The sequence below is a fragment of the Algoriphagus jejuensis genome, assembly GCF_039523455.1.
Taxonomy (GTDB): Bacteria; Bacteroidota; Bacteroidia; order Cytophagales; family Cyclobacteriaceae; genus Algoriphagus; species Algoriphagus jejuensis.
In genome coordinates this window covers 57,672-115,342 of the sequence record NZ_BAAAFI010000008.1, presented here as the reverse complement: position 1 = coordinate 115,342, position 57,671 = coordinate 57,672, and the positions used below count along the sequence as shown (strand labels likewise).

Annotated in this window: 54 protein-coding genes (2 of these 54 cut by a window edge); 37 read left to right on the top strand and 17 right to left on the bottom strand. The window is 44.1% G+C overall.

Annotation, left to right across the window (positions count from 1 at the left end; translation table 11 throughout):
• The 8 genes from ABD031_RS10040 to ABD031_RS10005 form a co-directional block, all read left to right on the top strand.
• On the top strand, nucleotides 1-327 hold the final stretch of the coding sequence (locus ABD031_RS10040) for a TIM-barrel domain-containing protein (protein WP_343850952.1). Its footprint begins 1,464 nt before the window's first position; the window shows 327 of its 1,791 coding nt (coding positions 1,465-1,791); its start codon lies beyond the left edge, outside the window; the stop codon is at nucleotides 325-327.
• 476 nt (nucleotides 328-803) lie between these two features.
• Nucleotides 804-1,256, top strand: coding sequence for an SLATT domain-containing protein (locus ABD031_RS10035; protein ID WP_343850950.1), 453 nt, complete (start codon nucleotides 804-806; stop codon nucleotides 1,254-1,256).
• Between the two features lie 516 nt (nucleotides 1,257-1,772).
• Nucleotides 1,773-1,916 carry a hypothetical protein gene (locus ABD031_RS10030; RefSeq protein WP_343850948.1) on the top strand — a complete coding sequence of 48 codons (144 nt, stop codon included), beginning with the start codon at nucleotides 1,773-1,775 and terminating at the stop codon, nucleotides 1,914-1,916.
• A 183-nt stretch (nucleotides 1,917-2,099) separates the two neighbouring features.
• Entirely contained in the window at nucleotides 2,100-3,089 is a 990-nt protein-coding gene (locus ABD031_RS10025; protein ID WP_343850946.1) for an HNH endonuclease signature motif containing protein, read from the top strand.
• A gap of 139 nt (nucleotides 3,090-3,228) precedes the next feature.
• Nucleotides 3,229-3,600 (top strand): endonuclease domain-containing protein, encoded by a 372-nt coding sequence (locus tag ABD031_RS10020; RefSeq protein WP_343850944.1) that lies wholly within the window; start codon nucleotides 3,229-3,231, stop codon nucleotides 3,598-3,600.
• Between the two features lie 442 nt (nucleotides 3,601-4,042).
• The gene (locus tag ABD031_RS10015; protein ID WP_343850942.1) at nucleotides 4,043-5,353 is read left to right on the top strand and encodes a hypothetical protein; all 1,311 of its coding nucleotides are present in this window, start codon (nucleotides 4,043-4,045) and stop codon (nucleotides 5,351-5,353) included.
• A 312-nt stretch (nucleotides 5,354-5,665) separates the two neighbouring features.
• On the top strand, nucleotides 5,666-6,112 hold the full coding sequence (locus tag ABD031_RS10010) for a LexA family protein (RefSeq protein WP_343850940.1): 447 nt from the start codon (nucleotides 5,666-5,668) through the stop codon (nucleotides 6,110-6,112).
• 12 nt (nucleotides 6,113-6,124) lie between these two features.
• Nucleotides 6,125-7,381: a Y-family DNA polymerase gene (locus ABD031_RS10005; protein WP_343850936.1), complete on the top strand. Its 1,257-nt coding sequence runs from the start codon at nucleotides 6,125-6,127 to the stop codon at nucleotides 7,379-7,381.
• Between the two features lie 6 nt (nucleotides 7,382-7,387).
• Here the strand turns inward: ABD031_RS10005 and ABD031_RS10000 are convergent, their stop codons facing one another.
• A complete protein-coding gene (locus ABD031_RS10000; RefSeq protein WP_343850934.1) occupies nucleotides 7,388-8,005 on the bottom strand; it encodes an SOS response-associated peptidase in 618 nt (205 codons plus the stop codon).
• Nucleotides 8,005-8,316, bottom strand: coding sequence for a hypothetical protein (locus tag ABD031_RS09995; protein ID WP_343850932.1), 312 nt, complete (start codon nucleotides 8,314-8,316; stop codon nucleotides 8,005-8,007). Before ABD031_RS09995 ends, ABD031_RS10000 begins: the two co-directional genes overlap by 1 nt.
• A 201-nt stretch (nucleotides 8,317-8,517) precedes the next feature.
• On the opposite strand from ABD031_RS09995, the gene ABD031_RS09990 reads away from it, so the two are divergent.
• Both ABD031_RS09990 and ABD031_RS09985 read left to right on the top strand, forming a co-directional pair.
• Complete coding sequence (locus ABD031_RS09990; protein WP_343850930.1) at nucleotides 8,518-8,775, top strand: hypothetical protein; 258 nt, start codon at nucleotides 8,518-8,520, stop codon at nucleotides 8,773-8,775.
• A 453-nt stretch (nucleotides 8,776-9,228) separates the two neighbouring features.
• A complete protein-coding gene (locus ABD031_RS09985) occupies nucleotides 9,229-9,516 on the top strand; it encodes a hypothetical protein (protein WP_343850928.1) in 288 nt (95 codons plus the stop codon).
• A 338-nt stretch (nucleotides 9,517-9,854) separates the two neighbouring features.
• On the opposite strand, the gene ABD031_RS09980 is transcribed toward ABD031_RS09985, so the two are convergent.
• Nucleotides 9,855-10,334, bottom strand: a complete 480-nt coding sequence (locus tag ABD031_RS09980) for a hypothetical protein (RefSeq protein ID WP_343850926.1) — start codon at nucleotides 10,332-10,334, stop codon at nucleotides 9,855-9,857.
• 253 nt (nucleotides 10,335-10,587) lie between these two features.
• Here ABD031_RS09980 and ABD031_RS09975 point away from each other — a divergent pair, with 253 nt between their 5' ends.
• From ABD031_RS09975 to ABD031_RS09965, 3 genes are all read left to right on the top strand, one after another.
• Nucleotides 10,588-10,725: a hypothetical protein gene (locus ABD031_RS09975; RefSeq protein ID WP_343850924.1), complete on the top strand. Its 138-nt coding sequence runs from the start codon at nucleotides 10,588-10,590 to the stop codon at nucleotides 10,723-10,725.
• 237 nt (nucleotides 10,726-10,962) lie between these two features.
• A complete protein-coding gene (locus ABD031_RS09970; RefSeq protein WP_343850922.1) occupies nucleotides 10,963-11,850 on the top strand; it encodes an IS1595 family transposase in 888 nt (295 codons plus the stop codon).
• 60 nt (nucleotides 11,851-11,910) lie between these two features.
• On the top strand, nucleotides 11,911-12,732 hold the full coding sequence (locus ABD031_RS09965; RefSeq protein ID WP_343850920.1) for a hypothetical protein: 822 nt from the start codon (nucleotides 11,911-11,913) through the stop codon (nucleotides 12,730-12,732).
• A gap of 54 nt (nucleotides 12,733-12,786) precedes the next feature.
• On the opposite strand, the gene ABD031_RS09960 is transcribed toward ABD031_RS09965, so the two are convergent.
• Nucleotides 12,787-13,809 carry a hypothetical protein gene (locus ABD031_RS09960; protein ID WP_343850918.1) on the bottom strand — a complete coding sequence of 341 codons (1,023 nt, stop codon included), beginning with the start codon at nucleotides 13,807-13,809 and terminating at the stop codon, nucleotides 12,787-12,789.
• A gap of 574 nt (nucleotides 13,810-14,383) precedes the next feature.
• Here ABD031_RS09960 and ABD031_RS09955 point away from each other — a divergent pair.
• The 10 genes from ABD031_RS09955 to ABD031_RS09910 all read left to right on the top strand — a co-directional run bounded on the left by ABD031_RS09955 (nucleotide 14,384) and on the right by ABD031_RS09910 (nucleotide 26,470).
• Entirely contained in the window at nucleotides 14,384-14,893 is a 510-nt protein-coding gene (locus ABD031_RS09955; protein ID WP_343850916.1) for an SHOCT domain-containing protein, read from the top strand.
• Between the two features lie 129 nt (nucleotides 14,894-15,022).
• The gene (locus ABD031_RS09950; RefSeq protein ID WP_343850914.1) at nucleotides 15,023-16,819 is read left to right on the top strand and encodes a restriction endonuclease; all 1,797 of its coding nucleotides are present in this window, start codon (nucleotides 15,023-15,025) and stop codon (nucleotides 16,817-16,819) included.
• Nucleotides 16,820-16,879: 60 nt separating this feature from the next.
• The gene (locus tag ABD031_RS09945; RefSeq protein WP_343850912.1) at nucleotides 16,880-18,415 is read left to right on the top strand and encodes an ATP-binding protein; all 1,536 of its coding nucleotides are present in this window, start codon (nucleotides 16,880-16,882) and stop codon (nucleotides 18,413-18,415) included.
• Between the two features lie 196 nt (nucleotides 18,416-18,611).
• On the top strand, nucleotides 18,612-20,252 hold the full coding sequence (locus ABD031_RS09940; protein WP_343850910.1) for an RNA-directed DNA polymerase: 1,641 nt from the start codon (nucleotides 18,612-18,614) through the stop codon (nucleotides 20,250-20,252).
• Between the two features lie 113 nt (nucleotides 20,253-20,365).
• Complete coding sequence (locus ABD031_RS09935; RefSeq protein WP_343850908.1) at nucleotides 20,366-20,887, top strand: ATP-binding protein; 522 nt, start codon at nucleotides 20,366-20,368, stop codon at nucleotides 20,885-20,887.
• Nucleotides 20,888-22,381 carry a PIN domain-containing protein gene (locus ABD031_RS09930; protein WP_343850906.1) on the top strand — a complete coding sequence of 498 codons (1,494 nt, stop codon included), beginning with the start codon at nucleotides 20,888-20,890 and terminating at the stop codon, nucleotides 22,379-22,381.
• On the top strand, nucleotides 22,378-22,755 hold the full coding sequence (locus tag ABD031_RS09925) for an ASCH domain-containing protein (RefSeq protein ID WP_343850904.1): 378 nt from the start codon (nucleotides 22,378-22,380) through the stop codon (nucleotides 22,753-22,755). The genes ABD031_RS09930 and ABD031_RS09925 overlap by 4 nt, the downstream gene beginning before the upstream one ends.
• Nucleotides 22,756-22,876: 121 nt before the next feature.
• Nucleotides 22,877-23,686, top strand: coding sequence for an HNH endonuclease (locus tag ABD031_RS09920; RefSeq protein ID WP_343850902.1), 810 nt, complete (start codon nucleotides 22,877-22,879; stop codon nucleotides 23,684-23,686).
• Nucleotides 23,687-24,310: 624 nt separating this feature from the next.
• Nucleotides 24,311-24,628 (top strand): tyrosine-type recombinase/integrase, encoded by a 318-nt coding sequence (locus ABD031_RS09915; protein ID WP_343850900.1) that lies wholly within the window; start codon nucleotides 24,311-24,313, stop codon nucleotides 24,626-24,628.
• Between the two features lie 99 nt (nucleotides 24,629-24,727).
• The gene (locus tag ABD031_RS09910; RefSeq protein WP_343850898.1) at nucleotides 24,728-26,470 is read left to right on the top strand and encodes a DUF262 domain-containing protein; all 1,743 of its coding nucleotides are present in this window, start codon (nucleotides 24,728-24,730) and stop codon (nucleotides 26,468-26,470) included.
• 128 nt (nucleotides 26,471-26,598) lie between these two features.
• Here ABD031_RS09910 and ABD031_RS09905 read toward each other — a convergent pair whose 3' ends face one another.
• Complete coding sequence (locus tag ABD031_RS09905; protein ID WP_343850896.1) at nucleotides 26,599-27,204, bottom strand: helix-turn-helix transcriptional regulator; 606 nt, start codon at nucleotides 27,202-27,204, stop codon at nucleotides 26,599-26,601.
• Between the two features lie 408 nt (nucleotides 27,205-27,612).
• Here ABD031_RS09905 and ABD031_RS09900 point away from each other — a divergent pair, with 408 nt between their 5' ends.
• The 4 genes from ABD031_RS09900 to ABD031_RS09885 all read left to right on the top strand — a co-directional run bounded on the left by ABD031_RS09900 (nucleotide 27,613) and on the right by ABD031_RS09885 (nucleotide 34,426).
• Nucleotides 27,613-27,798, top strand: a complete 186-nt coding sequence (locus ABD031_RS09900) for a hypothetical protein (protein ID WP_343850894.1) — start codon at nucleotides 27,613-27,615, stop codon at nucleotides 27,796-27,798.
• Nucleotides 27,799-28,141: 343 nt separating this feature from the next.
• The gene (locus ABD031_RS09895; protein WP_343850892.1) at nucleotides 28,142-29,785 is read left to right on the top strand and encodes a TlpA family protein disulfide reductase; all 1,644 of its coding nucleotides are present in this window, start codon (nucleotides 28,142-28,144) and stop codon (nucleotides 29,783-29,785) included.
• On the top strand, nucleotides 29,782-32,976 hold the full coding sequence (locus ABD031_RS09890; protein WP_343850890.1) for a SusC/RagA family TonB-linked outer membrane protein: 3,195 nt from the start codon (nucleotides 29,782-29,784) through the stop codon (nucleotides 32,974-32,976). Before ABD031_RS09895 ends, ABD031_RS09890 begins: the two co-directional genes overlap by 4 nt.
• A 121-nt stretch (nucleotides 32,977-33,097) precedes the next feature.
• Nucleotides 33,098-34,426: a RagB/SusD family nutrient uptake outer membrane protein gene (locus tag ABD031_RS09885; protein ID WP_343850888.1), complete on the top strand. Its 1,329-nt coding sequence runs from the start codon at nucleotides 33,098-33,100 to the stop codon at nucleotides 34,424-34,426.
• A gap of 54 nt (nucleotides 34,427-34,480) precedes the next feature.
• On the opposite strand, the gene ABD031_RS09880 is transcribed toward ABD031_RS09885, so the two are convergent.
• From ABD031_RS09880 to ABD031_RS09865, 4 genes are all read right to left on the bottom strand, one after another.
• The gene (locus tag ABD031_RS09880; protein WP_343850886.1) at nucleotides 34,481-34,744 is read right to left on the bottom strand and encodes a hypothetical protein; all 264 of its coding nucleotides are present in this window, start codon (nucleotides 34,742-34,744) and stop codon (nucleotides 34,481-34,483) included.
• A gap of 654 nt (nucleotides 34,745-35,398) precedes the next feature.
• Nucleotides 35,399-35,521: a hypothetical protein gene (locus ABD031_RS09875; RefSeq protein ID WP_343850884.1), complete on the bottom strand. Its 123-nt coding sequence runs from the start codon at nucleotides 35,519-35,521 to the stop codon at nucleotides 35,399-35,401.
• A 142-nt stretch (nucleotides 35,522-35,663) separates the two neighbouring features.
• Entirely contained in the window at nucleotides 35,664-35,807 is a 144-nt protein-coding gene (locus ABD031_RS09870; RefSeq protein WP_343850882.1) for a hypothetical protein, read from the bottom strand.
• A gap of 556 nt (nucleotides 35,808-36,363) precedes the next feature.
• Nucleotides 36,364-36,807 carry a MauE/DoxX family redox-associated membrane protein gene (locus tag ABD031_RS09865; RefSeq protein ID WP_343850880.1) on the bottom strand — a complete coding sequence of 148 codons (444 nt, stop codon included), beginning with the start codon at nucleotides 36,805-36,807 and terminating at the stop codon, nucleotides 36,364-36,366.
• A 12-nt stretch (nucleotides 36,808-36,819) separates the two neighbouring features.
• Here ABD031_RS09865 and ABD031_RS09860 point away from each other — a divergent pair, with 12 nt between their 5' ends.
• The gene (locus ABD031_RS09860; RefSeq protein ID WP_343850878.1) at nucleotides 36,820-37,332 is read left to right on the top strand and encodes a hypothetical protein; all 513 of its coding nucleotides are present in this window, start codon (nucleotides 36,820-36,822) and stop codon (nucleotides 37,330-37,332) included.
• A 482-nt stretch (nucleotides 37,333-37,814) separates the two neighbouring features.
• On the opposite strand, the gene ABD031_RS09855 is transcribed toward ABD031_RS09860, so the two are convergent.
• On the bottom strand, nucleotides 37,815-37,961 hold the full coding sequence (locus ABD031_RS09855; RefSeq protein ID WP_343850876.1) for a hypothetical protein: 147 nt from the start codon (nucleotides 37,959-37,961) through the stop codon (nucleotides 37,815-37,817).
• A gap of 143 nt (nucleotides 37,962-38,104) precedes the next feature.
• On the opposite strand from ABD031_RS09855, the gene ABD031_RS09850 reads away from it, so the two are divergent.
• Together ABD031_RS09850 and ABD031_RS09845 are read left to right on the top strand one after the other, a co-directional pair.
• Nucleotides 38,105-39,220, top strand: a complete 1,116-nt coding sequence (locus ABD031_RS09850; protein WP_343850874.1) for a histidine kinase — start codon at nucleotides 38,105-38,107, stop codon at nucleotides 39,218-39,220.
• A complete protein-coding gene (locus tag ABD031_RS09845) occupies nucleotides 39,186-39,914 on the top strand; it encodes a LytR/AlgR family response regulator transcription factor (RefSeq protein ID WP_343850872.1) in 729 nt (242 codons plus the stop codon). The genes ABD031_RS09850 and ABD031_RS09845 overlap by 35 nt, the downstream gene beginning before the upstream one ends.
• 175 nt (nucleotides 39,915-40,089) lie before the next feature.
• Here the strand turns inward: ABD031_RS09845 and ABD031_RS09840 are convergent, their stop codons facing one another.
• Nucleotides 40,090-42,675 carry a lantibiotic dehydratase gene (locus ABD031_RS09840; RefSeq protein ID WP_343850870.1) on the bottom strand — a complete coding sequence of 862 codons (2,586 nt, stop codon included), beginning with the start codon at nucleotides 42,673-42,675 and terminating at the stop codon, nucleotides 40,090-40,092.
• 502 nt (nucleotides 42,676-43,177) lie between these two features.
• On the opposite strand from ABD031_RS09840, the gene ABD031_RS09835 reads away from it, so the two are divergent.
• The 4 genes from ABD031_RS09835 to ABD031_RS09820 all read left to right on the top strand — a co-directional run bounded on the left by ABD031_RS09835 (nucleotide 43,178) and on the right by ABD031_RS09820 (nucleotide 44,895).
• Nucleotides 43,178-43,924 carry a hypothetical protein gene (locus ABD031_RS09835; RefSeq protein ID WP_343850868.1) on the top strand — a complete coding sequence of 249 codons (747 nt, stop codon included), beginning with the start codon at nucleotides 43,178-43,180 and terminating at the stop codon, nucleotides 43,922-43,924.
• Between the two features lies 1 nt (nucleotide 43,925).
• On the top strand, nucleotides 43,926-44,372 hold the full coding sequence (locus ABD031_RS09830; RefSeq protein WP_343850866.1) for a DUF5675 family protein: 447 nt from the start codon (nucleotides 43,926-43,928) through the stop codon (nucleotides 44,370-44,372).
• The gene (locus ABD031_RS09825) at nucleotides 44,360-44,581 is read left to right on the top strand and encodes a hypothetical protein (protein WP_343850864.1); all 222 of its coding nucleotides are present in this window, start codon (nucleotides 44,360-44,362) and stop codon (nucleotides 44,579-44,581) included. The genes ABD031_RS09830 and ABD031_RS09825 overlap by 13 nt, the downstream gene beginning before the upstream one ends.
• 62 nt (nucleotides 44,582-44,643) lie before the next feature.
• A complete protein-coding gene (locus ABD031_RS09820) occupies nucleotides 44,644-44,895 on the top strand; it encodes a hypothetical protein (protein ID WP_343850862.1) in 252 nt (83 codons plus the stop codon).
• Nucleotides 44,896-45,051: 156 nt separating this feature from the next.
• On the opposite strand, the gene ABD031_RS09815 is transcribed toward ABD031_RS09820, so the two are convergent.
• The 6 genes from ABD031_RS09815 to ABD031_RS09790 all read right to left on the bottom strand — a co-directional run bounded on the left by ABD031_RS09815 (nucleotide 45,052) and on the right by ABD031_RS09790 (nucleotide 54,922).
• Nucleotides 45,052-45,222 carry a hypothetical protein gene (locus tag ABD031_RS09815; RefSeq protein WP_343850860.1) on the bottom strand — a complete coding sequence of 57 codons (171 nt, stop codon included), beginning with the start codon at nucleotides 45,220-45,222 and terminating at the stop codon, nucleotides 45,052-45,054.
• A gap of 195 nt (nucleotides 45,223-45,417) precedes the next feature.
• Complete coding sequence (locus tag ABD031_RS09810; RefSeq protein ID WP_343850858.1) at nucleotides 45,418-46,812, bottom strand: neutral/alkaline non-lysosomal ceramidase N-terminal domain-containing protein; 1,395 nt, start codon at nucleotides 46,810-46,812, stop codon at nucleotides 45,418-45,420.
• Between the two features lie 61 nt (nucleotides 46,813-46,873).
• A complete protein-coding gene (locus ABD031_RS09805) occupies nucleotides 46,874-48,526 on the bottom strand; it encodes a SusD/RagB family nutrient-binding outer membrane lipoprotein (RefSeq protein WP_343850856.1) in 1,653 nt (550 codons plus the stop codon).
• A gap of 17 nt (nucleotides 48,527-48,543) precedes the next feature.
• Nucleotides 48,544-51,972, bottom strand: a complete 3,429-nt coding sequence (locus ABD031_RS09800) for a SusC/RagA family TonB-linked outer membrane protein (protein ID WP_343850854.1) — start codon at nucleotides 51,970-51,972, stop codon at nucleotides 48,544-48,546.
• 44 nt (nucleotides 51,973-52,016) lie between these two features.
• Nucleotides 52,017-52,949, bottom strand: a complete 933-nt coding sequence (locus tag ABD031_RS09795) for a PKD domain-containing protein (protein WP_343850852.1) — start codon at nucleotides 52,947-52,949, stop codon at nucleotides 52,017-52,019.
• 725 nt (nucleotides 52,950-53,674) lie between these two features.
• The gene (locus ABD031_RS09790; RefSeq protein ID WP_343850850.1) at nucleotides 53,675-54,922 is read right to left on the bottom strand and encodes an ABC transporter permease; all 1,248 of its coding nucleotides are present in this window, start codon (nucleotides 54,920-54,922) and stop codon (nucleotides 53,675-53,677) included.
• Between the two features lie 124 nt (nucleotides 54,923-55,046).
• Here ABD031_RS09790 and queA point away from each other — a divergent pair, with 124 nt between their 5' ends.
• The 3 genes from queA to ABD031_RS09775 all read left to right on the top strand — a co-directional run.
• Entirely contained in the window at nucleotides 55,047-56,096 is a 1,050-nt protein-coding gene (gene queA / locus ABD031_RS09785) for a tRNA preQ1(34) S-adenosylmethionine ribosyltransferase-isomerase QueA (protein WP_343850848.1), read from the top strand.
• Nucleotides 56,097-56,187: 91 nt separating this feature from the next.
• Nucleotides 56,188-56,859: a 2-C-methyl-D-erythritol 4-phosphate cytidylyltransferase gene (locus ABD031_RS09780; RefSeq protein ID WP_343850846.1), complete on the top strand. Its 672-nt coding sequence runs from the start codon at nucleotides 56,188-56,190 to the stop codon at nucleotides 56,857-56,859.
• 143 nt (nucleotides 56,860-57,002) lie between these two features.
• Nucleotides 57,003-57,671, top strand: partial view of a LiaF transmembrane domain-containing protein gene (locus tag ABD031_RS09775; protein WP_343850844.1) — the 5' portion only. 177 nt of this gene lie beyond the right edge of the window; only the first 669 of its 846 coding nucleotides appear in the window; its start codon is at nucleotides 57,003-57,005; the stop codon falls past the right edge of the window.

The following is a 57,671-nucleotide window of genomic DNA, read 5'->3' as shown; positions in this document are numbered from 1 at the left end:
TATACGGGCGTCGGAAGCGAAGAGGATAAGGGCTTTTTGACCCTGTTGATCTACCCGGATTTGGAGAGCCATTCATTTGAAGTGAATCGCGAAAAAGCAGAAAGTACCGTTTTTTCATATGAAAAAAGCGATGCTGAACTGCGGGTGAAATTGACCGGTAAAAAGGTGCCTCATGTGCTGAGAATTGCGATGGATTCAGCACCGTCGGTGGTTTCTCTTGACGGCCAAACATTAGTGGAGGGCGAAGGCTACCACTACGATTCGGAGAAGGGTAAATTGGTAGTTAAGACGCAGGTTTATCAAGGTGGAGTTTATGAGATTAGGTGAGTTTGTTTAGGGTTTGATACTCCTTGCGTTAAAATTGACAGGAAGAGCTCGGTAAGGCACCGGGCTCTTTCCCTGAAAGGCAATTAATTATTTTCAGGCAGGTCAAAAAATACCCAGTACAGGGTATTTTTTAGTTTCAGGCTTTTCCCTTTCTTGAGGAACCAACTCGCTATTACCCAAATAGCTACCCTTTAATTGATCGAATTATTCCAGCATTTCGGCTATCTCTTTATTTCCATTTCTTCAAAATGCTCCTTTTCAAGACTATAGAAGTCCTATGTGGATCAAAATTTTCAATTTTGCTACCGCTTCATCGCCTTCTCTTTCAGGAGTGGCAGGGGTGAGGTAAAGAATTGCAAATTGATTTGAATTCAAGGGTGGAATTGCAAATCCCACCTAGTCTAAACGATAATTTGACTAAGCCGATCGAGGGTTAGTTAAGTGACCAACAAGTTTTATATATCATCTCAACTGTCATGAAAATAAATGAATTAAAGGAAATCGATCTTTTCTATCAAGAGCTTGAATCAAGGATCGATAGCATTAAGTCAAAGAAATCCAGATATCTATTCTTTCACAAAGCGGCTAGGGTAATCGTCTTTATTGCAGGGGCTTCAATTACTGTTTTAACAGGATGGGACATCGGAAGTTCGGATAAAAGTTTCAATCCGAACAACTTGGTATTATTGCTGAGTACATTTGTGACTTTTGCCGCTGCAATCGAAGGCCTATTCTCATTTAAAGACAAATCAAAAAGCTATGACATTTTTTTGTTTGATCTTAGGAGGCTAAGAGATCGGATATGTTTCGATTATACTGTTAGTCCTGAGACCTACAAGCAGAACAGAGAAATACACTTCAAAGAATTCCAAAAAATACTGGATTATCAAAAAGCCATAATCGAAGCCTCTGATTCAGGCGAAGAATGAATTTCCAAAGACTATCGGCTTTAGCTCACCTTCCTGTCTCACACTATGTTTTTTCGCCATGGTGCGCACTTTTTACACTTTTATGGAAATTATCAAGTTGAACGACCACAACTGGGAAAAGGCGCATTTATGTTGGTGTACTTTATGGAACTTGGCATCTTAAAGAAAGGAAACCGTGGACCGGAGAATATCATCTTCCACGTTTGTGGCCAGCTCCATGATTACCAACTGCTCTATGACAGAATGTTCCAAGTCCCGGATCGGAACTTCGCGCCGATGAGAATAAAAAGGAAGAGGATAGAGAATCCCACCTGACAGCTTTAACTCGTTTGGTTTATGTGGGCCTTAATCTTTCTTTCAAACGCTTGGGAGGCCGTTTGGTGACATTGCAGTATGGAGGGTAGAATGTCAGACAGTTATTGTCTGATATTAAGGGACTTGCTTTGCGAATCAGTTTTTCAATTGGCTTAAGGTCTTCTATATTGGATAAGTAATTTTTACCAAAACCAAACAATTATGAAAACTAGAAACGGAATCAAACCAGGGCCAAAAAGAATTGCTAAGACTACCGGCCAACCCGACAGAAGACAAAGGGACAACAAAGAAACTCCCGGCAATACGCCGTCATTGAAACCTCACCAGCATAAGCCGGGGAAATAGAAGTGTGACTGTCATTCTCTTCAATATTAAGTTGTTAAAGGAGTACATTCCCCTGTCTAAATCCCATTGGGCAGGGAGTTTGGAATTGCAAGTCCCACCTCATGGCCGGAGGTATTTTGAAGAAATGGAGTATGGTTGTTATTAGAGCTGTTTTTGGGTGATTCACTTAAATCGCAAAGTAAAATGCCTGTCGATGTAAATGATTTTGAGCGACAAATGGACTGTATTTATCAGGGGGAGCGTTACTCTGTTCGTGACAATGGGGCGGTATACAGGCATACCCGTGAAAACAGACTGCTCCGTAGATTGGATAACGAGTGGACTTTCGGAAAGGCAAACAACAATGGGTATTTGCTGATGGCATCCGAAGTGGTTCACCGGATTGTGGCTGATGCCTTTTTGGGTGAGCCTCCATCGCCGGAGCAAAACGTGGTAGACCATTTGGATACCAATCGCCGAAACAATCGGCCAGAGAATCTCCGATGGGTAAGCAAGCTTGACAACAAATTGAGCAACCCCATTACCCGTAAGAAGATTGTTTTCTATTGTGGTAGTATGGAAGCATTTATTGCGAATCCTGCCATTCTGAAGGAATACTTGGATAAAGACCCAAAATTTGGCTGGATGAGAACGGTAACACCCGAAGAGGCCAAGACTTCGTGGCAACGGCTAAGCAATTGGGCAAGAAAGAGCGAGCCCAAAGCTTCTTCCAAAAGCAATACCCTGGGTGAATGGGTATTTGGAAAAAGCCAAGAATCCATTCCAAATCATAGCGAAGCAGTTGTAGCCTCGCTGACTCCAAATGTAATTCAAGCAAATTGGAAGACACCCTCGGTATTTCCACTTTGTCCCCAAGCCGAGGGGCACATTCCGATAGAGAAATACGCCGTCAACCTAAAGATCGGCGAGGTGTTTTCACGCAACCGATATACGGATTCGATTGTAGAGGCTTATGCCGTTTCACGAGATAAAGACATCTTGTGGGTGCTGGGTAAAAGCAGTAACAGCCGAGCCGTAAAACCCTGGTCCTTGGCTGAGGTTATTTTTGAAAATGGGAAATATGTTCATCGGAATATGGGTAGCTTTTTTAAGAAGGATGGAGCGGAGAAAGAGTTTACCCTCGCCCAGGGTTTAGAATGGGCTGGCGGGGACACTTTTGATGACAATACTTGAGTTCCAAGTCGCTCATTCTCCATCTTCCTAAGGACTTCTTAAGTCGCAGGAAAAAACTTATACCGAGTCCAGGGTATCATTTAGCAATAGATTCATTGTCAAATTATTTGACAACAGATTTTTTGCCACTTCCTAGACCATGACTTATTCCGGTAACCTTTTCTACGGAGCATCATCCATCACTCACCAAAGGGCAAGGGAGTTGAGACAGGTTCTTACACCCGCAGAACGGCTACTCTGGGAAGTTCTCAAAAACAGACAATTGGGTGGATACAAGTTTCGCCGCCAACACCCAATCTCTTGCTATATCGCCGATTTTTACTGCCATGAGCTATTGTTAGTGATCGAACTCGATGGGGAAGTGCATGATGGGATCGGCCAACAAGAACACGACAGGAGTAGAGACCAAGTGATTCAAGAATTCAGTATCCAGATTCTGAGATTCAAAAATGAGGAAGTTCTGAATGAGCTAGAGAAAGTGTTGGAGAGAATAAAGGCATTGCTCCCGTAAGCACCTCACCCTGACCCTCTCATTGAGAGCCCGTCCCGATGAGCGCAGCGATATCGGGAAGAGGGCACTAAATTCTGGTCCTCACCTAAATTTCCGTTAGTCGGAAATTCCTCCATTCTAAATGGGATATAGATTTTCATTCCGACACTGCTCAGGCTCCCTCTCCACTAGGAGAGGGTTGGGGTGAGGTTTTTTCAAAAATACCCAATACAGGGTATTTTTTTTGTCTTTTGCTTTCTCGTCCTTGCTTAGGCCAACTTTACTACCACCGCCTTGCAACCCGTTTTTCCACCTGATGATCCCTGCATTCCGATTATTAGTGATATTTCTCGCTTTTTTTTCCGCTTCTGCACAGTCGGAGGTCTGTGTTATTAAAACAGAGAAACGCTACGACCGATATCTTTAAATATTTTGGCAAGAGAAAACTTCAGGGGCAAATCAAATGAGCAAGAAAATGATGGTTTTGAAAGTTTTTAACGACAAGGTTTTCCTAAATCCGGAGCATTTTGTTGCTATCCAAAATACAAATATCCCCTACGAACATATGGCCTTTCGGTCAGATGGAGACATTTACTGGAAAGTAGAGCAACTTGATTATCTCCTTAGCGATAGAAGTCTACGTGTGATTGTCAAAGAGTATCGAACGAACGCCTTAGCGGACTTCGAAAGTCAAAGGCAGCAGTTCCTTATTGACAAGTTGGTGTTTGAGAAATTTAATTGGCAAGAACTTGAGCCATTGTTGATGTACTATCAAAAAAGCCGTCTGAAAGAGAGTTTGTTGGGTGTAGATGCTCATCATTCCTCAAAAAGAGAGGCGAACGGGGCTACTAGCCGTAGTTCGGTTAAGGACATTCAGTCTTTCACAAGCAACCGCGAGGTGGAGCAAAAGCCAACAGCTATCGTAATTACAGAAGAGTTTTGGATTGATTTCGATGATACTCGTTTTGTAAGGGGGTATGTTACTTTCACGAAGCATATAGAAAAAATTGATAGAGATCTTGACTTGAAAATTCCTAATGAACACATTTTGGCAGAGTTTGACAATGTTAAATCTTGGTTTGCTAAAAAATTGGGATCAAAAAGGATTTATGTCTTGGCTTCAATCACCTTTGCTAATAATGAGGTTACTGAAATATTTGCTAAATCAAGCCAAATCGAGCAAATTACTCCTGACCTTATTGAAAGTGTAAAGGATCAGCGAACGGCTTCGCTTGCTAGAGTGTCGGGTGAAAGTACCTCAGAGAAATCTCTGTTTACATTGCAAGAGATCTTTGATCAACTTGGAGATAGTGACGTTAACGGCAATATTTTTAATCAGTCAGAAAATGATGTATTCGATTCTTTATTAAAGAAAGAGGGTATTCGAAATAAAGAACAACTGACCTACTTAGCAGATAAAAAGCATAGCGAGAATTATAGACTTCGCTATACACTAAAACCCAACTTTGGCTTTCTATTTTTGATTGAAGGTGAAGAGAATAATCATTTTGTTTGGGAGTTGCTCAATTCCCACGCGACTTATGTTTGGAGCATCGGGAATGGAAAGCAAGATGTGGAGCAGCAGTTCAAAAGAATTGAGGGCATTTTGAACAATGTGCGGACGGACGGCAGAAATAGCTACGTAGAGACCTACAAGCGCAACCTTCAAGATAATGACTTAGTTTTTAGAAGAATTTTTCACAAGAAAAATGATGCTACTGCGAGGGATAGTTTTGCTGAATGGAGGAGGGAACTAAATGGGCAGCTGACATGATGAGGTGCCGCGACCTTGAATTATCGCAGACTGGCGACACTACGGTGGTAAGTGTAGCACAGTAGGGAGGAGCGCTTGCTAGGTAGCATATCCAAACTAATTCCCCTTTCTTGGCCCTACCAACTCACTACCACCGCATTGCAATCCGTTTATGGATTGAGTTATCAAGCTCAGATAACCTACTCCTTTAATCAGTATTAAAATGTTTATTAAACAAACATTCCGTCGTTTATTATATTGACATTTTCCGTCCGCACCCATTTACTTCCGTACATTTTCAGATAGCTTTGTGGGGTACCAATCTCCAATCTCATGGAACTCCACCCAAATCCGGAACAGACGCTTGAACTTTTCTGCGCTACCGTTGGCCCTGCTCTAGAAATCCCCTACTTCTCCAACGGTATCAGCGCGGGATTTCCTTCTCCGGCCCTGGATTTTGAGGATTTGAAGATTGACCTCAACAAACATCTGATCAGAAATCCCTCTGCGACCTTCTTTGGAAGGGTTAAGGGACATTCTCTGAAAAATGCCGGTATCGAGAACGGAGATCTGATGGTCATTGATCGAAGCGCGCCGCCAGTCAACAACAAGATTGCTGTGGTGTTTTTGGATGGGGAGTTTACAGCCAAACGGATCAAGAAGAGCGGGGCGGAGCTATGGCTGATGCCGGAGAACGAAGCTTACCCACCCATACAAGTCAAGCCCGACAACCAGTTTTTGGTCTGGGGTATCGTTACCTACGTGATTAAATCATTCTAACACCCGCATCCCATGTATGCCTTGGTAGACTGCAACAACTTCTATGCTTCCTGCGAGCGGGTTTTCCGCCCGGAGCTGAATGGCAAGCCGGTGGTCGTCCTTAGCAATAACGACGGCTGCGTTATCGCCCGCTCCAATGAAGCAAAGGAGGTAGGTATCCCCATGGGAGCACCTGCATTTCAGTATCAGAAACTTTTTAACCAAAACTCGGTGCAGGTCTTTTCGGCAAATTTCACGCTATATGGGGACATGAGCAGGCGGGTCATGTCTATCCTGGAATACTACGCCAGCGAAATGGAGATTTACTCAATCGACGAGGCCTTCCTGAAGATGGACGGGCTGAAATCGGAAGACTTGCTCCGCTTGGGTGCCGAAATCCGCGGGAAGGTCTTCCGCTGGACCGGGATACCCATCACAGTGGGTTTTGCTCCGACGAAAGCCCTGGCAAAAGTCGCCAACCGCATAGCCAAGAAATACCCCGAACATACAGCCAACGTCTACGCCATGGACAGCGAGGAAAAACGCATCAAGGCATTGAGGTGGCTGGACATCGGGGACGTGTGGGGTATTGGTCGCCAGCATGCCAAGCGCCTGGAAAAGCTCGGGGTGAAGACCGCCTTGGACTTCACCCGCCTGAAGGACGACTGGGTAAAACAGCATCTATCGATAGTTGGACTTCGCCTGAAGCGGGACTTGCAGGGTGTCTCCGTGTTGGGTCTGGAAAGTGTGGCCTCCAAAAAGGCTATTGCAGTGACCCGATCCTTTGACGCTAACTACACCGAGCTGGAGCAGATCCGTGAGCGGGTGTCCACCTTTGCCTTTACCTGCGGAGAAAAGCTGAGAAGCCAAGGCAGCAATTGCAGCTCGCTGTCGGTCTTTGTCTATACCAATGGCCATCGGCCTGATCTCCCCCAATATGGCAAGAAGATCAGCGTGGACTTGCCTTTCCCTACCAACTCGGGGATGGAGCTTTCCAAGTTTGCGGTGGAAGCCCTGAAGCGGATATTCCGTGCGGGTTATCACTACAAAAAGGCGGGGGTGATCGTCGAGAAGTTCACCTCCGAGCTGGAACCGCAACTCAATCTTTTTAAAAACCGGGATCCGCGGCAGGTGCCGCTCATGAAGACTTTGGATAGGTTGAATCTGCTCTATGGGAAAAAAGTCCGTTTGGCCTCTCAAGATCCCGGAAAAGTATGGAAGATGAAACAGGAACGTCTGTCGCCCCGGTATTCCACCAATCTGGATGAGGTGATCAGGATTATGCTGTGAGGAAGGTTATTCAGCCTTTTCGGCTTCCAGTTCTGGTGGAGTCGCCACATCTATTTCTCCGGCAAGCCAGAGATCGCGTTCCTGTTTCGATACGATCATCGGCATACGCAGTTTGGTGTTGTGAATTTCCCGCATGATCCCTTCTGCTTCACGGGTGATAATGGTGAAGGTTGGGATGATCTCTCCCGTAGCTTTATCAGTCCAACTGCTGTATAATCCTGCAAAGGAAAGCCAGCTTTCTCCTTTTTCCCTAATTCTATATTTCTGCTTAGTCTTCCCTTTGGGGTCAAGCCACTGCCATTCCACGAAGCTTTCTGCCGGGATTAGGCAGCGCTTATTTACGTAAGAGCGGAAGCTGGGCTTTTCCTCCAGCGTTTCGAGCCTGGCATTGAGTGTATTTTTCTGGAACGATTTGTCCTTGGCCCAGTGGGGCAAAAGCCCCCATTCCATCTGGGCAATGGGATTTTCAAAGTCGTTCGTCAGGATGTTCAGTTTGGGATGTGCAAATCCAACATTGTAATGCTGCCCTTCAAAGGCATCCAGTTGCTTGACCCAGGGGCCGTACAGCTCATCGGTTGAAAGCTCGGCCAGCCATTGACCATCGGAGAAAAAGTAGAAACACATCAGAAATCCGGAGGTTTTGTCGCAGGATTTTTCTTCCAATACTCCAGATAGGTAAGATAGTATTCTTCTGGTGCTGTGTCAACCAACTCCGGCCTTCGTCCTTCGCGTAAGTAAACCGCATCAACTTCTATTCTATCCACCGTCAGGACATCGTTTTCGATCATGGATCTTACCGCTTCCCATTCCCCTGGGTCTTTGATTGCAGATTCAAAATGAAAATAAAAGTCACCCCCAATGGGTGGAACGGGATAATCTTCCGGAACTGGGAAAGTAACTTCACCGAAGTAAGTGGGAATTATAATCAACGACATAGGAATGGCACAGAAATTTTTATTAACATAATTGATTTTCCAACAAAAGACAAAGATTGTATTTCACGGAAGTTTACGTTGACGGTATGGTCAATGGAGATCAACGTTCAGGATTTATTTTTCAGATTAAAGGAGAATTGATATTTAGTTGAGAATTCTTACCTTAGTTCACCTTCCTTTCTCACACTATATTTTTCTGCCATGGTGCGCACTTTTTACACATTTATGGAGATCATCAAGTTGAACGACCACAACTGGGAAAAGGCGCATTTTATGCTGGCGCACTTTATGGAGCGTGGTATCCTTAAGAAAGAAAACCGTGGGCCGGAAGACATCATCTACCACGTTTGCGGCCAGCTCCACGATTACCAACTGCTCTATGACAGAATGTTCAACGTCCCCGACCGGGACTCCGAGCCGATGAGAATAAAAAGGAAGAGGATCGAGAATCCCAACTGACCTTACCTATTCATCTTGGTTGGTTGCGTAAGATATCTTTACTCAGACAGAAAGGGGGCGATAAAGCCAATTGTGAATAACTTTTTGTAGATCAGACATAAAAATACCCAGTACTGGGTATTTTTTAGTTCCGAATTTTTGCTTTCTTGAGAAACCAACTCACTATCACCTAATTGCCAACCGTTAATTAATCGAATTATTCCAGCATTTCGGCGATTTCATGATTTCCCTTTTATTCAGTGCTCCTTCTCATTAATGGTACAGTCAGGAATAGACCAGGATCTTCAAGTCTAACACTGCTCAAGCTCCCTCTCCATGTGGAGAGGGGTTGGGGTGAGGTAGACTACTCCCGGACGGGGAATAAGTGACTATTTTGGATTCAAAGTAATGATAAACAGCTCTTTATAATTTCAGACTAAGCGAAATGATAACATATAAAATAACCCTAGCAATATGAAAATGATTTCTTTTTGGAGTGATATAAATGAAATTCATGTCGATGATGGTTTAGTATTGATAACAGGTAGATATAATCATAAAAACCAATCAACTCAAGGTGAAAAAACACTTGGTGTCCATTGGGAAAATTACCCTCAGTCACGAGGAATTCTAAGTCCATGTGTGATTCCTGAATCAACGAGAAATGCTGTTTTATCAGGGTTATTACATCAAGCGGCTGCAAAGGGTGAACAAACTCAAATTGATCAGTTGGTTAAAGCAATCAAATATTTTGATGAATGAAAAAATAACTCACTACGGCCGCTCTACGCAGAAAAGGGATCAGTATCTCCAAATCCACCACTGCTCAAGCTCCCTCTCTTTTAGGAGAGGGCTGGGGTGAGGTAAACAGGCCAATTAAAAATTGGTTTGGATATTCGAGTGAAGTTAAAAACTTCTCTCAGTCCAAACGATAATTTGACTACTCCAAGAAGGGAGGCTTGAAGCCTAGCTTAATGGATATAAAAACAACCGAAAATTTAAAAGCGGCGGGCGATATTCTGGATATCCCCATTAACGGATCATATTATTAAAAACCGATACGGTTGCCTGTCACTTGCGGAACAGGGGATAAGTCCGTTTCAATCGCCTTCATAATCCCTACCTGTTAACTCTTTATATCTCATTCGGTACTTTTCCATCCTCACTGGGTCTGCATAGCGGGGAGGCTTCTTAGGCTTGTTTTTACGAATAAAATATACATAGACGTTTCCCATAGCGAAAAATAAAATAAAACTCAAAAACCAAATTTTATCAGCGCCGAAATAGCCATAGGAATATAAATTTTCTAGAATTATTGTTAATAACATTGAAAACCCTAAAGACTTGACGAGTACCTTAACCCATTTTGGAGTTGGCCGGTATGGCTTAAAATGAAAACTCGGATAATAGCCCTTATCGTCATAATCACGTACGTATAGTTTATTGGCATGAAACTCGAAAAAAGCAATAACCCTCTGCTGTCCTGACATTTTTTTCAGGCAATAGTAATCCTCTCCCCGCATTGCGGTATACTTAACATTTCTTATCTCATTAATGAAATCTTGTTTTGGTAGCGCCATATCAATATGCTAAGATGAAAAATACAGCAAAAATCTTTTACATCACACCATTACATCTGATTAATTTTCAAAGAATTAGCAGTATTTCTATGTCACTATACTTGCATTTGGTCAAGTGCCGTATTACACTCCCCTCGCTTTTTTCACTTTCACCCCAAAAATACCCAGTACTGGGTATTTTTTATCCCTTAGTTTTTCCCTTTCTTAGCCCTACCAACTCACTACCACCGCTTTGCAACCCGTTTATCTCCCGATGATCCCTGCATTCCGGGTTTTTCTGATTTCGGTTCTTCTCTTTGCATTTGTCTCCGCTTCGGCGCAGTCGGAGAGTAAGGTATTTGTCACCAAGACCGGTGCCAAATGCCACCGGACTACCTTCCGCTATGCGTAGACAGGATGGGAAGCAACGCTTGCTGAAGCCAGGGATCGCGGCCTTACCGTCTGCTTGGTGTGCAAACCGGGAGGAGGGAGAAAAATTTTGGGTAAAATTCTGTTTTTATAGACAGCTTGATAGTTTATATGGCAAGGGGATTTGCACTCAATGACTAAGTTGGATTACTAAAATTTATATAAATATTCTGAGGTGACCATTTAAATTCATATCTTTAACCTGCATCAGCTTAAGGAAATGGACATTTTTAAAGGACAAAGCATCATAGAGTTTACTCAACGCTTCAAAACTGAAGAAGATTGTAAAAAGTACCTCAGTGAATTGAAGTGGAACCAGGGATTTATTTGCAGGAAGTGTGGTCACAAGGGAAGCCAGATCCGCAAAGACTACTCGAGAACCTGCAACAAGTGTAGTGATACGGAAAGCTCCGGCGCAGACACCTTGTTCCACAAAGTGAAATTTGGTCTGTTGAAGGCTTTTCACATCTGCTTTGAAATGGCCACTACCACCAAAAGCCTCTCTGCCCTCCAGGTGTCCAGACGCTACGCTGTCCGGCCGCAAACAGCCAGAATGTTCATGCACAAAGTGCGTGAGGCCATGAAATCCAGTGAATCTCAACCCCTCACCGGCACCGTGCATGTGGATGAGTTTGTTCTGGGAGGCAAGGAAACAGGCCACGTAGGAAGAGGGTATGGAGGCAAAAAGAAAAAAGTCGTTTGCGCAGCCGAATTGACTGATTCGGGTAAAGTGAAGCGGTTTTACGCCCTACAGATCCAGGATTTTTCGGCCAAATCATTACGGCCTCTCTTCGAAAGGCATGTTTCCAAAGATGCCCAGGTCACTACCGATGAAAGAAAAGGCTATGGCCCAATTGGGAAAGAATATTCGATCCGTCAAATACCCAGCAAATTTGGGCTTAATTTCATCGCTTTACACAACCTGATCCATCAAGTAAAATCCTGGATCAGAACTACCTACTCCTGGGTAAGCAAAAAGCACATAGAACGCTACTTAAACGAATATTCGTATCGAATCAACAGATCGCAGTCCAAGCAAACTGTTTTTCATAATCTGATCACAAGAATGGTGTCAGCCAACAAACTATCGATCTACTCAATAGTATGATCCTAAATAGTTACCTCAGTAAATATTTAATTAGTTATATATATCTAAATTAAGAAAAAAATGACAAATCTCGAAAGATACTTTGGGATTAAAGTTCAATTTAAACAAGTTCTTGATCCTTTGAAATTTAACTACCTTAGAGCTAAAGCAATAAATCTAACTGCCTTGACAAATTTCAATATTGAGAATTTTTTTGTTTATGTACATACCATGAATATCCATATAAATCAAAATCATTTTGCTAGTAAAATGCCATTAACTGACAGGATTGATGAATTAGAAGTGCGTTTTTGCGTTAATCCTAAACAGGTCGCAAAAGGCCAAATTCGTTTTTATAATGATCTCGCTGATATTGATTTACCCGAAGGTGTAGAAACATCATATGGAGATACTCAATTAACCAAATATTATCCAGGTACTCTTTTAAATAAAAGAAAAGTTCTTAAGACTGAATTGATAACTTATATTGATAAATCTTTGGTTCGGGAATCTCATAAAAAAATCAAAGTTCATATCAAAGCATTTCCAAGTGATTCTTATAAAGATTTACTCAAAGAATCTCATAAAGAGGAATTCCGTACTTCAATTGACCTGAAATTAACTAGGAATGTTCAATTGGTAATTGATTTTCCGATTTACTCCAATGTTTTAACAGAAGAAGAATTACATGAGATAAAAAAGGAACTTGAATTATTGCATCAACGAATGGAAGCGCAGGATGTCTCCTCAAAAGTAGAAGATCTTCAATTATTAAAAAATGCAATAAAAGCATCAGAAACAGGTGAAGAAAGAAAGTTAAAAATTTACTTAAAAAATATGGGGGAATTAACCTGCAATGTTGCAGAGGAAATGGGGTTGCATATTGTCATGAAATTAATTTAGTTTATATTTCACTTTTTCAATTATTGGGATAGGATAGATATATTTTGTTTAAACTTATTTTGGAGTAGTTAAAAGTCTCCTGAAATTTTCGTCTCGATTCTTCTGGATAAATAGTGATTTATGATCAGGATGTAAAAGATCTTTTGGAGATATTGTATTTAAAAAATAATTTGATCTCAGAAAATCAATGAGTTCTTCAGATAATTGAGTGTTAATCCAGTAAAATAGATATACTCTTTCTGATTTTCCCATTTGGGATTCAATAACCTTAAGAAATTCGCTCAGGTTATTATTCTTAATATAATTGAGTAAATGAACAAGTCCTCTTAAATAGGAACCTAACGACTCTTCATTCGTTATCGCTTTTATTATGAATCCAGCTTGATTAATCGTAAGGCTATCAATTTTAAAATTATCGGGTTTGACGATGAACTTGAAACCGTTTACTTTTTCAAAGTTAGGAAAGTCTGCAATTCTCCAGCCATTCAATCCAATAGTCCATTCTTTAAGATGCACTATAATATTTTGAAATGCATCATTTCCATAGACGACATCTCTTTCTGGAAGATATTTTTGGATCTCTTGAATTGAAGAGCCTTGCCCATGTTTGGAAGCTTCTCTTAATCTTTTCTCATAATTTATATGATCTAGGTAAGTTACGTTTTTTCGATTTTCAATAAATGAATCGATCAAGCGAAATAGAATGCTTACGACCTGTTCATTTTTAATATAATTATTCTGAAGTTCCAATTGTTCTCTTTGTCCCTGGATTTCCATTCGAGTGTACTCCATTTCTTGGCGATTCGATTCTAGCTCCTCTTGTTGCATTAAGATTTGAAGCCGTTGGCCGAGGAAGGCGACGTAAACGAAAGCAAGACCAGCAAAGGAGGCGAAGGTTCCAGATGTACCACCGATAAAATCTCCAAGTTCGTTTTCTTTGAAAAAGGCGTGATTTCCTAGAACTTGGTATCCTGCCCAAATTAATGGGAGTAAAGCAAAAACTGCTGATATTCCACCAATCCATGAGAATATTTCAATTTGCTTATTTAACGTACTTTTTTGTTGTGATATGTCCATTCTGAAAATCTAGTAAATTCCCTCCAAACTAAAAATAGGTCATTCATCTCTCGTTTCGCCTGTCTAAAATTATACCATGACTTTGCGAAATAAGTTAACGGATAGGGAGCAGCTAGTCCACGGGGATCTCGGGAGTTGGAACCGCCGACCGGGTGATTGATGTGGTTGTGGGTAACTTTCTTGCTTTCACCCCAAAAATACCCAGTACTGGGTATTTTTTAGTTTCAGATTTTTCCCTTTCTTGAGAAACCAACTCACTATCACCCAATTGCTAACCTTTAATTAATCGAATTATTCCAGCATTTCGGCGATTTCTTGATTTTCCATTTCTTCCAAATGCTCCGTCTCATGAAGGGGATAGTCACGATTGAAACAGTATCTCTAAGTCTACTACTGCTCGATCGCCCTCTCCTCGAGAAGAGGGAGGGGTGAGGTAGAGGAAGCAGCGCCACCACCAAGGCAGGTTCGCGATGTTCCAGAAAAGCTTCTACAGGAAGCAGCTACTGTTGGCAGCATGCTGGAAAAAGAGGAAAGAAGTCTAGGTACAAATTACTTATAATCAAATATTAAAAATATGAGAAAAATTGCATTAGTTTTAATTAGCTGCTTCATAGTTAGCATGTCATATAGTCAAAATGCTGAGAAACTAGAAGAGTACACAGCTTCAAACGGCGTTACTTATAAGATCGGTGACGAGATTAAATTAGGTAGAGGGTCTGACACTAATGGGAAATTTGTATATGCTAACGTTGGTGGATGGGCAGTGTCTACCAATCCAGAAGATAATAGGCTTGGAGCAGCCAACGCGGGACTAATCGTTACAGTGAAGAAAATAAACAAATATAATCATAAAAGGTACAAGGGTGTCTACTTTATTGTGGGTGGCGGTAATATAACAAATTATACACTGGACATCGAAAATGCAATTCAATCTTGTGAAGTTGAAAATTGTGCTCAGGAGAGTCAGACTGTAACTACAGACAAATATGACCAATTGGCCAAACTTAAGAAGCTATTGGATGATGGAGTTTTGAGTGTTGAGGAGTATGAATTAGAGAAAAAGAAAATCTTAAATGATAATTAATCAATAAAGCCAATTGAAAATTGGTAAGGATATGAGGGTGGAATTGCAAATCCCATTCAGTCCTAATGATAATTTGACTACGCCGAGCGGGGAAACTACCAAGTTGAAGATTAAGAAACACCTTAATATATGAGCTACAATTATTCTTCTTCATTACACGAAATCGATGAGTATACCGAGTACACTAGGAGCTATGATACTCGATATATCGCAGAAATCAGGCATTTAGGTCTAGGAACCTATAGGATATTGAAAGATTTGGATAGTTATATACTAGATAAAAAAGTTGAAGCGCAATTTGTCAAATGGGATGATCAATGGCATAGAACCGATCAGCGCAAAAAGGCAACCGTAGAAAAGGAAATTAATTTAAACCTGGCAGAGGAAAGAACCTTGGAAGCCAAATCTATTCAGGATTCTGTAAATAATATCTTGCTTCACACCTTAGAGATTGATGATGCCGTAAACTGGGAGAGCTTAAAAGATCACCGAGAATTTAAAGTTCCCAATCCCAGTAACTCTTTAAATTCCGAATTAAAGAAAATCAAGGATCCGAATCCACCCATTTCTAGAAGTAATGGTAATCCGCCTCAAAAAGAATCATTCAAAGCAAGTCTTTCCATACTGGATAGAATTATCCCGTCTTTTCGGGTAAAGAAGGAAGGTAAAGCGGAAGTCGAGTTTCAAAATGCTTTTTTTACATGGGAAAAGGCAGCCCAAGAAACGAAGTCACATAATCAGGCATTGCAAAAAGAGTTTGAAAAAAAAGTATCGGAAGTTGAAGAGGAACGAAATAAATTAAAAGAGAAGTTTGATGCTTTGGAGAGAGAGTGGGAATCCGAAAAAGGCAGATACTATCAGCTTCAGCTGGAGCATAATAACAAAATTGATCACTTAAAGGAAAAGTACCTCAAATGTGATCAACAAGCGGTAATAGAGAATTGTGAGCTTGTTTTGAACAATTCTGAATATCCAGATAGTTTTCCTAAAGACTTTGAAATTGACTACAACCCAGAATCCAAGATTCTGTTGGTGGAGTACGTACTGCCTTCCCCAGCTCAGATCCCTACACTTCTCGAAGTAAAATACATAGCCACTAAAAAGGAATTGAAAGAATCTCATCTTTCAGAAGCTCAAGTGGCCAAAATATACGATGAGACCATCTATAAAATTACCCTCAGGACTATCCACGAACTTTTTGAGGCAGATAAGGCCGAAGCAATTGATGCAATCATTTTCAATGGATGGGTAGAGGCCGTTAATAAAGCTACTGGCAAATTGGTTAATAATTGCATTGTATCTATCCAAACAAGGAAAGACGAGTTTTTGGAAATCGAATTGGCAAATGTGGATCCCAAAACTTGCTTTAAAAATCTAAAGGGAATAGGAAGCAGCAAATTGAGTGGAATTGTTGCTGTGCAACCCATTGCCCAGATCAATAAGGAGGATAAAAGGTTCGTATCTTCCTATGATGTGGCCGATAAAATTAATGAAGGAGATAACCTGGCCTCAATGGATTGGGAGGATTTCGAGCACCTTCTTCGGGAAATTTTTGGCAAAGAATTTAATTCTAATGGGGGCGAAGTAAAAGTGACGCAAGCAAGCAGGGACGGGGGAGTGGATGCGGTCGCTTTTGATCCTGACCCAATCAGAGGAGGTAAGATTGTCATTCAGGCCAAACGCTATACAAACACAGTAGGAGTGGCAGCAGTCAGGGACCTTTATGGAACCGTCCTAAATGAAGGGGCAACCAAAGGGATTTTGGTGACTACTGCGGATTATGGCCCAGACGCGTATGAATTTGCCAGGAATAAGCCCATTACCTTAATGAACGGATCTAATCTACTTTACCTCCTTGAGAAGCATGGTCATAAAGCTAGAATTGATTTGGCTGAAGCGAAGAGAATTCAAAAGGGGATTTCTTGATTTCCCAATTCTCCTTATAAGCTAAGACCAGAATGATTTCAAACCCTTTTAATATAAAATATGAGAATTAAGACCATCAAAATCAAAAACTTTAGAAGCTACAAGGACGAAGTTGAAATTGAGTTTGGCGATTTAACTGCATTTGTTGGAAAAAATGACATCGGCAAATCGACAGTTTTGGAAGCATTGGACATTTTTTTCAATGATGGTAAAGGGGTAATCAAACTTGACAAAGATGATGTCAATAAGCAATCTCTTACAAATGGGGACACTGAAACAGTTTTTTCCGTTTGCTTTGAAGAATTACCAACAGCTATTGTCATAGATAGTACAAATCAGACAACATTACAAGCTGAATATCTTTTAAACTCAAGCCATCAACTCGAAATAATTAAAAAATACACTAATGGCGGAAAGGAAAGGATTTTTGTAAAAGCTAATCATCCAACACACAGTGCTTGTAAGGATTTATTGCAAAAGAAAAACACAGAACTTCAAAAAATTATAAAAGACGGGGCAATTACTTGTAGTAATCAAACCATAAACGCAGTAATGAGAGGGTCGATTTGGCAGCACTTTAGTAACGACCTCCAATTATCAGAGATAGAAATTGATGTTACAAAAGGCGATACCAAATCAATATGGGACAAATTACAGACCTACTTACCTCTTTACAGTTTGTTTCAATCCGATAGAAAAAATAGTGATGGTGATGATGAAGTCCAAGACCCACTAAAAGAAGCGGTAAAACAGATTTTAAGTGATGCTACATTAAAATCAAAGTTTGATGAAATAGCAACAGAAGTTAAAAGTAAGCTACAGGACGTTGCTACAAGAACATTGGCAAAAATTCAGGAAATGAACCCTGAAGTTGCTAGTAGTTTAAATCCAGTTATTCCGGCAACAGAGAGTTTAAAATGGACTGATGTTTTTAAAAATGTTTCAATTGCTGGAGATGAGAATATTCCAATCAATAAAAGAGGAAGCGGAGTAAAACGATTAATTCTTTTAAATTTTTTCAGAGCCGAGGCAGAGAGACGAAAAACACAAGAAAATATTCCAAGTATTATTTACTCAATAGAAGAACCTGAAACATCACAGCATACGGAACATCAGAGAAAACTAATTAAGGCATTTTTGGACCTTTCAAATACAGCGAATACACAGGTAATTATTACGACACATAGTGCAGCATTAGTAAAGGAGTTGGAGTTCCAGCATCTTCGGCTTGTAAAATCTAACAGTGGAGCCAAAATAATTGAAAATGTATTGCCAAATAGTCTACCATATCCATCTTTGAATGAAGTAAATTTTTTAGCATTTTCGGAAATAACGGAAGAGTATCACAATGAACTGTATGGATACATTGAGTTGGAAAGCGAAATGGGAAACTATAGAGGTGGAAAGGCAACAATGGCATATAATAGATTGAAAAAGGACGGGGTAACAATAGTGACGGAAAATGTAATTTTAACTGATTACATAAGACACCAAATTCATCATCCAGAAAACACCAACAATACAAGATATACTTTTTCACAACTGAATGACTCTATAAACTTGATGCGGGCTTTTTTACAAACATTGACCCAATAATTGCATGCCTTATGTTAAGCGGTTTGCACTGTGCCTCCCTATTGAAAAGTGCATTGGAAAATCCGAGAGAGTTTCAAGTAGAGTTGAAGGTTGCGAACCTCACTCAGTCCAAACATTAATTTGAATACCCAAAGAAAGCCTAAATTGAACAGGCTTTTAAGATGATTCAATGAACGATTAAATGTTTCCCAAATAAATGACACCTTCAAAAATCAGAGACCTACTACTAAGAAAAGGATTTTTTCCTGAAGTACTTCCGCCATGTTTTGACAGCTCAAGTCTATCAAGAAGTTTTTCCGGATTAGTTAAGACTATAAATGATATAAGATATAATCAGAGAGTTTCTGATTTCATTAGATATAATGGTACAAAACATGATTATAATAGAAGGTACTATGGAACTGTAAATCCAATCCCATATTTCTCAGTATGTAATTTTATAGGAAAGAACTGGTCAGTATTTGAGAAAAAATTTGGAGAGTCTCATTTTGGAATAAGCAATCTCCATTTTGGTGATGAGAAAAGCGATAGAGCAATAATAGTTCCCTCTTTAAGTGAAATTTCTCCCGAATTTATGAGGAAATTAAGCTATTCTCCTTTTATGGTTAAAACGGATATTGCCCAATTTTTTCCAAGCATTTATACTCATTCTTTGCCCTGGGTTGCACATGGAAAATTAACTTCAAAGAGTGATACAAATCGAAAATCTGATTTGGTTTATTTTAATTCTCTCGATTGGTTTATTCAACAATGTCAAAATGGCCAAACAAGAGGTGTTTTAGTAGGTCCTGATGGGTTTAGGATAGTTGCTGAATATTTGGCTACTGAAATAGATTTGGAACTTAAAAATAAGTCTTCAGAATTTATTGTCGGTTGCATAAGGCATGTTGACGATTTTTATATCGGAATTAGAAATGAAATTGAATATTCAATAGTTTTGTCTTCCTTGAGAGAAATATTACAAAGCTTTGAATTGCAGATAAATGATTCAAAGACCAAGCTTTTAAATGGCCTTCAGCCTATTGATGATGTTTGGGCTCAAGAGTTAAGAAGGATATATGTTTCAGAATTTTCCGATGATAATGTCGATGATTTTATTTTTTTGATAGATAAAGCATTTGAAATTTCTCAAAATATTGGGTCCCAGAGTCCCATTAAATTAATACTTAGGAGGTTCGATAGGTTGAAGATTTATCAAAATGATATATGGATTGATCTTGAACCTAAATTGCAAAGAGTTTTATACCATTTTCCTCACTGCATTGATTATGTATGTCTTTTGTTAGCAAAGAGGTTTGCAATTGAGAAATCTATTGATAGTAGTGGATGGATTTTTTCTATTGAAATACTGATTAATAAGTCAATTAATTCAAATCACCATCATGAGTTAGTTTGGTTGCTCTGGGTTTCCATTGTATGTAAGTTTCAGATTAATTCAAAAATAATTTCTCGGGCTTCGCAGGTGCCGAATGGATATGTAAAATCGATACTTATTTCTGCTTTTCAACTTGGTGTTTTAAGTGAAGCGCCTGAAATTAAACTTGGGGGTAGTTTATCTACAACAGATGAAAATTGGCTGCATAATCTGATTGGTAAATCTACAGGATTTTCAAATGCAAAATTTTCTGGCAGTTTTTCATTTGAATTTGAAAAATTGGTTACTAATGGGATAAAATTAATTGACTTTAAGAGGCACATGAAAAATATTTCGCAATTAGAAAAAGAAGCAATTAGTAGTACAAAATACGGCTATGATTCAATTGAAGAGGATGATGGAGATGACGAGGTAAGGTTGTTTGATACTTCTGAATACTGGGATGATGATCTTCCTTGGTAAAGTAAAGTAGAATTTTGACTAATTGACTGTATAAATTAGAGTATTTCAAGGCTTTATCAATTATAAATGCAATTTGGTTATGAGTCGGAAATCAGTTTTTAGCGATTTTTGAAATGTTTAATAATATTATATTTCTCGGCGGAATACATGGAGTAGGAAAAGGGACATTCTGCTCCAAAGTCAAAGAACTATTGGATATAGAGCACCTGTCTGCCAGCGAGCTCTTAAGATGGGCTGAAGTAAATGCCGAACCGAGGAATAAATTGGTAGCAGATATCCCATCCATGCAAGGCCGATTGATTCTCGGGCTTCACCAGAGAGTTGAGCCAACTCGAAAATATTTACTGGATGGCCACTTCTGTTTGTTTGATAGTAAGGGGAAGGTAGAGCTCGTTCCGTTTGACACCTTCTCCAAGATTGATCCCATTCTGATTTCGGTGTTGACGGCAGAACCAGAGGCAATTGTCCGCAGGCTAACCGAAAGAGACGGCAAAGCTTATGACTTGCAAGTGATTCGTCAAATGCAGGAGGAGGAAATCACCTATGGAAAGTGGGTGGCAGGTAAATTAAACAAACCCTTTTTGGTGATGGAAAGAGATGAACAGGTTCTTGTAGACGCGATAAATACGATTTAGATGAGAGTCCTTTTAGACACCAACATTGTCATCCATCGGGAGACAGACAAAGTTTCCAATCAGAACATCGGAGTGCTTTTTAATTGGCTGGATAGGCTGCACATCACCAAATGTGTACACCCCTTGACGTTGACAGAATTGCAGAAGCATGCCAATGATCAGGTGGTTAAATCGATGTCCATCAAGCTGGGGAGCTATCAAGAATTGAAAACACCGGCACCATTAAAGAAAGAAGTTCTTGAAATCATCGAAAAACATGACACAAAGCCAAACGATTTCGAGGATTCAAAGCTGCTGAATGAAGTCTTAGCTGACCGGGTCGATTTTTTGATCACAGAGGACAAGAAAATCCGCATGAAGGCTAAGTTCCTGAATATTGCGGATCGGGTTTTTGGAATTGAGGGATTTTTAGAAAAGGTCATCGCAGAGAACCCTGACTTTATGGATTATTCGGTCCTTTCGGTTAAGAAGGAGTACTTTGGAAACATTGACCTTGGAGATGAATTCTTTGACGGTTTCAGAAATGACTATCAGGGGTTTGATAAATGGTACAATGGGAAGGCCGGAGACAATGCCATGGCTTATGTGTGTTACGAAGCTGATGCAATCAAAGCTTTCTTGTTCTTGAAGCTGGAAGACGAAAAAGAGAATTATTCACAGATAGATCCGCCATTTAAACCTAAAAGACGGCTCAAGATAGGGACATTCAAGGTGGTTAGTAATGGACTTAGAATTGGAGAGCGGTTTTTGAAAATTGTTTTTGACAATGCCCGTCAATACGGCGTGGATGAGATTTATGTGACTATTTTTGACCACAGACCGGAATTACAGAGTTTGATCAGTCTTTTAGGAAAGTTTGGATTTGAAGATCATGGCATCAAAACAACATCTTCGGGCACTGAAAGGGTATTGGTAAGGGACTTCAAGGTGAGGTTTGACGATCGCCAACCATCCAAGACGTTCCCTTGGCTTTCCAAGTCAAGCGATGTGTACATTGTGCCCATCAAACCTGAGTATCATACTGAATTGTTTCCTGATTCTATCTTGAAGACCGAGAGTCCTTTAGCCTTCGTCGAGAACAGGCCGCATAGAAATGCGATTTCAAAGTCCTATATTTCTCACTCTAGTAATCGAAAGCTCAAGCGCGGAGATATTGTGGTCTTTTACCGCTCTGGAGGAATCTACAAAGGAGTTGCCACGACGATAGGGATCATAGAAGAAGCTATCGATGGCATACCGAGTCTGGAGGAACTTCACAAAATCTGTAGAAAGAGATCCGTGCTTACAGATGAAGAATTGGCAGAGTATTGGGATAGGTATCCCAAAATGAGGCCGTTTGTGTTCAATTTCCTATATGCATTCTCTTTCAAAAAGCGAATCAATTTGAAGGAGATGCTCGACGTAGGAATTTTGCCAAATATGGACAGTGTCAAAACCATCACAAAAATGCAAAGAGAGGAATTTACTAAGCTTGTAAGATTAGCAGGAATATGAAAGTACTATTATCGATCAAACCGGAATTTGCCGAGAAGATTTTTGACGGCACCAAGCGATTCGAATTCCGGAGAAGAATCTATAAAAATGAAGCGGTAAAGTCGGTGATTGTCTATGCTTCGGCTCCGATTAGCAAAGTGATCGGGGAATTTGAGATTGAAACGGTACACCATGACGAACTAGATTCCCTTTGGGATTCTACAGTTAAGTTCGCAGGGATATCCGAGGAGTTTTATCGGGAGTATTTCAATGGAAAAGAGTCGGGGTACGCCATAGAGGTAAAAAGTGTAAGGAAGTATAGGGAACCACTTGGGATTAGGGAATCTTTTGGTATAGGACCACCCCAGTCTTTCGCCTATGTGGATAAATTATAAGAATGGTTAAATACTATAGTTAAAACCTCAAAATATTTCTATTGCAAACTCAATGACAGTGTAATTTCCTTTGAGTAATTTCGTTTTTTTATAAGTTTAATTCCTAAAATTAATCTTGTTTATGAACTGTTTATTTTGCAAAAATGAGTCAGATTCTTCAAAAAGTTTAGAGCATATTTTGCCAGAGTCACTTGGTAATAAAGAGCATGTTTTAAGACCAGGTGTGGTTTGCGATAAATGTAATAATTACTTTGCGATAAAAGTTGAGAAGGTTGTTTTAGATAAACCTTATTTCAGGAATGTTCGTCATAGAAATTTAATAAAGACAAAAAAGGAAAGGTTAGTGCCAGAAAAAGCTTTGTTTCCTCATAGAAATGCAGGTTGGGTCGATTTTTGGAAAGATGAAAGTGGCTTTATTTTGAGTTCAGAAGATGATCATATTGTGAAGATGATTATGTCTGGAGAATTAAATAAGGTCATAATCCCTATTATAAATATGCCTGAAGAAAAAGATGTTGATATATCTAGATTTGTCACAAAAATAGGTTTAGAATTTTTAGCTTCAAAATATCAGACTAATGATGAATGGTTACATGAATTAGTGAATAAACTTGAGTTAGAACCAATTCGTAGGTTTGCTAGGTATGGCGAGGGTGAATTTTGGGAATATAATCTAAGACGAATTTATACTGAAAATGATTTATTTGTTGATCCAATAAATCATCCGGAACCATATGAGATTTTACATGAATTTGACCTATTATATACTGAGTCAAATGAGTTGTATTTTATACTTGTTATTATGGGCGTTGAGTATGTAATAAATTTCGGTGGATCAGATATTGAAGGTTATAAAAAATGGTTAAAAATCAATAATAATATATCTCCTGTAAGAAGATATTCTGAGGTTATGTTGAAAAGTTCTGAATGAATCGGGAAGCCCGAAGCATGTTGAACCCTGAACATGGATGGCTTTCAGTTACATAAAGAGTCTTTGATGTTTTATTTCTAGTAATATTAGTTAGAATGGCCTTTCTTTATTTTTAGGATTGCTCTCTTTTAATAATGCTCATCGTTTTTTAGCCACCAACCCCAGCACTTCACAAAAAACTACGCGCGGAAACCAAAACCATCCGTTCAGATTAATCAAAATTCACACTTCCACCCCAAAAACCTCCTTTCCTCCTCAATTTTTTCTCTTTCAATCCAAAAATACCCAGTACTGGGTATTTTTTAGTTCCAGTTTATTCCGTTCCTTGTGAAACCAACTCACTATCACCCAATTGCCAACCTTTAATTAATCGAATTATTCTAGCATTTCGGAGATTTATTGTTTTTCCATTTCTTCCAAATGCTCCCGCACATTATGTCAGCCTGGACTGGACCAGTATCTCCAAGCTACCACTGCTTGATCGCCTTCTCCTGAAGGAGAAGGAAGGGATGAGGTAGAGCAGGAGGGGTGAGGTAAGGAAGCCAATTGCAAATTGGTAAGGATATGAGGGTAGGACAAGGCGTTAAGAAACAATCCAGAGAAATGTTTTAGCCTTGGGCCAGCTTGCAGGGCGGGCAAATCCCACTCAATCCAATCGATAATTTAACTACATTCAGGGGGGAGCAGCTTGCCGGAGGACAGTACAATGAACGAAGCCTGCAGCAGGTCTTAAAGCAAGCTCTGAAAAAGGCGAATATCGAACTGCCCGTGCCCCTTCATTGGTTGCGGCATTTGTATGTGACATATCTGCTGGAGAGCGGCACTGACCTCCGCTATATCCAAGAGCTGCTCGGGCATAACTCCAGCCGAACCACTGAGATTTATACGAATGTGAGCCAGAGAAGCCTGGAGAAGATCAGAAGTCCCTTTGATGAACTGTAAAAATAAAGAGAGACAAACCTTCGCCTAGTTGACCAAAAAATGGGTATAAGGGGGGAAAAAGTGAAGCAATAAAGAAGTTAGCAGCAATAAATAAATACTATGGATTTACACGCGTACACAAAATCGATCGGAGATTTACTATCCGTCAATAAAAAATACATTGTTCCTAGATTTCAAAGAGAATATTCTTGGAAAAGTGAAGAAGTCGCAGAACTTTGGAAAGACATTTCTGCAAGCATTAAAGTCACTAATGGAGCTTGCGTGAATCTTGAATATTTTATTGGCTCATTAGTCCTTGTTGGCCAAGATTCCTCGCCAGAAATGAAAATTGTAGATGGACAACAACGACTAACAACAATCACAATATTGCTATCAGCATTAACACAATCATTCAAGGATATTTCGGAAAACAATCTGGCTGATGGCCTCTATTACCAATATATTGAGGGAAAGGACAACTCAAATCAGCCATATTTTAAATTGATAAATGAGACGCCTAAACCCTTTTTTCAAAGGAGCATTCAGCATCATACGAAGGAGGAGCTAGAAACATCAACTGAAGAAGAAACTAAACTACTAGATGCATACAAATTCTTCTATCATGTTTTATCATTTGACTCAACTAAATCACACTTCAAGAATTTTGATTCTATAAATGGAACGGACCCAGAAAAACACAAGGCTGTTCTTAATTCTTTAAGAGATCAAATATTAAGCTATTTAAAAGTCATTTATATTACTGTGACTGATGAAGAAGATGCCTATACCATATTTGAGACGCTAAATGCAAGGGGAATGAGTCTTTCCGCTGTTGACTTAATAAAAAATCTAATTTTTAAAGATTTGAAAACACAGCATCCCGATGACTATGCAAAAACTGAATGGAAGAAAATTGGTGAAAACCTTGGCTCAGGAGAATCTGCAATTAACATGGATACTTTCTTTCGTCATTTTTGGCTATCTAAATATGGATTCACTAGTGAAGGGCGAATTTATAAAACATTTAAGGATTTTAAGGAAGATAACGTAATAAGCTCTGCCAGTTTTTTAGAAGAATTAGTGAACAACTCAGAATACTATAACTCAATTGTAAACCCAAATATTGACGATTGGAGACTGCCCGAAGAAAAAGCAATATACAACAGTTTACTAGCTTTGAATCTATTCAAAGTTGTTCAACCAAGACCACTTCTATTAGCTCTAAAAAGAGCGCGACTTGACGCCAAAATAAATATTCATGATCATGTTAATATGATCCGAACTTTGGAAAATTTTCATTTTAGTTTCACTGCAATATCTTCCTCTAGAGCATCAGGTATTGATGGTAAGTATTCTAAAGCCGCACGAGACTTGGAGGAAGCAACTGACAGAACTCAAGCTAGGGCAGTTCTTGCTAGTCTAACTGCTGATTTAAGATCTAAAGTTCCTGCGAAAAGCATATTCGAACAAAAGTTTATCAAGCTTTGGTTTACTAATGGAAAGACAAAAGACAAAAAGCTCATCCAGTATATTTTCAGAACAATCGAAAAAAATAAAAGAACTACTTCGGAATTAACTACTGACATGATAACGTTAGAACATATTCTTCCTCAATCTGACACCACGGGTTCGAGTTACGTTGGATTGATTGGAAATCTTTTGCCTCTAGATGGTAGAATTAACAATGTTGCCGACACAGCAGTATTTCAACAAAAGTTGCAACACTTTCAATCATCCGAATTAAGAATGGTTGAAGAATTTATCAATGAAAACCAAGCGACAAATAATTGGACTGAGAGTAAAATAAATGCAAGATCTAAGTCTCTTTCTGACTTTTCCTATGATCACGTATGGAATATTTAAAGCTGCTGACCCGGGTTTTGCGTTAGTGGGCGGACAGTGCGAATAGAACTATTTGAGCAATTAATAAACTTTGGTGCTTGCTGACAGTATTCGGTTTCAAAAGCCTACCAACGCAAAGCCCAAAACCGTTAAACCACCCCTTTCCCCTTTTCTGTGACGATATACCGCTGATTTGGACTGTTTGGGCTGGTGGGATTCGTCATTTCCAGCCATGAAAGTTCTAAAGCAAGGCCCACAGACCGTTGAAAGTTGTTAGTGGTATTTTTCAAGTTTAGGTTTGTGAGAATTTCGGCTTTAGTCCTGGGTCTTGTGCAAAATGCTAAAGTTTGGAAAATTCTTAGGAACGATCCGTCTGTAATTTCAAGTGCAAATTTCCGCCCTCTTATAATCGCTACTTGTTCTCTAAGTTGTTCTATTTTGCTTTTTCTAGCTTTCTCAGCAACCTCTTCTCCTAATATTTGATCCTTATTTCTGCCAAAATTGAACAAATCGTTGGCTTCGAGTCCCAGTAATTTAATTAGCTTGAAAATAGTTAAAAGGGTAGGGTTTGCTCTGCCGCTTTCGTACTCTCTGTATTGGGAAGTTGTGTAACCATAGGTATTTGCGAAGTCTTCTGGATTCTTTATACCTAGTTTTTCTCGCGCTTGCTCTAGGAACGATCCTAGATTAGATTGAAGTGTTTTGAAGTCTTTTTCAAAAGCTTCAAGTTGGTTCTCATTGATGTTTGAATCCATCTTTGAATCAACATTTGATCCAGATGGTTTAAAACCTGTTATAGTAGGAAAATAAATTTGGTGGTTTTAATAATTCTTTTTAATTTGGAATCATCATAGAATATCATTTTGGGTGGGTTTTTATAAATCCTCTAATTTTCGGAGGATTAATATTACTTGTTCTGTAATGTATCAAAACTGGTATTTTCAAAGAGTCTCGGCTGCAAATTCTGACGCTTACCACGGACGAGACGGTAGGGAAATACCCATGGCTGGCTATATTTGTATAGTTATGGCTGTGGGTTCCTTATCGTAATTCCAATCCGTAAGCCGTCAGAAGCTAGCAGCTTGGTTGTAAGGAGCTCCGCCATAACTCCTTTTTAACCTTAAAGACTCGTTTTACCATTTTTCATTTTAATGAAAACGAGCATGATCGATTTACTCTCTTTTCTGTTTCTGAAGGTATCCTGCAAGATAAGCAGGGTGGGGGAGTATGCTCGTTTGGTAAGCGAGTCAGTCAGTTCTCTACCTATTACCTATTTCATTCTTCCAGCGGATTCCGGCATCGCCGCGGTCGATCGCCTGTATCCCCTGAAGCCCAAGCAGCCTGTTTGAGGCTTGATTTTTATGCCGATTAAGGGGATGCGCGGCCCCGAGCAGATCGGCGACCACACATTCACGTCAGCAAGCTCTTCGTAGCTGGTCGCGCTGACACTACATCTTATTTCTTAATTTGAAGCTGGTAATTCCGATGTGGATCGGAGGTCGGGTGGGAGAGGTATGAGTATCAAGTAGCTGGTATCAAGTAGCAAGAGGCTAGAATCAAGAGCCAAGAGGCTAGAACGGTACCAAGAATACATATCCGCTTCGACTCCGCTCAGCGTGACAGTGCTCGGCTGTGGACCGTCGTCTGTTGACCGTTGACCAAACTACCCAAGCTTCATAACAAAACTAAAGCATGAAAAAATTTCTATACACATGCTTCCTGGCACTGCTATGTCTTGCCGGAAGCCTATCCTCAGCCCAGAGCAGAGTTGCTGAGTCACCCAGGGACAGTTTAGTTGATATAGGCTTTTCCCAAAGGCAGGAGGGAGCGATCCCTTCTGCCCGGGAGGGTGGAATGCTCTACCTCGAGATTGACTCTCCCAATCCTCCCGACACCTTATGGGTCACCTATTGGGAGCATCTCCTGATAGATCAGAAGTCTGTCACACCCGGCATTTCCTTTCCTGTTGTCGGGAAGTACGGGAACCTATTCGAAGGCAGTATACAGAAGAAGGTCTATCTCTGTGAGTTACCACAGGGCATCACTGACGGCTTTCTCTCGATAGGGAAGGGGAGATCCACGCTCATCCACCAGTGGTTCTTTTCCTCGGGAGACCGGGTACGGATCCATTTCAATCTGGTTTCAGGAAAAACGCTGTTTGGAGGGCCTGATCAGAACTTCTACCGAGCCCAATACGGCCTGGATCAGCTTTTTGCCGAAGAGCAGTTCAATAGGGACCCCGTCATGGTTTCGGAAAGCAGGAAGAGTCTCTTTCAGGATTCTCTGGCAGAACGGCTGTATCGTGAGGCACAGAGCCGCCCGGATGATCTGTTTGTCAGGATGAAGGTGCTGGTTACTGATACCGAGCGGTGGGAGCAGTTTGGGAACATAGCCAAAGTCCCCGTTGATCAGCACCCAGCGTGGAGACTACTCCACAAAGCTCAGGATTCCCTGACAGCCCATCAGATCAGTTTGCTCGGCGGTAGAGTTGCCGGAGCGCTCCTATCCTCCGGCCTCACGTGGGCATCCATGGGAAGTGCCATCCCAGAAAATGATCCCACCCAGTACCAAATGCTTCAGGACTGGGTCGGCCAATTTGGCTTGGAGCAGTTGGATTCAAACTATCCGTTATTGATACACAGTGAGTCCAGGTTAATTCGGCTTACGGCAACCCTTCAAAACAGACAATTTTTGGAAGTATGGAAGGACTTCGACTCTCCGCTGAAAGATGAGATCCTCGGAACCTACCTGCTGGAAAATTTCAATACGCTCGGAGCAGAGCTTGCTCCGCTGCTGGACACTTCGCTGAGCCTCGTCGAGAGCCCGTGGATCAGGGACAAGCTGGAGACTTTGGCGGCTGTCTACAGTGTTCCCGTGTTTTCCGGTGAGCTTTTCGATGAATCAGGCAGTCCGGTTGACCTGAATGACTTCACGGCAAAAACCCTGTTGATCCATTTTTGGATTTCCGGCTGCAGGTTTTGCATCGATGACTATCAGCGTGTGATGAAAGCGCTCTCAGACCGGTTTGAGGCAGATCCCGATATTCTTCTTATCTCGGTAAACGTGGATTCCCGGGAGTCGACCTGGAAAAACAGTCTGGAATCCGGCCGCTATACCTCCCCGCAAATCCTCAACCTGAAAGCATATCCCGGTAGAGGGATCGCCGGGTACTACCGGATACATTCCTATCCCCAAAAGATGATCGTCGGACCTGACTCCAAAGTCAGACTCCAAGCCGCCAACCATCTGGATTCAGACTACCTGTCTGCTCTCTTGGTGAAAATTAGTACTGAAGCCTCCCCATCCTTTTCCTTACCTCAAACCTCAAATCAATGAAGAAATCTCTACTTCTACTCTGTGCGGTACTCCTTTTGGCGGGAAGACTCTTCGCCTTTCAGGATCCGCTCCCAAAAATCACAGGCACGGTGCTGTCGGAAGACGGCCTCGCGCTTCCCGGTGCCCTGATCTACCTGATGGATACCGGATACAGAACCATTACGGATGAACACGGGAAGTTTGAACTGACCGCCCCCTCGGGAAGCTACGTCCTGATCGTATCCTACATCGGGATGGATTCCTATCGGAAAGAGATCACTGTTCCGCTCCCGCAATCACTGGACATCATCCTGAAATCCTCCGCTATGGAACTTTCGCAGGTGGACATTGTCTCTACCGGATACCAAACCCTGCCCAAGGAGCGGGCTACTGGCTCCTTTGCCTTTTTGGACAGCCAGTTGGTCCAGCGGAAGGTCAGCACCTCCGTCCTGGACCGCCTGGAGGACGTGACTTCCGGACTTATCTTCAACCACGGCCCCAATGCTGCTACCGATCCCATTTCCATCCGGGGCAGGGGAACGATATTCGCAAGTACCGCACCGCTGATCATCGTGGACAACTTCCCCTATGACGGCCCACTGGAAAACATCAATCCCAACGATGTGGCCAGTATGACAGTGCTCAAAGATGCCGCCGCCGCATCCATCTGGGGAGCCAGAGCCGGCAACGGGGTGATCGTGATCACGACTGTCAGGGGAAACAGGGAACTGCCCCTGCAGGTGAGCTTCAACTCCAATGTCACGGTCACAGAACCCCGCGATCTCCACTATGTCCCGCAAATGTCCATCCCGGAGTTTATCGGCATAGAACAACGCCTCTTCTCGGCCGGTTACTACAGTTCTCAGGAAACGAGCCCTAACAAACCCAAGCTGTCCCCGGCAGTGGAGACACTGATTGCGTTCAGAGACGGGAAGATCTCCCAGCAGCAGGCGGATGCCCGAATGGAGCTGTTTGGCCGCTCGGACATCAGGAACGACATCCGCGACTATTACCTCCAGCCTGCGCTAAGCCAGCAGTATTCCCTGTCATTGAGAGGAGGGGGCAAAAACTCATCCTATAACCTTTCCCTCGGGTATGATCCCATCCGTACCGATATCATCGGCAACAGAGGAGACCGCTGGACACTTTCCTCAGGCAGCCAATGGCAACTGCTGAGGGAAAAGCTGGAGGCGGGGATTCAGTTCAACCTCGCCAGTCAAAATTCTGAAGTCACCACCGCTCTGCCTCAGGGCTTTGCCTACGACCGCTTGGCAGATGACTCGGGACTTCCGCTGGAGATAGCACACACCTACAGCACCCGATACATCGAATCGGTCAGCGGTTCAGGCTTGTTGGACTGGACCTACGCTCCACTGGAAGAGATCAAAGCACTCGACTACAGCACGCACGCCTACGATTTTAGAATCAGCCCCTCGCTCCAATACAAGCTGACTAAGGAACTGAAAATCGGTGTTTTCTATCAGTATTGGAGGAATCTGAATTCCGGCCGCAACCGTGATCCGCTGGAGGTTTTTTCTGCCAGAGACCAAATCAACAAATACACCCAGGCAGGTGCCGACGGAGGCCTGACCTATCCCGTGCCGATGGGCGAATTACTCTCCACCTCCCAGTCGGAATCCTATTCCCATACGTTTCGGCCACAGTTGACCTATAACAGGGAATGGAACGGGAAACATTTCCTGAACGGTTTAGGGGGCTTGGAGATACGCGACCTCCAAGGACTGAGCTGGTCAAACAGCTACTTTGGCTACCTGGATGACATGGGCTCAAGCGTTCCCGTGGATTTGGTGACACGGTTTCCGCTATACTATAACCCGGGACAGATGGTTTCCATACCATCCGGCATCTCACACGGTGGCAATACCGACCGTTTTGTCTCCTTCTATGCCAACCTGGGGTACGATTACCATCACAGGTATTTCCTCACCGCCAGCGTCAGAAAAGATCAGGCAAATATCTTCGGCGTCGACGCCAATATGAGGGGAGTGCCGTTGTGGTCTTTGGGGGGTGCTTGGATCGTTTCGGAAGAAAAGTTTGCCGACAAACCCCACATGCCTTTTGTCAAGCTGAGGGCGACCTACGGGTATGGCGGAAATGTAGACAAGAGCCTGTCGTCTGATGTCACGGCCCGGTATACCACCTTTTTGTTCTACGACGTGCTCCCGCAGATGAGAGCGGCGGCGATTGTCAATCCTCCCAACCCGCTGTTGCGCTGGGAAAAAGTGAAGACAAGCAATCTGGCGGTGGATGTCGAGACCCAAAACGGATTCTTTTCAGGAACAGTGGAGTACTATTCCAAGCATTCCGAAGACTTGCTGGGGGACTACTCCGTTCCTGCTTCCACCGGTTTGACCAGCTTCAAGGGGAATTTCGCAGAAACGCTCATCAGGGGAGTGGATTTGACTTTGACAGCCCAGCAGCTTCGCGGTAAATTCTCTTGGTACAGTACCTTGCTTTACAGTGGTCTGAAGGAAAAGGTGCTTGATTTTGAGAAAAAACCAACCGTGGCCAACCTGCTGAATTCCTATTACCTGTCATCTCCCTACCCGATAGTTGGAAGGCCTTTGTACGGAATCTACAGCTACGAATGGGCTGGCTTGGATCCCCAAAACGGAAACCCCCTCGGAATATTGGACGGCGAGCCGAGCACGGATTACCTGGCGATTTCCAGGGCGGCGACCATTGACAACCTCCAATACCACGGATCTGCAAGGCCAACGTCCTTTGGCGCGTTTCGGAATGACTTTTCCTACAAGGGATTCGCACTTTCCGTGAATGTGTCCTATCGTTTGGGGTACTACTACAAAAGGAGGTCGATCGATTATTTCGCGTTGCTGCGCGGAAGTATCGGGCATGGCGATTTTGACGACAGATGGCAAAATCCCGGCGATGAAAGTTTCACCCAGATTCCTTCACTTCCGGCGACAGCAGACACCCGGAGAAACAGTTTCTACAGCGACTCGGGTGTTTTGGTGGAAAAGGGAGACCACATCCGGCTCAACGACATCAGGCTTTCCTATACCTGGGACAAGCGGAGTTTTCCTGCCCTTCCATTCCGATCTCTACAGGTGTATACCTATGCTTCCAATCTCGGGATCATCTGGAAGGCATCTGAAGACGGGCTGGATCCGGACTACCAGAAGGCAAAACCGCTGAAAACCTTTTCGGCGGGTCTCAAGCTTGATTTTTAAAAATAGATTCTATAGGGTAAAAGGGGAGGACCTACTTCATAAGGTTGGTTTAATAACATTCAGACTCCCCCGGCCGGTTTTTCCCCGGCCACCCTTTTTCACAACTCCTAAACTCATAACAATGAAAAAATACCTTGTAAATGCACTCCTGGCCCTCGGATTGATCGCCACGGTCTCCTGCGAAGAATATCTGGATGAAAAGCCTGTGAAGTCTATCCTGGTTCCTGACACCAAAGAGGATGTCAGATACATCCTTGATAACTACACCACGCTCAATGACAATCCTTTACTGGTATTTGTCCTGGCCGATGACTGGGTGACGACCACACCAAACTGGGAACGTTTAAATCCCTGGGTTCAGAAGGCGTATCTGTGGGAGGAAGAAATCTTCAATCCGGATGAAAGGTCAACTGACTACAACAGACTGCACAGGAAGATCTTTTTTGCGAATGTCTCTCTGGATATCCTGGACAAGATCGGTATAAAAGACGACCCGGAGGCCGAATCATTGAGAGGGGAAGCGCTTCTTGTCAGGTCTGCGGCGCTGTTCTATCTGGCTCAGTTGTTTCTCCCGTACCCGGATGGAGATGAGGAGGCAGGACAGCTTAAAATCCCGGTTCATTGGTCCTCGGAAGTAAATGTCAAGCCAGAATGGATGACCATCGCAGCACTGCTTCCAAAGATTGAAGCCGATTTGACAGAGGCCTATTCTCTGATATCCCAACAGTCAGCATTCCAAAACCGACCCAACAAAGCCGTCGTGAAAGCACTCCTGTCCCGAATCTATCTGTATTCAGGTAAATACGAAGATGCGCTCGATGCGGCTTCTTCGGCATTACAGGCACCCGGTATGCTACTTGACTATTCTGAATATTCCCCGGAGAAGCCTTATCCCTTTTTCCTTTTCAATGAAGAGTCGATGTATTATGGTTATTCCAACAGCTATCTGGTTACCGACGGCCCTGCTTCGTTCATCAACCCCGAGCTTTATTCGGATTACTCGGACAATGATTTTAGGAAAGAGCTTTTTTTCACAAGTGGAGCGAATGGTGATCCCCTGTTTAGAGGATCCTATACCGGAGATTTTAATTTATTTACAGGAATCAGCTATTCGGAAGTGCTGCTCAATGCTACGGAGTCTGCGGTTCGTCTCGGCAAGGTGGAGGAGGGCATGACGCTACTGGAGACACTTGCCCAAAACCGCTACAAGGATCTAGAGCTATGGCGCGAAAGTATCGGAGCTGATCTTTTGGGCGCAGTCACGCGCGAAAGACGCCGGGAGTTGGTCTTTAGAGGGACGCGTTGGGGAGATATGAAGAGACTGGTGGCAATCGGTGAAATTACCTTACCGATCAAAAGGGAGATTCACGAAGAAAGCTATGAACTGGCTTCAGAAAGCCAGTTGACACTACAGCTTCCTCCCTATGAGGCCTCGCTGGAGATAAACTAAAAAAGACCGGGGAAGGAAGCGCTCCCCGGCCAAATTTCTGCAAATCCCAGACTGTTACTGGGGTAGTGCAGCAGGCATTTTCACAAATTCTCGGTCTTCACCCGGATTGATTGGCGTACTGGTGTCTGGCGAGGCATAGAGACAGTCGCTGTTTTCCAGTTCGTTGCAATTATACGTGTGACTCCCCGGAATCTGTCCGGTTACATTGTACCAGACTCCGTTGTCGAAACCGTACTGGTTTGAAGGGAGTTCTTTGGGCGAAAACGCGACCGCCGCAAACGCAGCCAGCACAAAGGCCAGAAGCGGAAGCTTACTCATTAATTTGTCCATAATCAACGACCCTTTTTTAACCCATCAAAAAGGGACAAACCGTTTCATCATCGTGCCTACTCTGATATGGGTTTTCGGCATCGCCCTTTGGGAGGTTCATCAGTTGCAAGCTTGCCTCTCAACTCAAGCTTCCGAGAGGGATGATCCTCTTTATTTTACTATGATTCAACCTGGGCACTGGAGTGACGAGAGTCACGTATATCGAAGGGATTGTCACCCTGAGCACTGGAGCTACGAGAGTAGCGTAAATCGAAGGGATTGTCACCCTGAGCGGAGTCGAAGGGTTTTGCAGCCTCCTTGCAAGGGTTTGGCTGTGGAGCGGTGACCTACCTCATCGCTCCAATTTTTTGTCGCCGTGGTCAGTGTGCTCACAGCCGACCGTTCCCGCTGTTCGTTGTTACACATTTTCAGTTGTCCTGCTTCTCCAGAAGCCGGACTATCTGCCTACCCCGCTTCTCGGCATCCGCGACGGCTGTCGGGAGTATTGTCGAGCTCCGACCACAGGATTTTTAATCCGACTATAAATTCAACTCCTCCTCGGCATCAGCATCCTGATTCCCACGATATTCCTGCGCCGAGGTCAATGGCCTTTTCCTGTTTGCCGGGCATTCCATCCTTCGTTTCTCAGGATTCCATACCCGGCTACAAAGCTTCCGCACCTACGGCGCTTTTCCCGTTGTCCTGCTTCTCCAGAAGCCGGACTATCTCCCTACCCCGTTTCTCGACATCCGAGATGGCTGCCGGGAATTGTCGAGCTCCGACCATAGGATTTTTAATCCGACTATAAATTCAATTCCTCCTCGGCATCAGCATCCCGATTCCCACGATATTCCTGCGCCGGGGTCAATGGCGTTTTTCCATTTTTGCCGGGCATTCCATCCTTCGTTTCTCAGGATTCCATACCCGGCTACAAAGCTTCCGCACCTACGGCGCTTTTCCCGTTGTCCTGCTTCTCCACCTTTCGGTGCTGGACTCCGTACCAATGGCCGTCTCCGTACCTCGGCATCGACACCACTATGGCTACAATATCTCTCCGCCGAGGTTGAAACATCTGATCCCTATTTACCTGGGGTTAAAACCCCAGGCTATGGTATCGGCCGTGCCTATGACACTTTCCCTCTCGCCGTGGTCTGTGTCCTCACAGACCACTGTTCCCGCTGTTCGTTGTTACACATTTTCCGTTGTCCTGCTTCTCCAGAAGCTGGTCTATTTGCCTACCCCGCTTCTCGGCATCCGCGACGGCTGTCGGGAGTGATGTCGAGCTCCGACCATAGGATTTTTAATCCGACTATAAATTCAATTCCTCCTCGGCATGAGCATCCCGATTCCAACGATATTCCTGCGCCGAGGTCAATGGCCTTTTCCTGTTTGCCGGGCATTCCATCCTTCGTTTCTCAGGATTCCATACCCGGCTACAAAGCTTCCGCACCTACGGCGCTTTTCCCGTTGTCCTGCTTCTCCAGAAGCTTTAATTTTCCAATCTTTCAATTCACCAACCCGACAACACCGCGCACCTACGGCGCTTTTTTTGGCACTCGGCAACAGCAAAGCGGACAACGTTTCAATACGAGAACATCCCTGGGATTCCTCATTTTATATTCTTCACTTTATATTCTTGTGTTGAGCGGAGTCGAAACATTAAACTTCTCATTTCGAGCTTCCAATCTCAATCCCCAAACTCCAATCCCGATACAAATCAAATTCAGAAAGAAATGCTCCGCCCAGCCCAGACTCTCTAAAATTCCGGCGCAATTGCAGGGCACACGTGGAAATGCTCCTACCCAGATCAGACCTACATAAGTGATAAAGACGGCGAGCAACAAAATGCTGCCCAGATATCCCCACCATCGGGTGCCTGAAAAGAGCAGGAGCAGGGCAATCAGCAACTCAACTACAGGTATTGAATAAGAGAGAAGCTCAGCTAACTCTGCCGGGAAAGTCTGGTTGTGAAAAGCTCTTCGACTATCCTTAAACCGGATCAGTTTTTCAAAACCCGTGTATCCAAAAATTCCAATCAGAATGGACGCCAGTACCTTATTCAACCCCTTCATATCGTTCTCCACTTGGTTTTCCCAAATGTTTCCAACTATCCGGTCGAAATCAAAATAGAGAATACAGACGATCTCAAAACAACCGTGAACGACAGGAAAATTGACATCAACTATCCACCAACCAACCACCGTCTCCATACTTCGGCATCAGCCGTCTTTATACCATTCATGCCGCTGCGCCGAGGTTGGGACATCCTTTCCATACTTACTTACCCTGGGCTTGAAACCCCACGCTATGATTTCGGCCGTGCCTATGGCACTTCGGTGTTAACCTATGACTTTATGGTTCCCCTGCTCGACATCTGCGATTCCGAACAATCTGTTGGAGGATTTTCAATCCGACCGAGCACTCCGTGTCAAAGTATCGACATTTCGGCCCCAAAAGCGGAGGGAATAGGTAAATGGTACAATTGCGACCAATCCTATTTTGCTAATAGTTACAACAAAGATTTTTTAGGACATAAATTTTTTCCTGAACTTATTCATGACTATATTCCTCTTCTTGCAAGGAAACTAGTGTGTTAGCCGAAGCTAACGATCAGGTGGGCAATCTTTTTTAATCAGGCGTTGCCATATTGTTGTATTAATCAAACCCAAAGCTGAACAAGAGGATAATAATCTATGCTCATGATATCATGATTTTTACGGGTCGTAGCAGATCGTATGCTTACAAGATTTTAAAACACGTGCGGGAGAATGTAGGGAAGGCAAAGCACAATCTGATTACGATTCAGGAATTCGCTGATTTTCATCGTATCCCCGTCAGTGAGCTGGAAGAAATTATTTTCAGAAAACCCTAAAAAAAGGATCTGAAGTGATCCAGATCCTTTGGTTGGAGTTTCTCTCCGCCGGAATGACGATCCGGCATTAGGCCTTTGTTCGGCTAGGGTTGGGAAATTTTCAAGGCTTTCCGCATCTCCTCATTTTAGTCGCTTGATTGGGATGCTTGTTGGCCTTTCAGGAAATTTTCAGAATAGGTTGTACTTGATGACAGCCTATTCGGCGGCTTAAATGCTGGTAAGTGTCGTCGAGCACTCGCTCGTCAGACTGGTCGTAAATGCTTTCTCCCCCGGCTTCTTAGCCTTGATCAGGCGCTTTACCCGGTGGTTCTGAAATGCCATTTGACATTCTTGGTGTTCTTTTCGTGTGAGCATAGACATAGAAATTTTGGTGAGGTTGAAATCGACCAGGATGTAATCGTCGCACAGGATGAATGCCCCCTGATTGCTATCCGCTATCGGGGTTATCGGAGTGCCATGCTAGAGTCCATGTGGTCTTTTTTGGAAATTTTATACACATGAAAACTATCCTTAGACAGTTCCTCAATCAACAGAATGCCATGAACGGCAGGGGAATAGTCATACAAGGCGTGCTAAAGTGGATGAAGGATAATCCGGTACTCTTTCTGTGGGGGGTTTGGTTCATCTATCTCGGATTGGATCTACTGCTCCGATACTTTGGGTCAATGCCAATAGCTCCCTTCGACATCATACTCTGGAATTTCATCGGCTGGGGTATGATTAACCAGTTTTGGTTCTTTGTTTTTCTCCCAAATGCGATGTTTTTCCGGCGTTGGAAGCTCGAAACAATGATCCTGATTCTTGTCTTTTTGGGTTTTGTGCTTTTTAAGCTTTTTCTGCTTGGCAAATGGACAGAGTTGGAGTTGCAGCTGTTTCCTTTTTTGGTCAATGAATCTGTGAGATCCCTTCAGTTTCTCCTTTACACCTCCGCTATCTGGGGGTTTTATGTTCTGGCTATCAGCCAGGATGAGTTCAATAAGATGGAAATCGATCTGATCAAGCTCCGCATCGAGCACAAATCTCTCCAGCTCAGCCCCCACTTTGTGCTGAATATGGTTAGCCAGTTTTCTGCATCCATCCTGTCCCTATCCAGACCCCTGTACGATTCCCTGAGTCGCTTCACCGACATTCTGGCTTATAGCTATAAGAATCCCCAACACGAAAATTCGCTGGCTCATGAAATCCACGCCATGGAAAACTATGTGGCCTGTCAAAGACAACGCTTCGGTGACACACTACAATTTGTGCTGATCAAAGAATTGGGGAACCTTGAAACCAACAAATTGCCCTTGCCCAAATGGACGTTAATGACCTTGCTGGAAAATGTATTTAAGCACGGGGACTGTTTCAATCCGTCCAAGCCTGCACGGCTGGAATTTAGAATGGACGAGTTACAAGAGTCTGGTTCAGTCTTTATCATGTCCCTGACAAATACCCCGGATCTGGCCACTCCTGTAAAGTCCTCGGAATTTGGAATCGATGCCGTCAGGCGCATCCTCGAGCACCATTTTCCCGGTAAGTTTAGGATGTCCGTCGAAAAATCCCCCGTTGAGTTTAACCTCTTGCTTCACATCTCTTATGGAAAAAATCCTGAAAATAGGCCTCTTGGATGACGAGGAGCATCCTAGAACGCTGATTTCCGACGTGATCGAATCCATCCCCGGGTACGAAATAGCATTCTCTTCGGCAAGTCCCTTTGAAGCTTTGGAACTGATTCGCCAAAACTTAATCGACATCCTGATCACGGACATCAAAATGCCCGGCTTTTCTGGTCTGGAGTTGTCCAGAAAGATTCTCCATCTGGATGTTCCCGTCATCATTTGCTCCGCACACGGTGATTTTGGGGTAGAAAGTTTCAAAGTGAATGCGGTCTATTATATACTCAAGCCACCAAGCTTCTTTGAAGTTTCAATTGCCCTGGACAAAGCCCGCCTTGCCCTGCGCGGCAATAAGTCCGTCTCCTACCAACCAATGGAAGATCTTATCCTTTTTAAAGAATCCGGGGATTTCAAGCAAGTTTTCGTGAAACCTGCGGACATAAGTTACATTGAACAAAAAGCAGAGATGACGTGGATCTTCCTTGACTCCGGTGAAGTGGTGAAAACAAGGAGTCGCCTGTACAACACCCTGGAAAAAGTACAGAGGCCTTTTATCGTAAAAATTCACCGTTCTTATGCAGTTAATTACCTGAAAATAAAATCATTGGATCCTGCGTTTTGTCATTTTCAAAACGGGGTTAGAGTGCCAATAGGAAAAGAGTTTCGACAGGATTTTGCCCAGTTCCTGCGTTCCAAAACCCTCACTTAATCGTCAGATTCCCAATTCCCAATTCATTTATCTTCGATGGTTTACAAATGCAACGTGAATGATCATTTGTGGCCGTTTCAATCCGGCTCCAAATCCACTTAAAGCCTTGCTCAACGATGTCGTCGAATCGCTGGTTAAAGACCTTTATCGCCACAGCTTGCAGGATCTGAAATCCCTAGCCGCTGTGCATCTTCTTTCCAGACGCTCTGTATAGCTGCAAATAGATCCAGGTTTCCATTTTCTTCCGTTCCAATGGGAAAAACCGGTTGACCTGCATGTGGAGATGGTTGCTTATCCTCAGCCATTTTTCTCTGTCATTACTTGCATCGCTGATTTGGGCTATCATCATTTGGTGAAATGAATCCATCCAATTTTCGTAAAGTATGAGAGCGTTCGTATCATCTTCGATGAGGTCATTGTCAATAGTCAGATTTTTCTTTTCATGGAAGGGAATCCCCTTCACCTTGTCTCGTAAAAACCTAAAAATCTGATTATTATCCCAGACGTCTCCCAACAGCCTTTGCCAGATCCTGACAACTATTCCCAATAATACTTCGGGCTCTGGCACTTGGTTTATGCAATTGTTTTTGAAGTCCTTACCCACCATCAACATGGATTCCAGATGGAATACCTCCTCGGAAATTATGCGTCCATTCTCTCCATATTTCTTAATTTCCGGATAATAGGGTCTCAATTCGACATCGAGATGTTCCTGGCTGAGTTTCCCATAGCCCGGCCACAACAATTCCTTTTTGGTTTCCATATCTATCCGCAGATATCGGATTCTCACCTGAAGACGTTCTCCATCAGGATAGACGATATAATACCAGATGATCTTTTTCATTGCCAAAAGTTCGACCAGGTCTTTGCTGAAATAAAAATCCAGAAAATCCCAAAGGTCCTCCGCCTGGATTCTCACGAGAATATAAAGCGAGCTTTTGTCTTCCTCAGAGATGGAATTGATAAAACCATTCCAAGTCACTTCCTTTTTGGGTCTATTGACATTTGCTACAAACTCAGGATAAATGGGACGCTTATTCTCTGAATAATAGGCTTGGCTGTCAAGCCAAAGCGCTTCGCAAATTGTCAGCCGTCCATTTTTGACCAGCTCTACCCATAGGATATCAAAATCGTTTTCCTTTCGCCAATCAAGAATCAGTTCTCGATCATAGATGCCTATTTTGATCCGACTTGGTACTCCCTTCCGGTCCAGCCACGGTATGAGGAGGGTTTTGCTCAGGAAATTGTCCTTTTGAACCGTCCATTTTCTGCTTTGAAGGATGAAATTTCCCCATCGGAGCTCGGGGGTATAATTACTTTCCGAAGAGTAGGCAGATTGATAGGGAGTAAACTTGAAGGAATCCTGAAGTTCCAGTTCCCAAAGTAGTCGGATCAGGGGATGGCTGATTTCCTTTCCATTTAGGGGATGGGTGACTACCGGGATGATTCGCTTTCCTGATCTTTTATCGAAGAGAAGGAATCTACCCGAACGCACCCCGATTTCTATTTCCGTAAGAGCTATGGCTTTGTGGTCAATCCCGCCGTAGGGACTGATATACCGATCAAATAAAGGTTTGGTATCGCATATTCCTTCTACAGAAGAGGTCTCGAACACACGCAGTTCGGCATAGATTATTTCTTCTGACCTGAAGATTTTGTCCTTAAGCTCCTGTTCATAGCTGTAGATCCGCTCGTCTCTGTTAAATCGCCCAAAGAAGGAAAATGGTCGGTTGCAAACCAAGTTCTCAACTATTATCCCACTGGTATTCAACTTTTTGAAGACAAATCCCAAATCAAAAATACCATCATCCATGGGTTTCGGGGCTATGGCTTCCTTAAGATCAATGGAGATTGTCTCAACCTTATTCAGCATTTGACATAGACCAATCTTCTCATCGGTCTTTGTGTATGAAGGTTCGAGGAAAGTGCTGAATACGAAATCCGGATAGTCGAGCAGCAGCGGGAGCGGAACAAACCGATCGTCAAATTTAGATTCAAACCAAGTGGTTAGGGAGTTTACATACCTGTTTTCGACTTGGGAAAACAGACCACCGGCTGTTTCAAAAAAAGCATCCAATTCCGCTTTTATACAAAAGGGAAGCGTTAGCGGTTCCTTAATTACAGAGTCAATATATGTCTTGGATGAGCCTTTTGAGTAAGCATATTTTTCCCCGTCGGAAAGGATTCCCAGTTCTTTCAGCTGATTCCAAAGCTCCATGCTTACCTCGCTGGAATTTCCCTCAAACCAGGTGTTGAATTCCTCAAACAAAATACCTTTATCGGTGTCAATCTTGGTGAGCAGAAGGGAGGATAACGGATTTTTGGGAATGCTTACAAACACCCACCTTTCCTCTTTCCGCATATAGCCTAAAAAGTGTACTCTTCCCATGCGTTCGCTTCCGCCCAGACTCAGTTGTAAGGGGTGTGTGTCCATTTCATTCTGCGGAAACGCCGCATTTTCAGGTAGTTGTTCAGCGAGCGTGAGGTCGATAGAATTGAGAATAAAATCATCAAATCTCCCAATTCCAACCCCGGACCAAAGCCCAAAGGGAGTGGATCGATACCTTCCTCTCAACAGGTATTTAAAAACCTTGTTTTTAATGGATTGTGTTAGATCTGAGTAATCTTTATGTTTAGCAGCTTCATAAAGTGTCGGTGAGGAGTTTGCAATGGCGTCCAGGATCCTGTCCCACTCATGGGATATTTCGGATTCTGAGTTCGGATCAAGGTCGAGGAGTGGTACTCGGAACAAAAATTTCATGTCTTTTTTCCCAAGTCTATTTTTTGCCACGAAAAATTTCAATTTAGACTCATAGACATAGGACATTGTACCATCAACAGACTGGTTTTTATACTGGTTGAGCTAATCAACCTGCTGCTATGCTGCTTTCTCCCCCGGTCGAAATTTGCGGGCGCGACTTCCTATGTTATTGGAATTGAAAATCCCGGTTCTTTCTCTTACTCTGGAGCCGGGGCTTTTCAACAGTCAACAGAATCGACTAATCTTCTTGGTCTGTCCCCAAAACATTTAGCCCGATTTCAGCTTCCAACTGGCAGGATAATCCATACTTACCCCACGCTTACCCCCTATATACCTCCATGATAGAGCAGGTTTAGACCTTGGTTTCCACATATTCCACAGAATCCCCAGATTCCATAATTTCCGCCGAATCCACAGAGTCCATGGATTCTACTTTCGTTTTGATTTTCATATATATACCTCCAGATTTCCACCATGTTTCACATCTAAATCAAAACAAACTATGGCAAAACAAGCTGGATATATCAAGCTGGAAGGCACCATCGGTGACCTTTCTTTCTATAAAAACAGGGACGGTAGTTACCTCGCCCGACGCAAAGGTGGAGTATCCAAAGAACGGCTCCTCAACGATCCCAAATTTCAGCGGACCCGAGAAAACATGCAGGAATTTTCACGTGCTGCTACTGCCGCCAAATTCCTCAAAAATGCCTTCCGCGAAATCGAGATCAAGTCCAATGGAGGCAAGCTTCACAACCGCCTCTACTCTCAATCCATGAAGGTGATTAAGTCCGATCCCACCAGTGCAAGAGGGGAGAGAAAGTTTGAACTCGGAGACATGTCCATTCTCAGGGGATTTCAATTTTCCGAAAGGGCCGTGTTTGACCAAACCTTCAAAAAGCAACTGGTAATCGCTGATGTTCCCGAATCTGTGACGGTGACGGTTCCGGAAATGGTACCCACCAAGTACCTGGCTGCCACGAAAGGAGCGACTCATTACCGGTTTTCCCTGATCCGCGCTGCAGTCAATGCGGTTGCTGGAACCTTCTATACCGAGATAAGTACGGCAGCTTCCTTGGTGATCAATTCACAAATTCAACCCGAATTGGTCTTGACCCTGCCCAAACCGGCTATAGCGGGCGAAAATTACTTCTTCGCCGTGTCAATAGAGTTCCTCATGGAAGTCAACGGAGGTCAATACGAGTCCTTTGACGTCTCCATGAACCCTGCTGTAATCTTGACTGTGGTCTAAGATGGATCTGCTACTCACCCGTGAGTATTGGCCCGGTGGCACCAACGGACGGCTTTTTTGGAAAAAAGAGTTCGTCTCCTATACCCTGGAACCTCCGGCAAGTTACTTCCGGCTGGATACTTCCTGTATCCCCGAAAAACACTACGAGTTGTGCCTGGATCAAAGTGTCGATCCGGCTGCTCCGGTGTTGCTGAAGGCCTGTGGGAAATGGAAGATCCCACTTTGTCTTAGGCCGGAACTGGGAATAGAACTGGGAATGCAACAAATAGTCCTGGCGGCTGCCATTACCGACGAGGGCAGGGGAGTGCCCAATCCAAAGGCATTCGAAATGCTCAAAAATCGGATAGGGCAGCTGCACAGAAAAGGGGAAAAGGTTCTTCTGGAGATAAGGAGCTATCCGGAACAGGCCCTCAACCTTACCTACCATCAGATCGCATGGATGGACTGATGTGGCAAACCTTGGCGGGAGGAGTCATCGCACTCCTCCTTTCTGTCATCGCCTATTTCCTTAAACTCCTCATGCAGGACTTTAGGCTGATGGGTACCGAGATGGCTCGGTTGAAGGAATCGGTTATACGTCTGGAGCTTGAGCAGGCCGTTGTTAAAGCGCTCTTGGAAAAATACCGCATCCAATTTAAAAACGTGCGCATTCAATAGCTGGCTCAGCCCTCCGGGCTTCCGATACAATTAAACATTCATTCCTAAACAAAAGCAAACAAATGAACCTACTCAAAGAAGTAAAAAACCGCGCAATGGCGCCCACTCCGCCTTTCTTTCAGTTTTTGAAGAAGGCGGGACTGATAATCGCAGCTGTAGGAACAGCGATGTTAACCGCACCCGGAGCAGTGCCGGATGTCCTGTTGGCCTACGCGGCTCATGCAGTCACCGCTGGCACAATCCTGGTGAGCATCTGCCAACTGACAGTGGATGAAAGTAGACTGGAGGAAAGACTGCTCCAATCAGTAGAGTAAATTGATGAATCATTTAATGTCAAACCCGGGCAGGAGGTCTTGTCCGGGTTTTTTTGTCATATCATGATTGGTGATCTTACCTATCGGCGCGAGCTCTTCCAGTACAATGATTAGATGCCTGATTATTTTGGCCCGTCGTCGGAAGTAGACTTTCTTCTACCTACCATCTGTCAATTCCAAACTCAAGGCATAGGGCTTTCCTCTCCACAGCAGATTCATCCTCCGGACATTCCAGCTCTTGAGTTCGTTTTCCAAATCGACATCCTCTTTTTTCAGTGGATGCCACAGCGTCAGAATGTTTTCACTATTGTTGAATGTTGCTGCCAAAGTTGGAATTGAAACTCAAGAATGAATTTTCCATCAACAACGTTCTGACTCTAAATCGCACCAGCCTGGAATTGGAATCCCGTCGACAAATCGTCAACTAGTACACTCGTCTACGATTTGCTATTAAAAAGACGGATCGACACTCAAATCCAAAGCCGGTATCTGTTAAGCGGTAACAGTTCAACTTCTAAACTCCTACGGCTCCGCGATCACCTCCAGCATATTTCCCAGCATATCATTGACCATCGCATTGTAAGAGGGGCCAAACCAGTTCATGATCCTTGGCTCGTAGCCTTCCATATGGTGGTACTTGCATGGAATTATGTAGCCGGTGTAGGCTCCGTTGAAGCTGGTGACCATGGCCTGCAGGCCTTTTGCGCCGGCCGTATGTTTGTACCCGATGGTCGTCTCTCCACTGAAATCACTCGGGGCAGTGCCCCACACCAGACTATCCAGACGGGTGGCTTGCAGATAAACTGACCCGATCTCCGGGAAGAGCTTTTCAGCCCAGAAAGGACGGAGACGAAATCCGTCAGTGACGCGGAACTGAAATTCTGGAAGGCTGATTTCCAAAGTCATCGAGCGGACATCAATGCTGTCTTTCATCCAGATAGTTGGCACAAAAACGCGCACAGAATCTGCCAAGGCTTCGCCCAGATATTTTGTCCTTTCGAATTTGTCTCCTTCCGCATTGCGATAGCTGTGGCTTCCGACGCTGCCCGCCAGAAATACCGCCATATCAAACTCACTTTCTTCCAGCTTTCGCTGCCAAAAACCGGGATAGTCTCCGCTGACTTCCAGGTTCCCACCTCCCAATGTGGTAGCGTGGGCATTGTAGGAGCCGATCAAGGCTTTCCTTCCACCCGTCTGCTGCACATGGATCAGCATAAAATCTGGATCGATCTTGCCCTTTTCGCCCACCAATCGATTTTTCATAAAATGTGAAATCGGGAGCGAACCCATGCCGATCGAACCGGGCTTCAGGTCTTGGACGGCAAGCGAAATGGCCTGAAATACCTGCTGCGCAATCCAATCTGTGGAGTTGGGATTGTACGACCCATTGAAGGACTCCCCGATATAGCCCTCCGACCAAGCGCCGATACTCGAGTGGGTATGGCTGGCAGAAAAGAGAAGGTCAGCCCTATCCAAGCCTAGTTCAGTTTTAACTCTTTCGGAAACGATGCCGCTCACATCGGGAGGCATGATCAGTAGGTCGGATCCGACGATTACCAAAGTGCGATTGCCGACTTTCAGGGCAACGGATTTGACATAGATGCTATCGTGAATTCCTTGGGCGACGTCCTCGCGTCCTCCATACCCTGAAAGTGGTATGCCTACAAAGCTACCGGATGTGACATCGTCTGAATCTGCATGCAAGGTTGGGGTCAAGTTGACTTTGCTCAATCCAATGGAAATAGCGCCTTTTTCCGTGGGAACGGATTGAATCAGGCTGTCATACCTGCGTTGGGTTTCGGCAAAATAATCCGTTTCAAAGTAGGGAGTGAAGTCAACCGGTTTTAATAAGATAACCAAGATGACCACGATCGTCAAGATGAAATAACCGAGGATCTTTAGGGTTTTTCGAAGCATGGTGGGGATAAACAAAGAGAGCCGCCAAATGCTGGCGGCTCTGAGTTAAAATGATATTGAGTTAATACGGAAAGCCGGTTCCCTGTATCAACCAGGTCTTAGACCACGCACTGTTTTTCGGGTCGGGAGCAGCAAAGGTTGTTTGCTCGAGCTCATCAATCGCGTCATTGACGTTGGTTGTATTCAGGAGGATTTCATCCTGCATGTAGTAGAAGCGAAGCGGAATAGCCTGTCGCTTAGCATACGGACCGGTTTGCAGGTTCGGTAATCCAGTGCGGCGATAGTCAAACCACGCTTCGGAAGCAGCTGTCCAGCTGGCAATCCACTTTTGCTCGATCAACTGCTCCAACGTGCCCGTATATTTTCCCCCGCCTTGGATATAGGCATCGTATGAGCTGCTGATTCTCCATGAGTCAAAGGAAGCCTTGATCGCAGCTTCATAGTGTTCTTTTTGACCTCCGACAGCCCATCCTTTCAGCGCAGCTTCAGATAAAATAAAATGAACTTCGGAGGCGCTCATCAAGCGTGCTTGAAGCAAGGCTCCGGCAGCTTCTTTGTACATGGGATTGAGCTGTGAACAGTGCGGGTTCAATGTTCCCTGAGCCAAATCAGGATTCAGGTTATATGCTCCGCCAGCAGGAGAGGAGGGAGGAAGTCCGATGTAGTCGCTTGCTGTGTTTAGCTCCTCACCCCAGTTTGCCTCATAGTCGTCCGCGATGTTTTGAGCAACATGACGTACTCCATTGATGATCTCATCGCGATCGTCTGCCCAGGTGGGCTCCACGACCAAAGGAATCTGAATGCGCTCGGCATACACTTGTATGCGGGGATCTCCTAGGTTTTTTAGCGCATCTACGAGTGTTTCACATACTTTGAGACGGTTGTAATTGCCTGAGGTGCTTTTGTCAAAAACCGTATTGCTTGGCCAGGAGTTTTCAGGCGTAGCTCCAATGTAGCTCATTCTGGCGTCATCAGCAGAGGAGAGAATGATCGGATACCGCCCTGGATTGGCCATGATTTTTTCGATCCCTGCTTTGGAGACTGCCGCTTCCTTGTTGGATATTCTCATCAGATAGCGAAGTGAAAGCGAATTGGCAAACTTTCTCCACTTCGTAATATCTCCCTGGTAGTACACGTCCTGGGCGGAAGGGATACTTGGAGCACTTGTCGAAAGCAGTTCATTGGCGGTTTCCAAATCAGCCAAGATACCGAGATAGATGTCTCTCTGTGAATCATACAAGGGTTTGAGCCCGGCCTCGTCACCATTTTCTCCTTTTAGTGCCTGGGAAAACGGTGCGTCTCCCCAGAGGTCAGCGATCATGCCAAACAGGTAGGATTTCATGACCAAGCCCAAGGCCTTGTGGTGGGGAAGTTCGAGCTCCTCTGACTTCCGGATTAGTTCGTCATTGGTACGGAGTGCCTCAAAATATGGCGTCCAGCTTTGTCCCTGTGACGCCCAGTCGTAATCATTGTGTCCGCTAGACCAGCCGTCTTTTTGGGTATGCTGCATGACACCTGCCAGGTCACCGAAGCCTAGTCCAAGTACGTTTTTGCCGAGTTGTGTCTGAACGGTGGCCAAAAGCAAGTTGGGGTGACCGCTTGCAGGATCGACACCGTTTGGATTGACATTGAGCTCCTCTAGGTTCATGCAGGAAAACACCAGCATGGACAGGGTGAGGAAAATTCCAAGAGATTTATATTTCAAAGTTTTCATCGGGATCTGATTTTGGATTAGAAGGATACATCAAGTTTGAAACCTACCGGGATCACCCAGGGGTCGACATTGTATCGCTCGATACCTTGCTTGAACTGCGTTCCACGGTTGCCTTTGGACGCCTCAGCCTGGAACGCACGCTCGGGGTCGATTCCAAAGCCAGAATCTTTGGTCCAGAGCATGATGTTTCGGCTATAGACAGAGAATGTTGCTCCTTGGATGCCGAGCTTCTCAGCAGCAGCTCTCGGGAGTCGGTACCCCAGGGAGATCTCCCGGAGTTTGATAAAGTCTGCATCAAACATCGCCGGAGTACCGAAGTCCCAAGGGAAACTCACCACATAAGGAAGAAACACCGTTCCCTCTCCGCCTAGGTTTTCCTGGGTCAAGACAAAGTTGCCTTCCTCGTCATGATACCCCACCACGCCGGGGGCAAAGGTGCCGTCATAGACGGTCGTGCCGCTAAATCCCTCAGGAAATCCGCCATAAGCAGGAGTTGGGCCACCGATGGGACGTAGTTCTTCAGAAAGTAGAAGTTGATCGGCATTGGCGATCACCCAGTCGCGAAGCTCATCACCCGGCACTAGTCCATTTGGATTGACCAAGTTGTCGAGCCAGGATTGAGTCGAAGCGCTTTCTGAAAAATAGCGGAAGGTCTGAGACATGTACTGTCCGCCGCTTCTCCAGTCAAAGGTCATGTTTAGGACAAAGTTTTTGTAAGAAAGGCTAGACTGCAAGCCCATCAAAAAGTCGGGATTGTAGTTTCCGACCTTTACGGGCTTGGCCTGGGGTAGCCATTCCGCATCCAGACCCTGACCGATCAAGGGGTAGCCGTAGTAAGGAGAGTTTCTGTCCGTAACCCGTGCTTTCTGGAAAGAGTAAATGTTTCCGACCAAGCCATCTTCTCCTGTCTGCTCGTTGGCAACGTAACCATAAGAATAGCTTTTGTTGTCACTCCAGAATTCGATCACATCGACTCCGTCTTGCAGTTCGATGATGCGGGTTCTGTTTCTGGAGAAGTTCATGTTGAGGTCCCAGTTCCAGTTGGCCGTTTTGATCGGGGTTATTCCCAGCACGATTTCTACGCCCTGACTTTCCAAAAGCCCGGCGTTGATATTGATGTTGGTGAATCCTGAGGATGGGGCCAAGGGGATGTTTGGAAGGATCTGATTTCTGTTTTGCATGAAATAGTAAGTTCCTTCCAATCTCACACGACTCTCAAACAAGCCCAAATCCGCTCCGACTTCATATGACGTGGCTTTCTCTGGGTTCAAATTCGGCGCAAGGATAGTTCCTGACTTGCCTAGTCTGATAGCGCTGCCCCATTGTCCGTAGTTGTTGTAAGTGGGGTAGAGGTTGTAGGGACGGGTGTCGTTTCCTACCTGGGCGTAGCCGCCTCTAAGTTTTAGCTGAGTGATTTTTTCCGTGAGGGAAAAAGCCTCGTTGAGTATCAAACTCAAGGATGCAGAGGGATAGAAATAGGAACTGTTTTCCGTAGGAAGGGTACTGGACCAATCGTTTCGAGCGGTCAAGTCCAGGTACAGCCAATCTTTCCATCCGATGTTTGCCATAGAGTAGATGCTGTAGATTCCCCGTTGTGACCAGTAGGATTGGTAGTCCAAAGAGGCATTGGCGATGTTGGAAACGGAGAATACGTTCGGAACGATCAGCCCCGCACCAGACTTGGAAGAGTTGGAGATGGAGGTGTTTTTTGCGTAGAGCGAGTTGCCTCCGACAGACATGCTGAAATTCAGTTTGTCCCACACTTTAGAATAAGTAGCCAGGACATCGATGTTTCTTTCGCTAGCGGTATTGTTGCCAAGTCCATACGCCCCGTTGTTAGGTTCTTTCGTGTAGCCCAAAGGGATTTTGGTTTCCCGCCGCTCATCATATTGATCGAGTACATAGCGACCCCGTACTTTGAACGACTTGGAGATTTCCCACTCTGCGATGATATTTCCATAGATCCTGTTTCTCTCGAAGCCATTTTTCACTTCATGTGCGAGGAAGTAAGGATTTTCGTGGTTTGGAGAAACTCGAACCACCTGAAGTCCCTCCTGTCCCGGAACCCAATATTCGGCTAACTGATTAATGTTAATCTCTTGCGGGTTGGAATAGGCCCACTGCAAGGGGTTGGTGCCGCGGTTGCTTGACGGGCGGTTGTTGGACCAGGTTCTGTTGTAGTTGATGCTGCTGCTGAGCGTTACGTTCTTGATCAGCCGGGTAGAGGCAGAGGTTGAGAAGTTGTTTTTGAACAAGTCAGATCCGGGAATAACTCCCTGGTGAGTCATGTTGGTCAAGTTGATCCGATAGTCCAGTGCTTCGGTGCTGTTGGATGCCGAGATGCCGTTGGTAGTAGTAATTCCGGTATTGACAAAGTCCTGAATATTGTTGGGGTTTGAGACCAATTCGGTCGGAATTGGTTGTCCGTTGGCATCGAGGGGAGCGTTCCATTGCTGGGCAAAATATCCTCTGTCCAACTCAGGGCCTGAACCCGCTGCATCCCCGGCATTTACCGGAGGGAGCACGCCTCCGCCTACATCCTCGGGTCGGAAAGAGAAGTACCCGGAAGCAAAGCTTTTTTGAACATTAAGGAATTTGAAAGGGATGTCCAACACAGTGTTCGAAACCAGATTGATCTGCATTTTTTGGTTTTTCTTGGCCTTTTTGGTAGTGATCAAGACCACGCCGTTGCCGGCACGCGTACCATAAAGAGCCGCAGCACTTGGTCCCTTGAGCACTGAGATACTTTCGATATCGTCGGGGTTGAGGTCACTGATCGCATTGCCATAATCTACAATGTTGTCTGCACCAAACTGTCCCATGTTGTTCAGAGAGTTGGACATCGGGATACCGTCTACGACGAAGAGCGGCTGATTATCTGTGTTGAGCGAAGTGGCACCCCGGATGATCATGGAAACCGAGGAGCCAGTGCCACCAGTCGAATTGATCGTCGCACCTGCCACTTTCCCAGCTAGGGAATTCAGGACGTTTTCTTGAGCCACACGGGTCAGGTCTTCACCTTTTACTTTTCCTACGGAATACCCGAGCGATCTCTCCTGACGCTCTATGCCGAGTGCCGTCACCACGACTTCGTCGAGACCGGTGGAGGTTTCCGTCAAAGCGGCGTTGATGATCGTCTGGTTGCCGACGGGTATTTCTTTGGAATCAAATCCAATAAAGGAGAATACAAGTATAGAATTCTGATTTGGAGCTTCTATGCTGTAAGCACCGTTGATATCAGTTACTGTTCCTGCCTGGGATCCTTTGATGACGATCGTGACTCCGGGAAGAGGTTCGCTGTCAGCTTCGCTGATAATTTTCCCGGTGATTTTGATCGGAGATTGTGCCAAAGCTGCCGGTACGCTTGTCAGCCAGCAGCAAAATATCAGGAATATATAAGCCATGCCTACAGGAGACGTTAGCTTTGAGTTTGCTTTATTGCTCATAGTTGAATGATTTATAGATTTTTTAGACCGGATAGGGTATATCCCTATTCAACCACAGAGAAGGTCAAAACCAAGGCGTGGGTATTGAGAGGTAAATGATCCGGTGATGCTGCCATAAACATGACCACCCGCATGGTCTTGTCGGAGATGTCCTGGAGGATGACCTTTCGCTGGAAATCTATGAATCCCAAAAACTCCTTGCCGGAAAAATTGAGTGTGCTTACGCCGGGATAGGTGAGTTTGCCTCCCGGGCCATAGACAGTCGGGACTACGAAATCTTCTTTTTCGACATAAGTAAATGTAGCACCAGCTTCCGGTGTGAATTTTCCCGTACAAAGACCAAAATCCTTTCCTCCGCTGTTGACAATTCCTGCTCCGCCCGTAGTTACCATCTGATATACCAAGCCACTAAATGCCGCTTTGTCGGCTTTTACGTCGTGACCATATCCTCCATCATAATGAAAGGTGTAGGTGTCTTGGTAGACTTCCCCCATCCCAAGGAATAGGTCGAATGCTCCGGTTGGAAGTTCCGCGGGAGCGCCCTTTGCGATGGTAAAGGTTAGATCCGAATTGGCGAGGCGGTCATTTTTGGTATGAGCGGCGGTGAGTTTCCAGGTTTTTCCGTTCTCGGCTGTCGCTCCGCCGGTCAAGAGGACATAGGGAGTCACTGCCACTGCCAAGTCGGACTCTGCGGTGACTGTTCCAGTGCCGCCGGTGACTGATAGCGTGACAGTATAGTATCCCCCGTCAGTGTAAATGTGGACCGGATTGGCTTCCGTGCTGGTCTGACCATCACCAAAATCCCATAGATAGGTTTTGGCGTTGATAGCGAGTGCTGTAAACGCAACCTGCTTTTGCGCTATACTAAAGTGTATAATGGCTGAGGTAGGAAGAGGTTCTCCATCTTCCTCGCTGCAGGAAAAGAGAAATAAATTAGCCATTACCAAGAGTAATGTGATAAGTAAGTTTTTCTTCATGTGAGTAAGCTTGGTTTGTAGTGAATTTCCGGATTATGGGGCTAATTGTCTCTGTCAATATACAAGTATTATATAGGTGACAAAGCATAAATAGCAGAAAGTCAATTGATAGTTTTTCTTTTTTTTATTTTTTCTGAGACTGAATAGTCCTTTTCGAGTTTATGAAGGTATTATAAAATTAAGGTGTTCGATTTTAGCTGTTTTTTTACCTATTTAGTCTTTGGTGGTTGATAGTATAATTCGGGCCAGTCTGCTTTAGGTGCACTAGGAGGTAGGTTCGGTGACTAACTTAGCGATTTGATTTTTTCCGGAAATGTAACGCTATGGGAAGAATTTATTCGGTCTTTGTTGTTAGCCTTATGTTAATAATATGTTGGTGAAATTATGTTTAATGTCACTATCGATAATTGTGAAATTTTAATTCGTTAGGAGGAGTCGCGGCATTCTCAGACGTTGAACTATCCCGCTGGAACATGGGAACTGAATGTTCGATTGGGTCCGTGCTTTGATGAAAAAAGGTCGTTGTAATACGCAACAAAGGAGAACGAATCGACAATTGTTGCAGTCGCTTTGTCTCGCGGCATTATTGCCGGATAAGATACAAGACTTGGTCATACGCCGGTTTGCACTAGCACAGTGACTTTGATTTTCCGGAGGAGTATTGCGAAAACAAAAAAAAGGAGACACGAGGCCTCCTTAATTTACAAATACTACGAGTGTGTTACTTAGGCGGTGCGGATGGCTTCCACAGGATCCATTCTGGCAGCTAAAGTAGCAGGCACTATACCTGCAACCACCCCGATGATCGATGAGACGCCTAGTCCGAGAATGATGTTGGTGAAGGATAGCGTCAACTCGAGCGTGCCTAAAGGAATAAAGCTGATCCCGTAAACCAGCAAGATCCCTGTGCCTCCGCCGATCAGGCTTAGGCAAATGGCCTCAAACAAAAACTGGAAAAGGATAAAGTAATTTTTAGCGCCGAGGGATTTTTGAATACCGATGATATTTGTGCGCTCCCGGACCGATACAAACATGATGTTGGCAATGCCAAATCCTCCGACTAGGATGGAAAATCCACCGATCACCCAGCCCGCTATAGAGATCACGTCAAAAATGGATCCGATTGCATTTTGGATGAATTCTGTTTTATTCAGGGCAAAGTCATTTTCTTCTGTCGGCTTCAGCCCGCGTTTTGCGCGCATCAGCCCAGTCAGCTCGTTTTCAAGCGCCACCAATCCGATGTCAGTCTCCATGCCTTTTGCGGCGATGGTTGGCTCTAGGCCATTTCTTCCGGTATAGTACATCTTGGTAAATGCACCGTAGGGGATGAGGCAGGCCTCATCCTTGGAAGGCAGATCGAGAAAACCCTCGCCTTCCTCTTCGAAAATCCCGATGATGGTGAATTTCATTCCTTTGATTTTCACTTCCTTGCCGATCGGGGGCTGGTTGGGGTAGAGCGTATTGGCGATCTTTTTTCCCAAGATTGCCAGATTGCGCGAAGCGTTGATTTCCGATTCGGAGAAGTAGCGGCCTTCTTCGAGGGCTACTTCGTACACGTCCGAGTAGGTGTACGCCACGCCGGTCAATGCCATCCCTTCAAAAGCATTGCTACCGGCTTGAACGGTTGCGTTGGAAGATGCGGAGATGGTGACTCCTTCAGCGTTTTTCAGTCGTTCCTCTATGAACTTATACTCTGCGAAAGTCCCCGGAGGTCTTCTGAAATACTTCCACCAAGGGTAATCCTGTGGGCCGCTGGCAAAAGGAAAACGATCCACGCGCATGACATTCGTGCCTAAAAATGCAAACGAGGATTTGATCTTTCCCTCTAGCGAATCTACCAACGTAAAAACCGCAATGATGGCAAAAATTCCGACTGTAACGCCCAGTAGGGATAGAATAGTGCGGGTTAGGTTGGACTTGAGGGCGGTAACGGCGAAGCGGAAACTTTCCCAGGTTAATTGGAAAAACAGCATGCGAGGTATAGTTGGTTAAAACAATTTGTTAAGATAGCTGAAATTGGACATTATTGTTATTAACTTTGCGTTTTTTAAAGTAAATCACAGAGTTACACGATCTAGAGATTACTAAAGCTCCAATATGAAATTATCAGACTTCAAATTTGACGTCCCAAAGAAATTAGTTTCCCTTTATCCCACCGAAAACCGAGATGATTCCCGCCTGATGGTGGTGCATCGGAAGACTGGCCAACTCGAACACCGCATCTTTAAAGATGTGCTGGACTATTTCGAAGCCGGTGATGTGTTCGTGACTAACGATACCAAAGTTTTTCCGGCAAGGCTCTATGGAAACAAGGAGAAGACCGGTGCCAAAATTGAAGTATTCTTATTGAGAGAGCTCAATCCTGAGCTGAGACTTTGGGATGTGCTGGTAGACCCGGCCCGTAAGATCCGTGTGGGCAACAAGCTCTATTTTGGTGACAGTGACCTGGTAGCCGAGGTGATAGACAATACCACTTCAAGAGGTCGGACGATCCGATTTTTGTTTGACGGTAGTCAGGAAGAGTTTGAAAAAACGATCGATACGCTTGGAGAAACGCCTCTTTTGAAGGACATCATCGAACGAAATATCGAGCCGGAAGACAGAGAAAGGTATCAGACGGTTTTTGCAAAAAACGTAGGTGCTGTAGCAGCCCCTACGGCAGGATTGCACTTTACTCCCCAATTGCTGAAAAGACTTGAATTGAAAGGTGTCGAAGTAAGCCCAATTACGCTTCACGTGGGTCTGGGCACTTTCCGTCAGGTGGACGTGGAAGATCTCACGAAACACAAGATGGATTCGGAAAACTACAGCATTCCGGATCGAACCGTAACCCTGGTCAACGAATCGCTTGATCAGAAAAAGCGTGTGGTTGCCGTGGGTACTACTTCACTCAAGACTGTGGAATCGTCCGTGACAGCAGGTGGCAGGTTAAAAGCCAGCAGCGGCTGGACGGATAAGTTCATCATTCCTCCGTACGAGTTCAAAATCGCAAATGCACTGATCACAAACTTCCACCTACCAGAGTCAACGCTGCTGATGACTGCGTCCGCCTTTGGAGGATACGACCTGATCATGAAAGCGTACAAAGAAGCCATCAAAGAAAAGTACCGTTTCTTCTCCTACGGGGACGCGATGTTGATCCTCTAAAACTCAAAGCCCCGCACGTTCGGGGCTTTTTTTATACCTTCACGGATCGGTTGTTCCGGCTCCTGGAATAGCTTTGCTACAAACTTGATTCATGAAGAAGACCGCAGTTATCGTCGCAGGAGGAAAAGGTACTCGAATGGGTACCGAGGTGCCCAAGCAATTTATTCCGATCGGCGGCAAACCGGTTTTGATGCACACCTTGGAGGTTTTTGCTCAGGCAGATCCGGACATATTTTTAGTGGTGGTGTTACCCAAAAAAGATTTTCAGCTTTGGATAGACCTGTGTCATAAGTATGATTTTTTAATGCCGCATCAACTTGTCGCAGGTGGAAGTTCCAGGTTTCAGTCGGTCAAAAATGGATTGGACGAAATTCCGTTTGCGGATGGACTGGTCGCAATCCATGACGGCGTCAGGCCTTTTGTAGCCAAGGAAGTGATCAGCGAAAGTTTTGATCAGGCCAAGAAATCAGGAAGTGCCATCGCTGTGATGAACCTGAAGGATTCGCTTCGCAAAGTCACTGAGGATGGCAAAAGCACTTTTCAGGAGAGACAAGACTTTAGATTGGTGCAGACGCCGCAGACCTTTCAGATAACGAAAATAAAGGAAGCATTCCAAGTTGAGGAATTGCCTAAATTTACAGACGATGCTACAGTATATGAGCATCAGGGTTGGGAAGTGACTTTAATACCGGGAAACCCAGAAAACATCAAAATCACAACATTTGAGGATTTGGACTATGCTGAGTTCCTGCTTTCGCGGTAGCGGGTAAGTCGGTCAGTTTTTTATTTGCAAGTTCACCGACCTTTTGTGGGGCTTCACCGACTTTTTGCCCGGCTACGCCTATTGTCTGTTCTCTGGGATGTGGTATCGCGATACATTTGAGCATCATATAAACGCACAAAGCCATGAGCAAATTTAGAAAACCAAATAACGACGGGAATATCGCCTTCGGGTTTATCATCCTCGGAATAGGAGTAATACTCTTGCTGAGAAAACTGGGGGTCTTCATCCCAGGTTGGGTACTTACTTGGCCTATGATATTGATCGTGATCGGAGTATTCGCAGTGATCAAACATGAATTCAAAAGCTTTTTTGGATTCGTGATGCTGTTCATCGGTTCGTATTTTCTCCTGAGAAATGAGTTTGATTTGGACTTCGGTATCGGACAGTTTGTCTGGCCACTGGGTCTGATTACCCTCGGGGTGTATCTGATTTTGCACAAAAGAAATGAGAATCGAGTGCTGGACGAGATCAGAAACAACTGGGAGCATAAGTTCAAGGAGCCAAAGTCGAAGGTGGATACCTTTTCCTCAAAGGTAGAAGATGCCAAGATCGTGGATGAAACCGGTTCGTCGCAGTCTTCTGCTTCCGATGAAGGCAGTGGTTACACCCGCACGACCGGGACTTCTTTCAACGATCGACTGAATATCGATGCAATCTTCAGTGGAGTCAACCGTCGATTGATGACCAAGGATTTTCAAGGAGGGAAAATTACAGCCGCATTTGGCGGAGTGGATCTTGACCTAAGTCAGGCTGATTTCAGCGGTGTGGTGACGATACAGGTGGATATTATC

Bases quoted from the DNA above. Each gene is read 5' to 3' on its own strand.
- ABD031_RS10035 (WP_343850950.1), top strand. From the start codon at position 804: ATGAAAATAAATGAATTAAAGGAAATCGATCTTTTCTATCAAGAGCTT.
- ABD031_RS10030 (WP_343850948.1), top strand. From the start codon at position 1,773: ATGAAAACTAGAAACGGAATCAAACCAGGGCCAAAAAGAATTGCTAAG.
- ABD031_RS10025 (WP_343850946.1), top strand. From the start codon at position 2,100: ATGCCTGTCGATGTAAATGATTTTGAGCGACAAATGGACTGTATTTAT.
- ABD031_RS10020 (WP_343850944.1), top strand. From the start codon at position 3,229: ATGACTTATTCCGGTAACCTTTTCTACGGAGCATCATCCATCACTCAC.
- ABD031_RS10015 (WP_343850942.1), top strand. From the start codon at position 4,043: ATGAGCAAGAAAATGATGGTTTTGAAAGTTTTTAACGACAAGGTTTTC.
- ABD031_RS10010 (WP_343850940.1), top strand. From the start codon at position 5,666: ATGGAACTCCACCCAAATCCGGAACAGACGCTTGAACTTTTCTGCGCT.
- ABD031_RS10005 (WP_343850936.1), top strand. From the start codon at position 6,125: ATGTATGCCTTGGTAGACTGCAACAACTTCTATGCTTCCTGCGAGCGG.
- ABD031_RS10000 (WP_343850934.1), bottom strand. From the start codon at position 8,005: ATGTGTTTCTACTTTTTCTCCGATGGTCAATGGCTGGCCGAGCTTTCA.
- ABD031_RS09995 (WP_343850932.1), bottom strand. From the start codon at position 8,316: ATGTCGTTGATTATAATTCCCACTTACTTCGGTGAAGTTACTTTCCCA.
- ABD031_RS09990 (WP_343850930.1), top strand. From the start codon at position 8,518: ATGGTGCGCACTTTTTACACATTTATGGAGATCATCAAGTTGAACGAC.
- ABD031_RS09985 (WP_343850928.1), top strand. From the start codon at position 9,229: ATGAAAATGATTTCTTTTTGGAGTGATATAAATGAAATTCATGTCGAT.
- ABD031_RS09980 (WP_343850926.1), bottom strand. From the start codon at position 10,334: ATGGCGCTACCAAAACAAGATTTCATTAATGAGATAAGAAATGTTAAG.
- ABD031_RS09975 (WP_343850924.1), top strand. From the start codon at position 10,588: ATGATCCCTGCATTCCGGGTTTTTCTGATTTCGGTTCTTCTCTTTGCA.
- ABD031_RS09970 (WP_343850922.1), top strand. From the start codon at position 10,963: ATGGACATTTTTAAAGGACAAAGCATCATAGAGTTTACTCAACGCTTC.
- ABD031_RS09965 (WP_343850920.1), top strand. From the start codon at position 11,911: ATGACAAATCTCGAAAGATACTTTGGGATTAAAGTTCAATTTAAACAA.
- ABD031_RS09960 (WP_343850918.1), bottom strand. From the start codon at position 13,809: ATGGACATATCACAACAAAAAAGTACGTTAAATAAGCAAATTGAAATA.
- ABD031_RS09955 (WP_343850916.1), top strand. From the start codon at position 14,384: ATGAGAAAAATTGCATTAGTTTTAATTAGCTGCTTCATAGTTAGCATG.
- ABD031_RS09950 (WP_343850914.1), top strand. From the start codon at position 15,023: ATGAGCTACAATTATTCTTCTTCATTACACGAAATCGATGAGTATACC.
- ABD031_RS09945 (WP_343850912.1), top strand. From the start codon at position 16,880: ATGAGAATTAAGACCATCAAAATCAAAAACTTTAGAAGCTACAAGGAC.
- ABD031_RS09940 (WP_343850910.1), top strand. From the start codon at position 18,612: ATGACACCTTCAAAAATCAGAGACCTACTACTAAGAAAAGGATTTTTT.
- ABD031_RS09935 (WP_343850908.1), top strand. From the start codon at position 20,366: ATGTTTAATAATATTATATTTCTCGGCGGAATACATGGAGTAGGAAAA.
- ABD031_RS09930 (WP_343850906.1), top strand. From the start codon at position 20,888: ATGAGAGTCCTTTTAGACACCAACATTGTCATCCATCGGGAGACAGAC.
- ABD031_RS09925 (WP_343850904.1), top strand. From the start codon at position 22,378: ATGAAAGTACTATTATCGATCAAACCGGAATTTGCCGAGAAGATTTTT.
- ABD031_RS09920 (WP_343850902.1), top strand. From the start codon at position 22,877: ATGAACTGTTTATTTTGCAAAAATGAGTCAGATTCTTCAAAAAGTTTA.
- ABD031_RS09910 (WP_343850898.1), top strand. From the start codon at position 24,728: ATGGATTTACACGCGTACACAAAATCGATCGGAGATTTACTATCCGTC.
- ABD031_RS09905 (WP_343850896.1), bottom strand. From the start codon at position 27,204: ATGGATTCAAACATCAATGAGAACCAACTTGAAGCTTTTGAAAAAGAC.
- ABD031_RS09900 (WP_343850894.1), top strand. From the start codon at position 27,613: ATGATCGATTTACTCTCTTTTCTGTTTCTGAAGGTATCCTGCAAGATA.
- ABD031_RS09895 (WP_343850892.1), top strand. From the start codon at position 28,142: ATGAAAAAATTTCTATACACATGCTTCCTGGCACTGCTATGTCTTGCC.
- ABD031_RS09890 (WP_343850890.1), top strand. From the start codon at position 29,782: ATGAAGAAATCTCTACTTCTACTCTGTGCGGTACTCCTTTTGGCGGGA.
- ABD031_RS09885 (WP_343850888.1), top strand. From the start codon at position 33,098: ATGAAAAAATACCTTGTAAATGCACTCCTGGCCCTCGGATTGATCGCC.
- ABD031_RS09880 (WP_343850886.1), bottom strand. From the start codon at position 34,744: ATGAGTAAGCTTCCGCTTCTGGCCTTTGTGCTGGCTGCGTTTGCGGCG.
- ABD031_RS09875 (WP_343850884.1), bottom strand. From the start codon at position 35,521: ATGGTCGGAGCTCGACAATTCCCGGCAGCCATCTCGGATGTCGAGAAA.
- ABD031_RS09870 (WP_343850882.1), bottom strand. From the start codon at position 35,807: ATGTTTCAACCTCGGCGGAGAGATATTGTAGCCATAGTGGTGTCGATG.
- ABD031_RS09865 (WP_343850880.1), bottom strand. From the start codon at position 36,807: ATGAAGGGGTTGAATAAGGTACTGGCGTCCATTCTGATTGGAATTTTT.
- ABD031_RS09855 (WP_343850876.1), bottom strand. From the start codon at position 37,961: ATGCTCACACGAAAAGAACACCAAGAATGTCAAATGGCATTTCAGAAC.
- ABD031_RS09850 (WP_343850874.1), top strand. From the start codon at position 38,105: ATGAAAACTATCCTTAGACAGTTCCTCAATCAACAGAATGCCATGAAC.
- ABD031_RS09845 (WP_343850872.1), top strand. From the start codon at position 39,186: ATGGAAAAAATCCTGAAAATAGGCCTCTTGGATGACGAGGAGCATCCT.
- ABD031_RS09840 (WP_343850870.1), bottom strand. From the start codon at position 42,675: ATGAAATTTTTGTTCCGAGTACCACTCCTCGACCTTGATCCGAACTCA.
- ABD031_RS09835 (WP_343850868.1), top strand. From the start codon at position 43,178: ATGGCAAAACAAGCTGGATATATCAAGCTGGAAGGCACCATCGGTGAC.
- ABD031_RS09830 (WP_343850866.1), top strand. From the start codon at position 43,926: ATGGATCTGCTACTCACCCGTGAGTATTGGCCCGGTGGCACCAACGGA.
- ABD031_RS09825 (WP_343850864.1), top strand. From the start codon at position 44,360: ATGGATGGACTGATGTGGCAAACCTTGGCGGGAGGAGTCATCGCACTC.
- ABD031_RS09820 (WP_343850862.1), top strand. From the start codon at position 44,644: ATGAACCTACTCAAAGAAGTAAAAAACCGCGCAATGGCGCCCACTCCG.
- ABD031_RS09810 (WP_343850858.1), bottom strand. From the start codon at position 46,812: ATGCTTCGAAAAACCCTAAAGATCCTCGGTTATTTCATCTTGACGATC.
- ABD031_RS09805 (WP_343850856.1), bottom strand. From the start codon at position 48,526: ATGAAAACTTTGAAATATAAATCTCTTGGAATTTTCCTCACCCTGTCC.
- ABD031_RS09800 (WP_343850854.1), bottom strand. From the start codon at position 51,972: ATGAGCAATAAAGCAAACTCAAAGCTAACGTCTCCTGTAGGCATGGCT.
- ABD031_RS09795 (WP_343850852.1), bottom strand. From the start codon at position 52,949: ATGAAGAAAAACTTACTTATCACATTACTCTTGGTAATGGCTAATTTA.
- ABD031_RS09790 (WP_343850850.1), bottom strand. From the start codon at position 54,922: ATGCTGTTTTTCCAATTAACCTGGGAAAGTTTCCGCTTCGCCGTTACC.
- queA (WP_343850848.1), top strand. From the start codon at position 55,047: ATGAAATTATCAGACTTCAAATTTGACGTCCCAAAGAAATTAGTTTCC.
- ABD031_RS09780 (WP_343850846.1), top strand. From the start codon at position 56,188: ATGAAGAAGACCGCAGTTATCGTCGCAGGAGGAAAAGGTACTCGAATG.